General features: G+C 69.6%; 58 protein-coding genes (1 of these 58 only partly in view). 17 read left to right on the forward strand and 41 right to left on the reverse strand.

Annotated features, from left to right (window positions below):
* Positions 1-839: 839 nt before the first annotated feature.
* Together KIP79_RS32235 and KIP79_RS32240 are read right to left on the reverse strand one after the other, a co-directional pair.
* Positions 840-2,576 (reverse strand): glycerol-3-phosphate dehydrogenase/oxidase, encoded by a 1,737-nt coding sequence (locus KIP79_RS32235; protein WP_214108738.1) that lies wholly within the window; start codon positions 2,574-2,576, stop codon positions 840-842.
* A 138-nt stretch (positions 2,577-2,714) separates the two neighbouring features.
* Positions 2,715-3,470: an SDR family NAD(P)-dependent oxidoreductase gene (locus KIP79_RS32240; RefSeq protein WP_214108739.1), complete on the reverse strand. Its 756-nt coding sequence runs from the start codon at positions 3,468-3,470 to the stop codon at positions 2,715-2,717.
* A 169-nt stretch (positions 3,471-3,639) separates the two neighbouring features.
* Here KIP79_RS32240 and nagA point away from each other — a divergent pair, with 169 nt between their 5' ends.
* On the forward strand, positions 3,640-4,779 hold the full coding sequence (nagA, locus tag KIP79_RS32245) for an N-acetylglucosamine-6-phosphate deacetylase (protein ID WP_214108740.1): 1,140 nt from the start codon (positions 3,640-3,642) through the stop codon (positions 4,777-4,779).
* Positions 4,780-4,801: 22 nt separating this feature from the next.
* Positions 4,802-7,864, forward strand: coding sequence for a DEAD/DEAH box helicase (locus KIP79_RS32250; protein WP_214108741.1), 3,063 nt, complete (start codon positions 4,802-4,804; stop codon positions 7,862-7,864).
* Here the strand turns inward: KIP79_RS32250 and KIP79_RS32255 are convergent.
* The 5 genes from KIP79_RS32255 to KIP79_RS32275 all read right to left on the reverse strand — a co-directional run bounded on the left by KIP79_RS32255 (position 7,851) and on the right by KIP79_RS32275 (position 13,477).
* Entirely contained in the window at positions 7,851-8,375 is a 525-nt protein-coding gene (locus KIP79_RS32255) for an ester cyclase (protein WP_308170003.1), read from the reverse strand. The genes KIP79_RS32250 and KIP79_RS32255 overlap by 14 nt on opposite strands.
* Positions 8,368-9,528, reverse strand: a complete 1,161-nt coding sequence (locus KIP79_RS32260) for a glutathione-independent formaldehyde dehydrogenase (RefSeq protein ID WP_214108742.1) — start codon at positions 9,526-9,528, stop codon at positions 8,368-8,370. Before KIP79_RS32260 ends, KIP79_RS32255 begins: the two co-directional genes overlap by 8 nt.
* Before the next feature lie 211 nt (positions 9,529-9,739).
* Entirely contained in the window at positions 9,740-10,804 is a 1,065-nt protein-coding gene (locus KIP79_RS32265; RefSeq protein ID WP_214108743.1) for an ABC transporter ATP-binding protein, read from the reverse strand.
* Entirely contained in the window at positions 10,801-12,408 is a 1,608-nt protein-coding gene (locus KIP79_RS32270) for an ABC transporter permease (protein WP_250214189.1), read from the reverse strand. Before KIP79_RS32270 ends, KIP79_RS32265 begins: the two co-directional genes overlap by 4 nt.
* 4 nt (positions 12,409-12,412) lie before the next feature.
* Entirely contained in the window at positions 12,413-13,477 is a 1,065-nt protein-coding gene (locus tag KIP79_RS32275; protein WP_308170004.1) for an iron ABC transporter substrate-binding protein, read from the reverse strand.
* A gap of 182 nt (positions 13,478-13,659) precedes the next feature.
* Here KIP79_RS32275 and KIP79_RS32280 point away from each other — a divergent pair, with 182 nt between their 5' ends.
* A complete protein-coding gene (locus tag KIP79_RS32280; protein ID WP_214108744.1) occupies positions 13,660-14,034 on the forward strand; it encodes a BlaI/MecI/CopY family transcriptional regulator in 375 nt (124 codons plus the stop codon).
* A complete protein-coding gene (locus KIP79_RS32285; RefSeq protein WP_214108745.1) occupies positions 14,031-15,080 on the forward strand; it encodes a M56 family metallopeptidase in 1,050 nt (349 codons plus the stop codon). The genes KIP79_RS32280 and KIP79_RS32285 overlap by 4 nt, the downstream gene beginning before the upstream one ends.
* 56 nt (positions 15,081-15,136) lie before the next feature.
* Here the strand turns inward: KIP79_RS32285 and KIP79_RS32290 are convergent, their stop codons facing one another.
* Positions 15,137-16,252 (reverse strand): GuaB3 family IMP dehydrogenase-related protein, encoded by a 1,116-nt coding sequence (locus KIP79_RS32290; RefSeq protein ID WP_214108746.1) that lies wholly within the window; start codon positions 16,250-16,252, stop codon positions 15,137-15,139.
* A 37-nt stretch (positions 16,253-16,289) separates the two neighbouring features.
* Positions 16,290-17,771, reverse strand: a complete 1,482-nt coding sequence (gene guaB, locus KIP79_RS32295; protein ID WP_214108747.1) for an IMP dehydrogenase — start codon at positions 17,769-17,771, stop codon at positions 16,290-16,292.
* A gap of 428 nt (positions 17,772-18,199) precedes the next feature.
* Here guaB and KIP79_RS49755 point away from each other — a divergent pair, with 428 nt between their 5' ends.
* Complete coding sequence (locus KIP79_RS49755) at positions 18,200-18,829, forward strand: hypothetical protein (RefSeq protein ID WP_214108748.1); 630 nt, start codon at positions 18,200-18,202, stop codon at positions 18,827-18,829.
* A 179-nt stretch (positions 18,830-19,008) separates the two neighbouring features.
* Positions 19,009-19,386 (forward strand): DUF5319 domain-containing protein, encoded by a 378-nt coding sequence (locus KIP79_RS32305; protein ID WP_214108749.1) that lies wholly within the window; start codon positions 19,009-19,011, stop codon positions 19,384-19,386.
* On the opposite strand, the gene KIP79_RS32310 is transcribed toward KIP79_RS32305, so the two are convergent.
* From KIP79_RS32310 to groES, 4 genes are all read right to left on the reverse strand, one after another.
* Positions 19,347-19,508, reverse strand: coding sequence for a hypothetical protein (locus KIP79_RS32310; RefSeq protein ID WP_214108750.1), 162 nt, complete (start codon positions 19,506-19,508; stop codon positions 19,347-19,349). The genes KIP79_RS32305 and KIP79_RS32310 overlap by 40 nt on opposite strands.
* Positions 19,505-20,131 carry a sigma-70 family RNA polymerase sigma factor gene (locus KIP79_RS32315; protein ID WP_214108751.1) on the reverse strand — a complete coding sequence of 209 codons (627 nt, stop codon included), beginning with the start codon at positions 20,129-20,131 and terminating at the stop codon, positions 19,505-19,507. The genes KIP79_RS32310 and KIP79_RS32315 overlap by 4 nt, the downstream gene beginning before the upstream one ends.
* Before the next feature lie 268 nt (positions 20,132-20,399).
* Positions 20,400-22,022 carry a chaperonin GroEL gene (gene groL / locus KIP79_RS32320; RefSeq protein WP_214108752.1) on the reverse strand — a complete coding sequence of 541 codons (1,623 nt, stop codon included), beginning with the start codon at positions 22,020-22,022 and terminating at the stop codon, positions 20,400-20,402.
* 97 nt (positions 22,023-22,119) lie between these two features.
* Positions 22,120-22,431 carry a co-chaperone GroES gene (groES, locus tag KIP79_RS32325; protein WP_443611867.1) on the reverse strand — a complete coding sequence of 104 codons (312 nt, stop codon included), beginning with the start codon at positions 22,429-22,431 and terminating at the stop codon, positions 22,120-22,122.
* Positions 22,432-22,678: 247 nt separating this feature from the next.
* Between groES and KIP79_RS32330 the strand changes: the two genes are divergently transcribed.
* The 3 genes from KIP79_RS32330 to KIP79_RS32340 all read left to right on the forward strand — a co-directional run bounded on the left by KIP79_RS32330 (position 22,679) and on the right by KIP79_RS32340 (position 26,224).
* Entirely contained in the window at positions 22,679-23,857 is a 1,179-nt protein-coding gene (locus tag KIP79_RS32330) for a class I SAM-dependent methyltransferase (RefSeq protein ID WP_214108753.1), read from the forward strand.
* Positions 23,858-24,024: 167 nt separating this feature from the next.
* Positions 24,025-25,512: a hypothetical protein gene (locus KIP79_RS32335; RefSeq protein WP_214108754.1), complete on the forward strand. Its 1,488-nt coding sequence runs from the start codon at positions 24,025-24,027 to the stop codon at positions 25,510-25,512.
* A 31-nt stretch (positions 25,513-25,543) separates the two neighbouring features.
* On the forward strand, positions 25,544-26,224 hold the full coding sequence (locus KIP79_RS32340) for an alpha/beta hydrolase (RefSeq protein WP_214108755.1): 681 nt from the start codon (positions 25,544-25,546) through the stop codon (positions 26,222-26,224).
* On the opposite strand, the gene tsaD is transcribed toward KIP79_RS32340, so the two are convergent.
* From tsaD to KIP79_RS32390, 10 genes are all read right to left on the reverse strand, one after another.
* Positions 26,214-27,236: a tRNA (adenosine(37)-N6)-threonylcarbamoyltransferase complex transferase subunit TsaD gene (gene tsaD, locus KIP79_RS32345; protein WP_214108756.1), complete on the reverse strand. Its 1,023-nt coding sequence runs from the start codon at positions 27,234-27,236 to the stop codon at positions 26,214-26,216. The two genes, KIP79_RS32340 and tsaD, sit on opposite strands and share 11 nt — an antisense overlap.
* Positions 27,229-27,684 carry a ribosomal protein S18-alanine N-acetyltransferase gene (gene rimI, locus KIP79_RS32350; RefSeq protein ID WP_250214196.1) on the reverse strand — a complete coding sequence of 152 codons (456 nt, stop codon included), beginning with the start codon at positions 27,682-27,684 and terminating at the stop codon, positions 27,229-27,231. Before rimI ends, tsaD begins: the two co-directional genes overlap by 8 nt.
* Positions 27,684-28,394 (reverse strand): tRNA (adenosine(37)-N6)-threonylcarbamoyltransferase complex dimerization subunit type 1 TsaB, encoded by a 711-nt coding sequence (tsaB, locus tag KIP79_RS32355; RefSeq protein WP_214108811.1) that lies wholly within the window; start codon positions 28,392-28,394, stop codon positions 27,684-27,686. Before tsaB ends, rimI begins: the two co-directional genes overlap by 1 nt.
* Before the next feature lie 57 nt (positions 28,395-28,451).
* Positions 28,452-28,991, reverse strand: coding sequence for a class F sortase (locus KIP79_RS32360; RefSeq protein WP_214108757.1), 540 nt, complete (start codon positions 28,989-28,991; stop codon positions 28,452-28,454).
* Positions 28,992-28,993: 2 nt separating this feature from the next.
* A complete protein-coding gene (locus KIP79_RS32365) occupies positions 28,994-29,641 on the reverse strand; it encodes a hypothetical protein (protein ID WP_214108758.1) in 648 nt (215 codons plus the stop codon).
* A gap of 113 nt (positions 29,642-29,754) precedes the next feature.
* Positions 29,755-30,204, reverse strand: a complete 450-nt coding sequence (gene tsaE, locus KIP79_RS32370) for a tRNA (adenosine(37)-N6)-threonylcarbamoyltransferase complex ATPase subunit type 1 TsaE (protein WP_214108759.1) — start codon at positions 30,202-30,204, stop codon at positions 29,755-29,757.
* Positions 30,201-31,253, reverse strand: a complete 1,053-nt coding sequence (locus tag KIP79_RS32375) for an alpha/beta fold hydrolase (RefSeq protein ID WP_214108760.1) — start codon at positions 31,251-31,253, stop codon at positions 30,201-30,203. Before KIP79_RS32375 ends, tsaE begins: the two co-directional genes overlap by 4 nt.
* Positions 31,250-32,398, reverse strand: a complete 1,149-nt coding sequence (gene alr / locus KIP79_RS32380) for an alanine racemase (RefSeq protein WP_214108761.1) — start codon at positions 32,396-32,398, stop codon at positions 31,250-31,252. The genes KIP79_RS32375 and alr overlap by 4 nt, the downstream gene beginning before the upstream one ends.
* A gap of 40 nt (positions 32,399-32,438) precedes the next feature.
* Positions 32,439-33,911, reverse strand: a complete 1,473-nt coding sequence (locus KIP79_RS32385) for an NAD(P)H-hydrate dehydratase (protein WP_214108762.1) — start codon at positions 33,909-33,911, stop codon at positions 32,439-32,441.
* 54 nt (positions 33,912-33,965) lie between these two features.
* Positions 33,966-34,316: a holo-ACP synthase gene (locus KIP79_RS32390; protein WP_214108763.1), complete on the reverse strand. Its 351-nt coding sequence runs from the start codon at positions 34,314-34,316 to the stop codon at positions 33,966-33,968.
* Positions 34,317-34,413: 97 nt separating this feature from the next.
* Between KIP79_RS32390 and coaA the strand changes: the two genes are divergently transcribed.
* The 5 genes from coaA to KIP79_RS32415 all read left to right on the forward strand — a co-directional run bounded on the left by coaA (position 34,414) and on the right by KIP79_RS32415 (position 39,076).
* Positions 34,414-35,337: a type I pantothenate kinase gene (gene coaA / locus KIP79_RS32395; RefSeq protein ID WP_214108764.1), complete on the forward strand. Its 924-nt coding sequence runs from the start codon at positions 34,414-34,416 to the stop codon at positions 35,335-35,337.
* A gap of 104 nt (positions 35,338-35,441) precedes the next feature.
* Positions 35,442-36,341: an ABC transporter ATP-binding protein gene (locus tag KIP79_RS32400; RefSeq protein WP_214108765.1), complete on the forward strand. Its 900-nt coding sequence runs from the start codon at positions 35,442-35,444 to the stop codon at positions 36,339-36,341.
* A gap of 250 nt (positions 36,342-36,591) precedes the next feature.
* Positions 36,592-37,458, forward strand: coding sequence for an ABC transporter permease (locus tag KIP79_RS32405; RefSeq protein ID WP_214108766.1), 867 nt, complete (start codon positions 36,592-36,594; stop codon positions 37,456-37,458).
* Positions 37,455-38,363 (forward strand): ABC transporter ATP-binding protein, encoded by a 909-nt coding sequence (locus KIP79_RS32410; protein ID WP_214108767.1) that lies wholly within the window; start codon positions 37,455-37,457, stop codon positions 38,361-38,363. The genes KIP79_RS32405 and KIP79_RS32410 overlap by 4 nt, the downstream gene beginning before the upstream one ends.
* Positions 38,360-39,076 (forward strand): ABC transporter permease, encoded by a 717-nt coding sequence (locus KIP79_RS32415; protein ID WP_214108768.1) that lies wholly within the window; start codon positions 38,360-38,362, stop codon positions 39,074-39,076. Before KIP79_RS32410 ends, KIP79_RS32415 begins: the two co-directional genes overlap by 4 nt.
* 3 nt (positions 39,077-39,079) lie before the next feature.
* Here the strand turns inward: KIP79_RS32415 and glmM are convergent, their stop codons facing one another.
* From glmM to rplM, 3 genes are read right to left on the reverse strand one after another with little or no spacing between them, the layout of a single operon-like run.
* Positions 39,080-40,411, reverse strand: coding sequence for a phosphoglucosamine mutase (gene glmM, locus KIP79_RS32420; protein WP_214108769.1), 1,332 nt, complete (start codon positions 40,409-40,411; stop codon positions 39,080-39,082).
* A gap of 1 nt (position 40,412) precedes the next feature.
* The gene (rpsI, locus tag KIP79_RS32425) at positions 40,413-40,934 is read right to left on the reverse strand and encodes a 30S ribosomal protein S9 (protein ID WP_214108770.1); all 522 of its coding nucleotides are present in this window, start codon (positions 40,932-40,934) and stop codon (positions 40,413-40,415) included.
* 30 nt (positions 40,935-40,964) lie between these two features.
* Positions 40,965-41,408, reverse strand: coding sequence for a 50S ribosomal protein L13 (gene rplM / locus KIP79_RS32430; protein ID WP_214108771.1), 444 nt, complete (start codon positions 41,406-41,408; stop codon positions 40,965-40,967).
* Positions 41,409-41,777: 369 nt separating this feature from the next.
* Between rplM and KIP79_RS49760 the strand changes: the two genes are divergently transcribed.
* The 3 genes from KIP79_RS49760 (at position 41,778) to KIP79_RS32445 (ending at position 45,581) form a co-directional block, all read left to right on the forward strand.
* Positions 41,778-42,488 (forward strand): CAP domain-containing protein, encoded by a 711-nt coding sequence (locus tag KIP79_RS49760; RefSeq protein ID WP_214108772.1) that lies wholly within the window; start codon positions 41,778-41,780, stop codon positions 42,486-42,488.
* Between the two features lie 59 nt (positions 42,489-42,547).
* Positions 42,548-43,279, forward strand: coding sequence for a hypothetical protein (locus KIP79_RS32440; protein WP_214108773.1), 732 nt, complete (start codon positions 42,548-42,550; stop codon positions 43,277-43,279).
* Positions 43,280-43,370: 91 nt separating this feature from the next.
* On the forward strand, positions 43,371-45,581 hold the full coding sequence (locus tag KIP79_RS32445) for a hypothetical protein (RefSeq protein ID WP_214108774.1): 2,211 nt from the start codon (positions 43,371-43,373) through the stop codon (positions 45,579-45,581).
* 7 nt (positions 45,582-45,588) lie between these two features.
* On the opposite strand, the gene truA is transcribed toward KIP79_RS32445, so the two are convergent.
* From truA to rplO, 15 genes are all read right to left on the reverse strand, one after another.
* Complete coding sequence (truA, locus tag KIP79_RS32450; RefSeq protein WP_214108775.1) at positions 45,589-46,422, reverse strand: tRNA pseudouridine(38-40) synthase TruA; 834 nt, start codon at positions 46,420-46,422, stop codon at positions 45,589-45,591.
* 88 nt (positions 46,423-46,510) lie between these two features.
* Entirely contained in the window at positions 46,511-47,035 is a 525-nt protein-coding gene (gene rplQ, locus KIP79_RS32455; protein WP_214108776.1) for a 50S ribosomal protein L17, read from the reverse strand.
* An 87-nt stretch (positions 47,036-47,122) separates the two neighbouring features.
* Positions 47,123-48,139, reverse strand: coding sequence for a DNA-directed RNA polymerase subunit alpha (locus KIP79_RS32460; protein WP_214108777.1), 1,017 nt, complete (start codon positions 48,137-48,139; stop codon positions 47,123-47,125).
* Positions 48,140-48,245: 106 nt separating this feature from the next.
* Entirely contained in the window at positions 48,246-48,872 is a 627-nt protein-coding gene (gene rpsD, locus KIP79_RS32465) for a 30S ribosomal protein S4 (RefSeq protein WP_214108778.1), read from the reverse strand.
* Between the two features lie 16 nt (positions 48,873-48,888).
* Positions 48,889-49,293, reverse strand: a complete 405-nt coding sequence (gene rpsK / locus KIP79_RS32470; protein ID WP_020542285.1) for a 30S ribosomal protein S11 — start codon at positions 49,291-49,293, stop codon at positions 48,889-48,891.
* Positions 49,294-49,327: 34 nt separating this feature from the next.
* The gene (gene rpsM / locus KIP79_RS32475; RefSeq protein ID WP_214108779.1) at positions 49,328-49,708 is read right to left on the reverse strand and encodes a 30S ribosomal protein S13; all 381 of its coding nucleotides are present in this window, start codon (positions 49,706-49,708) and stop codon (positions 49,328-49,330) included.
* A gap of 212 nt (positions 49,709-49,920) precedes the next feature.
* On the reverse strand, positions 49,921-50,034 hold the full coding sequence (rpmJ, locus tag KIP79_RS32480) for a 50S ribosomal protein L36 (RefSeq protein ID WP_003956441.1): 114 nt from the start codon (positions 50,032-50,034) through the stop codon (positions 49,921-49,923).
* 42 nt (positions 50,035-50,076) lie between these two features.
* Positions 50,077-50,298, reverse strand: a complete 222-nt coding sequence (gene infA / locus KIP79_RS32485) for a translation initiation factor IF-1 (RefSeq protein ID WP_030451477.1) — start codon at positions 50,296-50,298, stop codon at positions 50,077-50,079.
* A gap of 325 nt (positions 50,299-50,623) precedes the next feature.
* Positions 50,624-50,872 carry a hypothetical protein gene (locus KIP79_RS32490; protein WP_214108780.1) on the reverse strand — a complete coding sequence of 83 codons (249 nt, stop codon included), beginning with the start codon at positions 50,870-50,872 and terminating at the stop codon, positions 50,624-50,626.
* A 403-nt stretch (positions 50,873-51,275) separates the two neighbouring features.
* A complete protein-coding gene (locus KIP79_RS32495) occupies positions 51,276-51,737 on the reverse strand; it encodes a hypothetical protein (RefSeq protein WP_214108781.1) in 462 nt (153 codons plus the stop codon).
* A gap of 125 nt (positions 51,738-51,862) precedes the next feature.
* Positions 51,863-52,309 carry a DUF1707 SHOCT-like domain-containing protein gene (locus tag KIP79_RS32500; protein ID WP_214108782.1) on the reverse strand — a complete coding sequence of 149 codons (447 nt, stop codon included), beginning with the start codon at positions 52,307-52,309 and terminating at the stop codon, positions 51,863-51,865.
* Between the two features lie 36 nt (positions 52,310-52,345).
* Positions 52,346-53,158 (reverse strand): type I methionyl aminopeptidase, encoded by an 813-nt coding sequence (gene map / locus KIP79_RS32505; RefSeq protein WP_214108783.1) that lies wholly within the window; start codon positions 53,156-53,158, stop codon positions 52,346-52,348.
* A 127-nt stretch (positions 53,159-53,285) separates the two neighbouring features.
* Complete coding sequence (locus KIP79_RS32510) at positions 53,286-53,939, reverse strand: adenylate kinase (protein ID WP_214108784.1); 654 nt, start codon at positions 53,937-53,939, stop codon at positions 53,286-53,288.
* On the reverse strand, positions 53,939-55,252 hold the full coding sequence (gene secY / locus KIP79_RS32515) for a preprotein translocase subunit SecY (RefSeq protein WP_214108785.1): 1,314 nt from the start codon (positions 55,250-55,252) through the stop codon (positions 53,939-53,941). The genes KIP79_RS32510 and secY overlap by 1 nt, the downstream gene beginning before the upstream one ends.
* Before the next feature lie 192 nt (positions 55,253-55,444).
* Positions 55,445-55,806: the 3' portion of a 50S ribosomal protein L15 gene (gene rplO / locus KIP79_RS32520; RefSeq protein WP_214108786.1), read on the reverse strand. 94 nt of this gene lie beyond the right edge of the window; the window shows 362 of its 456 coding nt (coding positions 95-456); its start codon lies off the right edge, out of view — the gene reads right to left on this strand; the stop codon is at positions 55,445-55,447.

Consider the following 55,806-nt stretch of genomic DNA (forward strand, 5'->3'; position numbering starts at 1 on the left):
CCCACCCACCCACCCATTTGACCCTGCGGGTCCGGCTCCGGCTTCCGCCGGGGTGGTTGGGTGCCGCTCCTCGCATGGGGGGATTGATTGCCGTGCGCGCCCCACCCACCCTTCCGACCCTCCGGGTCCGGGCCCGGCTTCCGCCGGGAGAGTTGGCTGCCGTCCCGACATACGAAGGATTGGTTGCCGGGGAACCCCCACCCACCCTTGTTCGACCTCCGGTCGGGGGCCCGGCTCCGCCGGGGTGGGCGGTGGCCGTCCAGCACGCGAAAGCCTGATTTCCGTGTGCTCGCACCCACCCTTTCGACCTTCGGTCGGCCCCGCCCCCGCCGGGCAGGCGAAGCCTCGTGTCGATCTTTGGCGCACAGGGGCGGAAGCCGACGGCCCCAGCGGAGCCGGGTCTGCGACCGAAGATCGAACAAGGGTGGGTGGAAGTCCCCCCGGCACTCAAGGTGTCCACACCTCAGGGGAAGGCCCTTTCGTGTGCCGGACGGCAACCGACCCTCCCGGCGGAGCCGTGGCCAGACCCGAAGGGGTCAAAGCGTGGGTGGGTGGGAGTACCACGGCAATCAATCCCCCCATGCGAGGAGCGGCACCCAACCACCCCGGCGGAAGCCGGAGCCGGACCCGCAGGGTCAAATGGGTGGGCGGGCGGGAGTTTCCCGGCAATCAACCTTTGGTGTGCCGGACGGCAACCGACCTTCCCGGCGGAGCCGGGCCCGGACCCGAAGGGGTCAAAGGGTTGGGTGGGTGGGAGTTCCACGCCAGACGACGGCGAAGCCGGGTTCGAGCGAAGGTCATCAAGGGTTGGGTGGGACCTCCACGGCAACCATGTGGGCCTACGTGGGATCAGGTGTTGCTACCGGGACGATTTCGGGGGCGCCCATTTGGATGGCGTCGGCTTCCTGGTCGGTGTCCTGTTCCTGGGAGGCTCGTTCGGCTTCCACTCGCTTCGTGTAGTACTCGATCTCGCGTTTGACCTGTTCGCCGTCCCAGCCAAGCGGGGGCGCCAGGAGTTCGGCGACCTCCTCGGCGACGGCGAGGCCGCGGTGGAAGGTCTCGATGGAGATGTGGGTGCGCCGGGTCAGCACGTCGTTGAGGTGACGGGCGCCCTCATGGGTGGCCGCGTACACGATCTCCGCGCGCAGGTAGTCGTCGGCCCCGGCCAGCGGATGAGCCAGCGTCGGATCGCCCTCGATCAGCACCAGCACTTCATCGATCATGGACCCGTACCGCTGGAGCAGATGCTCGATCCGAGCCACATGGAGCCCCGACGACTCCGCCAACCGATACCGAGAGTTCCACAGCGCCTGATACCCCTCAGCCCCGGCCAGCGGAATGCGATCCGTACAGGACGGAGGAACCCGCAGATCCAGCCCATGCGCGACCGCGTTGACCGCATCCGCCGCCATCTTCCGATACGTCGTGAACTTGCCCCCCGCCACCATGACCAGCCCCGGCACCGGATGGGTGACCACATGCTCCCGAGAGAGCTTGGAGGTCTGCTCCGACTCCCCCTTCAGCAGCGGCCGCAGCCCCGCGTACACCCCTTCGACATCGTCCCTGGTCAAGGGCACCGACAGCACGGCATTGACGTGATCGAGCACGTAGTCGATATCCGTCCGGGAAGCCGCCGGATGCGCCTTGTCCAACGTCCACGCGGTATCCGTCGTCCCGATGATCCAGTGCCGCCCCCACGGAATCACAAAAAGCACCGATTTCTCGGTGCGAAGAATGATCCCGGTAACCGAGTGGATCCGATCCCGAGGCACCAGCAGATGAATCCCCTTGGACGCCTTCACATTGATCTGCCCGCGCCCACCCACAAGATCCTGAATATCGTCAGTCCAGACCCCCGTGGCATTCACCACCTGCCGGGCCCGAACATCGAGCTCCACCCCGGTCTCCAGATCACAGACCCGAACCCCGGTAACCCGCTCCCCTTCCCGAAGAAACCCCACCACCTGCGCCCGAGAAGCCACCTGAGCCCCGTAGGTGGCTGCCGTCCGCAGCAGAGTCATCACATACCGCGCATCATCCACCTGCGCGTCCCAATACTGCACCGCCCCCGTGAACGCCGCCCGCTTCAACGCCGGCGCCAGCCGCAACGCCCGCTTCCTGGACAGATGCCGATGCCCCGGCACCCCCCGCGTGAACCCGAGCGAGAACCCCAACGTGTCGTAGAGCACCAGCCCGGCCCCCACATACGGCCGCTCCCACCCCACATGCGTCAAGGGGAATAGAAACGGAACCGGCCGCACGAGATGCGGCGCGATCCGCTGCAACAACAACGACCGCTCCTGCAGCGCTTCCCGTACCAGATCGAAGTTGAGCTGCTCCAGATACCGCAACCCCCCATGGATCAACTTCGACGACCGCGACGAGGTCCCCGACGCGAAGTCCCGCGCCTCCACCAACCCCACCGACAACCCCCGGGTGGCGGCATCGAGCGCGACCCCCGCCCCGACAACCCCACCCCCCACCACAACAACGTCGAACTCCTGCGACCCCAGCCGCGACAACGCGTCAAACCGCTCCGCCGGCCCCAGCCTCGCCGTCCCCATCCGCGCCGTCATGGCTCTCCCTTTGCACGGCTTACGCCTACCCCTGTCGTCCTACCCGGAATCTACCGGCGAGTAGCCACTCAATCAGCCACAGACCCGAGGACGAGGGCGGCGCACGAGAACCGGCACGCCGCCCGGGATAGGAACGAGCTAGAGGTTGTAGCCACCGGCGACCTCGAGGTCCTGCGCGGTGATCCAGCGACCCTCCTCTCCCAGCAGCACCGCGACCACCATGCCGATGTCGTCGGGTTCACCGACCCTGCCGAGAGCGGTCTTCGCCGCGAGAGCGGGAATCACCTCGGGGAAGCGCTCGAAGGCGTTGTCCGAGATGCGCGTACGGGTGGTACCGGGGGACACCGAGTTGACCCGGATACCCCGCTTACTGAACTCCTTGGCCATATAGCGGGTCAGCACCGTCAGACCACCCTTCATGGTGGCGTAGGCGGAGTACCCGGGTTCAGTAGTTCTGGACACCGAGTTACTGGTCATGTTGACGATCGCGCCGCCGTCGGCCAGCAGTGGCAGCAGGGTCTGGGTCAGGAAGTACGGCCCCTTGAGCAGAACCCGCATGAGCCTGTCGAACATCTCCTCCGAGGTGTCCTCGAACAACGCGTTCTCCCCGACCCCGGCGTTGTTGACCAGGAAGTCGAACGTGTCCCGGCCCCACGTTTCCCGAAGCGCCGCGGCGACCGACTCCCGGAAGGCCGGGAAGGTCTCCGACCTGCCGACGTCCAACGGCAACGCGACGGCCGTACCGCCCTCCTTCTCGATGGTCGCGACCGTGTCCAGCGCCCCGGACTGATAGGAGTTGTAGGTCAGGATCACCCCTGTCCCACGCTTGGCGATCTGAATGGCTGCGCTCTGCCCGATACCGGAGCTGGCCCCGGTGACAATCGCGACTCGCATGTTACGCCCACCTGTTCATTCGGTCTGTGAGATTCGATTGATCCCATCAAACCAATGTGAGCAGGGAAAACGGTAGAACGATGCTTCTCACTCCTTGCCTGATCCTCTCATCATGGAGAGCAAGGGCGCCGCAGTAGATCACTCGCGGGCGACCATGGAGGATGGGAGGGTGAGCATCACACTCTCCGACGCCCAGATCGTCACCCCTGATGGCGTCCACCACGGCTGGCTGACCATCGAGGAAGGGCGGATCACCCATGTCGGGCATGGCCAGGCGCCCAGGAACGGGCACTCGCTGGCCGGGCAGACCATCGTCCCAGGGTTCGTCGACATCCACGTCCATGGCGGTGGCGGCGCCGGATACCCGGCGGGATCGGAGGAGCAGGCACGGCAGACCATCGCCTTCCACCGGCGGCACGGCACCACCACGGCACTCGCCAGCCTGGTCACCGCGCCGCTCGACCACCTGAAGAAGTCCGCGGGGATGCTGGCCAAACTGTGCGCGGAAGGGCTGCTGGCCGGAATCCACTACGAGGGCCCGTACATTTCGGCGGCCCGCTGCGGCGCCCACCGCCCCGAACTCCTCCGCGCCCCCTCCGCGACCGAATTCGCCGACCTGATCGGCGCGGGCGACGGCCACGTGCGCATGTTCACCCTGGCCCCCGAACTACCCAACGCCCTCGACGCGGTACGCGAATGCGTGAACGCCGGCGTAATCGCCGCCATCGGCCACACCGACGCCACCTACGAACAGGCCATGGCCGCGATAGACGAAGGCGCCTCAGTCGCCACCCACCTGTTCAACGCCATGCGCCCCCTCGGCCACCGCGACCCCGGCCCCATCACCGCCGCCATGACCGACGACCGTGTCACCGTGGAAATCGTCAACGACGGCGTCCACCTGCACCCCAAAGTCATCGACCTGGTCCTGTCCGCCGTCCCCACCTCAAGAATCGCCTTCATCACCGACGCCATGAACGCCGCGGGAATGCCCGACGGCGACTACCCCCTCGGCCCCATGAAAGTCGAAGTACGCTCCGGCGTCGCCCGCCTGGCCGGCGGCGGCGCCATCGCCGGCAGCACCCTCACCATGGACACCGCCTTCCACCGAGCCATCCACCACAACAACCTCACCCTCCCCCAGGCCGCCGCCGTAACTTCCCTCACCCCCGCCAAAATCCTCGGCCTCTCCCACGAAATCGGCTCCATCACCACCGGCAAACAAGCCGACCTCGTCATCCTCAACGAATCCCTGACCATCACCGGCGTAATGAAGAAGGGCACCTGGATTACTCAGCCGACCCCCTGACAAATCCAGTACGTTGCCGGCCATGAGCGACCTCGCCCCCGGCCTGTACGAGCAACTCGTCACCGAAGGACTGGCCCGTGAGCTGATCGCCCACGGCGACCTGGCCCAGCGGCGCCCGCTCGACCAGATCGAGGCCGCGGACGTACTCACCGCCCACCTGGCCGCACTCACCCGCAGGGCCCTGCGGTCGGTACGCGGCACCGACCCCGAACGACTGGCCGGCCAGGTCGAACTGGCCAACCGGCTCGCCGCCGTCCTGGGCGAAGTCGCGCAGGACGACCTGGTGGCCGGCTCGCGGGAACTGCTCCTGGCCGTGACGCGCCGACGTACCCCCACCGGCGAGCCGGTCTACCCGAGGCGCCCGGAGACTCCGCTCGCGGCGAGCGCACTGCTGGTCAACGGGCACGGCCAGCCGAGCGTGGGCCACGAACTCAGGCGGGAGCTGGCCTCGGCGGACCAGGTCGACCTGTTGTGCGCCTTCGTCCGCTGGTACGGCGTACGCATCCTGGAAGACGACCTGGCCGAGTTCGTCCAGCGGGGCGGCCGGCTGAGGGTCATCACCACCACTTATCGGGGCGCGACCGAACGCCGGGCGCTGGACCGGCTGGCCGAGCTGGGCGCCACGGTCAAGATCTCGTACGAGACCAGGACCACCCGCCTGCACGCCAAAGCGTGGCTGTTCCGCAGGGAAACCGGCTTCTCCACCGCGTACGTCGGCTCCTCGAACCTGTCCAAGTCCGCTCTGATCGACGGGCTGGAGTGGAACGTCCGCCTGTCGGCCGTGGAGCAGCCGCACCTGCTGGACACCTTCGCGGCCACCTTCGAGGAGTACTGGGGCGACCCGGCCTTCGAGGACTACGATCCCGCTTCAGCACAGGACCGCGCCCGCCTGGAGCGCGCGCTGGAGCTGGAAGGCGCGGGGACACGCGACCTGCCGCTGACCATCGCCTCGGTGGACGTGAACCCGTACGGCTACCAGAGCGAGGTCCTGGCCGAGCTCACCGCCGAACGCGAGATCCACGACCGGTGGCGCAACCTGGTGGTGATGGCCACCGGAACCGGCAAAACGGTGGTCTCCGCGCTGGACTACCGCGAGCTGCGCGCGGCCGGCGAGGTCGACTCGCTGCTCTTCGTGGCGCACCGCCAGGAGATCCTCACCCAGAGCCAGGCCACCTTCCGCCAGGCGCTCCGCGACGGCGCCTTCGGCGAGCTGTACGCCGGCGGGCGGAAACCCGAGCAGTGGCGGCACGTGTTCGCCTCCATCCAGTCGCTGCACCGCCTCGACCTGGAGTTACTCGACCCTGCCGCGTTCGACATGGTGATCGTGGACGAGTTCCACCACGCCGAGGCGGCCATGTACACCCGCCTGCTGGGCCACCTCACGCCACGCGTGCTGCTGGGTCTGACCGCCACCCCAGAACGTACGGACGGCCAGGACGTCAAGCACTGGTTCGGCGGCCGGATCGCGGTCGAGCTACGCCTGTGGGAGGCCATCGAACGGCAGCTACTGGCGCCGTTCCAGTACTTCGGCGTACATGACGGGGTGGACCTGTCAGCTGTGCCGTGGAAACGCGGTCAGGGCTACGACCTGACGCGTCTCAGTAACGTGTTCACCGGCAACGACGCCCGCGTCCGGCTGGTCCTGGAGACACTGCAGCGCAAGATCGGCGATCTCGGCCGGATGCGCGCGCTGGGCTTCTGCGTCAGCGTCGACCACGCCGAGTACATGGCCCAGCGTTTCACCGAAGCGGGCATCCCGGCCCTCGCCATCACCTCCCGCACCCCGCAGGCCGACCGGGAGGCAGGGCTCCGGAGACTCCGGTCGCGCGAGGTCGCCGTCGTCTTCGCCGTGGACCTGTTCAACGAGGGTGTCGACATCCCCAGCATCGACACCGTGCTCTTCCTGCGCCCCACGGACAGCGCCACCGTCTTCCTCCAGCAACTCGGGCGCGGGCTGCGCCTGGACGACGGCAAGGCCTGCCTCACCGTGCTGGATTTCATCGGCAACCAGCACCGCCAGTTCCGCTTCGACCGCCGCTACCGCGCGCTGACCGGCGCCAGCCGTACCGGGGTCGCCCGCGAGGTGGAAGCGGGCTTTCCCACCCTGCCGCCCGGCTGCCACATCGACCTGGACCGCGAGGTCTCGCGGCTGGTGCTGCACAACATCCGCCAGACGCTGAACCTGCGCTGGCCCGACCTGGCCGCCGAACTCGCCGCGCTGCCCGCGCCGACCACGCTGGCCGCCTTCCTCGAAGAGACCGGGCTGGAGCTGGAGGACCTCTACCGCCGCCGCCATGGATGGGCCGCGCTGCGGCGGGCGGCGGGCAGAGGCCCTGCGGCGGGGCCGTTGGACGAGAAGATCGGCAAGGCGCTCGGCCGCATGCTCCACATCGACGACCCCGACCGGCTGGCTTTCCTGCGCCGCCTGAGCAGCGGGGAATCAGTTCGTGAGCAGCGGTTGCTCGCGATGCTCGATGTCGCCCTCTGGGGTGGCACCCAGCCCGCCTCCACGGCGGAGGAGCGGCTGGCGGAGCTACTGGCCCACCGGGACAGGGTGAGTGAACTCCTGGAACTGGCCGATCTGCTCGGCGAGCGCCGCCATCGCGTGACGCATCCGCTGGCGGGAGAGGTTCCCCTGCACATCCATGCCACTTACAGCAAGAACGAGGCATTGGCCGCTTTCGGCGTGGACAAACCCGCCCACATGCGCGAAGGCGTGAAATGGGTGCCCGAGGCGAACGCCGACCTGTTCTTCGTGACGATCGACAAGTCCGTGTCGCTCTTCTCGCCTACGACGATGTACCACGATCGGGCCATCACCCCGAGCCTGTTTCAGTGGGAGTCCCAGTCCACGTTGCGTCGGAGCAATCCCACGGCACAGCGCTACCAGTCCGGACAGTCCAGCGTCCACCTGTTCGTCAGGGAGAACAAGCGCGATGAAGGGCTGGGTGCGCCGCCGTACCTGTACGCCGGGCCGATGACCTACGAGCACTGCGAAGGCGACCGGCCGGTGCGGTTCCGCTGGCGCCTGGAGCACTCGCTCCCGCTGGACGTGTTCCACTACGCCAAGGTCACGGCGGGCTGACGGTCTGGCCTTCGGTCTCCTCGATCGTCGGAACGTCGTCGAAGTTCAGCTTGGCGCCGAGTTGGCTGTACAGCTCAAGCTGGTCGAAGTAGATCCGATGGGTGATGATCTTCCCGTTGCTCACGGTGCAGGTGCTTGTGCCGCGGACCGTGACGGGGCGGCCTGTGCCCTGGAGCATTTCGCCCTCCGGGAGCAGGAACGGACCGGTGTGGGTGCCGGTGAGAACCCACTCGCTGACCGCCGGATCCGCGCAGGTGACCGTGTGCCAGACGGTCATGCGCAGATCCGGGAAACCGTCGAAGAAGTCCTGGTAGAACGAGGAGATCTCGTCATGCCCCTCGGTCACACCCGCCGGGGTGACCAGCACCGCGTCCCGGCTGTGGCACCGCAGCATCCGGTCCAGGTCATGGCCGTTGAAAGCGTCAAGGAACTGGTCCTTGAGCACCCGGGCATCGGGTATGACCGTCCCTACGTGGGGCTTGTCCCAGCCGCCTTCCTGGTTCTCAGCCACGGCTGCCGTCGGGATGAATGACGACCTTGGTCCAGCCGTCGTCCCGCCGGTCGAAGTGCTCGTATCCGGACGGCGCGTCGTCCAGGCGCAGTTCCTGCGAGACGACCCAGGACGGCCGGGCCCTGCCGGTCTCGATGAGCCTGCAGAGCTGCCGGTTGTAGTTCTTGACGCTGCACTGCCCGTTGCCGATCGTCTGGCCCTTGAACCAGAACATCCCGTAGTCGAAGGCGATCTCGCCCTGCTTGTACAGGTCGTCCGGGCTGCCGGGGTCGGTCGGGATGAAGACCCCGACGACGCCGATGGTTCCGGCGAACTTGACCGACTTCACCAGGTTGTTCAGCGTCATGTTCGGATGCTCGACGCCCTGCGGGTCGTGTGCCTGGAACCCCACGCACTCGCAGCCGCGGTCGGCCCCGTGGCCGCCGGTGAGCTCCATGACCCGGTCCACCGGCGAGGTCCGCGAGTCGTCGATCGCGATCGCGCCGATCTCCTCGGCCTTGGCGAGCCGGTCCGGGTGGCGATCGACGATCATCACCTGGCTCGCGCCCCTGATCATGGCCGAGTACGCGGCCATCAGCCCCACCGGCCCCGACCCGTAGATCACCACGGAGTCACCCGCCCGCATGCGGGCGAGCTGGGTCGCATGCCAGCCGGTCGGCCAGATGTCGGCCAGCATCACGTAGTCCTTCTGCCGCTCCCGGTCCCTGGCGTCCTCCGGGAGGACAAGACAGTTGAAGTCCCCGTACGGCACCCGCAGCAGCTCGGCCTGTCCCCCGCTGTACGGGCCCATGCCGGCGAAGCCGTACGCGGCCCCGGCAATGCCCGGTTCGGGGTTGGTGGTCAGGCAGAAGGCGGTCAGGCCCTTCTCGCAGTTCGCGCAGAAGCCGCACGAGATGTTGAACGGCAGGCAGACCATGTCCCCCACGCGGACACGATCGACGGCCGACCCGACCTCCACGACCTCGCCGAGGTTCTCGTGCCCCAGGACCCTGCCCGGCTCCATGGTGGTCCGGCCCTCGTACATGTGCAGGTCCGACCCGCAGATGTTGGTGGTGGTGACGCGGACCAGCACATCGGTGGGGCGCTCTATCCGCGCATCGGGTACGTCCTGCACGCTGATCTGCCGTGGTCCGGCGTAGACGACGGCTTTCATGTTCACCTCGCAGGTTCTCGACGACGATCGAGGCGGCGACCTGCCGCGCATCGCACCACGTGAGAGGCACACCCGTACCACGAGGAATTCCGCGCAAGTCGCCATGTCCTCGATGAACGGCCTTGGCCCTACCCACCCAAATAGCCACAGAAGCGACAAACAACCCCAAAGATCCTTTGATGCCTTTTTCCCTTCAGCCTGCACAGGCTGGTCAAGCTGTCACCAGATTGGGTCGATGTGCTCGGTCATGGTCGTGGTAGGCGCGGCAGACGCCCTCGACGTACAGGCCGACGACCGTGGTCTCCGGGAGGGCGTGGCCCGGGACCCGTGCGGTGACCTGCGTGCCGTCGTCCAGGCGGAGGGACAGGGTGGCGTCGTGGCCGTGGAAATCGTGGCCGACGACGGTGGCGGAGACGGCCGCGGGGGCCGAGGTCACCCGGATCTGCTCGGGGCGGGCCATGATGACCAGGTCGCCGTCGCCGGGTGGCAGCGTGTCCACCTGGACCGGGCCCAGCGCGGTGGAGACCGTGGCCGTCTGAGGCGTGGATCGGGCGGGCAGGAACAGGGCCTCGCCGACGAAGGCCGCCACCCATGGGTCGGCTGGTTTCCGGTACACCTCGGCGGCGGGAGCGCACTGCAGGACGCGGCCGTCGCGCATCACGGCGACCTGGTCGGCGATGGACAGGGCCTCGCTCTGGTCATGGGTGACCAGGATGCCGGTCGCGTGGTCGGCCTGTAGCGCGGCTCGCACGTCGCGGCGCAGGTCGGCGCGGAGCCCGGCGTCCAGGGCGCTGAAGGGTTCGTCCAGCAGGATGAGGGACGGCCGGGGGGCCATCGCGCGGGCGACCGCGACCCGTTGTTGCTGACCGCCGGACAGGTGGTGGGGCATGCGGTCGCCGTACCCGGTCAGGCCGACCAGGGCGAGAACCTCCGCCACCCGGTCGGTACGGCGTTCCGCGCGGGTCAGGCCGTACTCGATGTTGCGCCGGACCGACAGATGGGGGAAGAGCGCGCCTTCCTGGGGAACGGTGACGATCTGGCGGCGCTCGGGCGGCAGGTGCAGGCCGGGTCCGGCGACGGCGCGGCCGTCGACGGACACCTCGCCCGCGTCCAGGCGTTCGAAGCCCGCCACGCAGCGCAGCAGGGTCGTCTTCCCGCAGCCTGACGGGCCGAGCACGGCGAGCAGGGTGCCGCCCGCCACGGCGAGGTCGACGCCGTCGAGGGCGGTCACCGAGCCGTAGCGTTTGGCGATCCCGTGGAGTTCCAGATGGCTCATGGTGCGGACTTTCGGGTCAGGATGCCGGTGTGCGCGGTGAGCAGCCACGTCGGCAGCGAGGACAGCAGAACCAGCAGCGCCGCGTACGGCGCCGCCGCCGCGTACGCGGCCACGGTGGTGTTCGTCCACAGCTCGGTGGCCAGGGTGTCGACGCCGGTCGGCCGGAGCAGGAGGGTGGCCGGGAGTTCCTTCATGCAGGTGAGGAAGACCAGGGCGGCCCCGGCTCCGATGCCGGGCAGGGTGAGGGGCAGGGTGAGCGTGCGGAAGACGGTCAGCGGGCCCCTGCCCAGGGAGCGGGCGACCTCGTCGAGCACGGGAGGCGCGTGCGCCGCCGCCCCGGCCACGGCCGCCACCCCCAGCGGGAGGAACAGGGCCGCGTAGCCGAGCGCCAGCAGCCAGGCCGTCTGGTAGAGCGGGTAGGCGAAGCTGACGCCGAAGGACACCAGGGACAGGCCGATGACCAGCCCGGGCAGCGCGTGGCCGAGATAGCCGAGGCGGTCGAGCAGCCTGCTCGCCCGGCCGGGCGCCTTGGCGTTCAGCAGCCCGAGGGGCAGCGCGAGCAGCATGGTGAACGCCGCCCCCGCGGCCGACAGCCAGAGCGAGTTCCCCGCCGCCGCGGCCACCTCGGTCCAGGCCCCCGGCCGGGAGACGCCTTGCAGCATCCGGTGGGCGAGGCTCACGGCTGGAACGCCGATCGCGAGCGCGGCCACGGCCGCCAGCGCGAAGACGGCAGGCCGGCGCAACCGGGCCAGGTGAAATGGGGCTGCCATGCGGCGGGTCCCACCCAGCGGGGCATAACGGGCGTCCTTGCGGCGACCGGCTTCCTCCCCGGCCAGGATCAGCATGGTGATCACGACCAGCGCGGCGGCCAGCACCAGCGCGCCCGTACGATCGAAGCCCAGGTCGAAGGCGACGAAGATGGCGCGGGTGAAGGTGTCGGTGCGCAGGATCGACACCGCCCCGAAATCCGACAGCACGTACAGCGCGACCAGCAGCCCGCCGCCGGTCAACGCCGGACGGATCTGGCGCAGCGTCACCCCGGTCAGCGTCTGCCAGGCGGTACGCCCCAGGGATCGGGACACCTCCTCCTGCGCGGGGTCGGCCTTGGTGAGCGCCGCGGCCACCGGCAGGAAGACATACGGGTACGAGCAGAGCGTCAACACCAGCGCCGCCGCCCAGAACCCCGCGAACCCGTCCACCGTCGACCGCCACGCGAAGGCGGCGATGTAGGTGGGCACGGCGAGCGGCAACGCCGCCAGGACGGCGAACCCGCGCCGCCCCGGCAGATCGGTCCTGACCACCAGGACCGCCGCACCGACCCCCAGGACCAGGCAACCGGCGGTCACCACCACCGCCAGCCCGAGCGTGTGGACCGCCAGCCGGGCGACCCGCACGGTACCCAGGTCCTCGACGATGGCGGCCCACCCGGCCTGGGCGGTACGCACGGCCAGATAGACCACCGGAATGAGGGCGACCGCGACCGCCACCGCCGACAGGGCCAGCAGCAGCGGTCGCTTGGGACGAGCCGACATGGCGCCGGCGTAACGGGCGGCGGCCATCGTCTTGGACGAGTCGGCAGCGGTCGCTTCGGGGTGAGCCGTCATGGTGTTAGGGGACGAGTCCCGACTCCTGGATCAGGCCGATCGTGGCCTCAAGCTGGTCGAGGTCGTTGAGGTCCACGGCGGGTGCCTGAAGCTCGGCGAGCGCGGGCACCCCGGCGGGCGGGGTCACACCCGCGACCAGCGGGTACTCGAAGGTCTGCTCGGCGAAGTACTGCTGCGCGTCGGCGCTGAGCAGGTAGGTGACGAACGCCTGCACGTCGGGATCCTGGGCGGCCTTCTTCAGCACCCCGACCCCGGCCACGTTGACCAGCGCCCCGGTGTCCCCGCCGGGGAAGAAGTGCAGCTTGGCGGTGAGCGCGTCCGGCGTGGTGCCCCGCTCCTTGCTCAGTTCGCCCAGGTAGTAGTGGTTGATGAGGCCGACGGCAAGCTTGCCCGAGTCCACCTCTTCCAGGATCGGGCCGTTGCCGTCCCTGATCTCCGGCTCGTTGGCCTTCAGCCCGGCCAGGAAGTCCTTGGCCTTCTGCTCGCCGTGCTGGACGACGATGGCGGTGACGAACGCCTGGAAGGAGGCGTTGGTCGGGGCCACCCCGACCTTGCCCTTCCATTCCGGCTTGGTGAGGTCGAAGACCGAGGCGGGCAGCTTGTCCTCGGTCACCTGGCCGGGGTTGTAGACCAGCACCCGGGAACGGGCTGTGACGCCGACCCACTCCTTGCTCTTGGCCCGGTAGATCTCCGGCACCTGGTTGACCAGGTCGTCGGAGAGCGGGGCCAGCATGCCCTTCTTGGCGACCGCGCCGAGCGCACCGGCGTCCTGGGCGAAGAACACGTCCGCCGGGGAGCGCTCGCCCTCCTCCAGGAGCTGGCTGGCCATGGCGGCGGTGGCGGCGTACCGGGCCTCCACGGCGATGCCGGTCTGCTGGGTGAACCGCTCCAGCAACGGCTTCACCAGCGACTCGCTGCGCCCGCTGTAGACGGTGATCGTCTTGTCGCCGCCGGAGGAGGTGGCGGCGCTGTCAGAGCCGGTGTCGCTGCCGGGGTCGCTTCCACAGGCGGCGAGCAGGAGGGCGCCGGCGACCAGCGTGAGGATGGTCTGGGGGACTTTGATGGGCACGGCGATGTTCCTTCTGTTCGGTCTGTTCGGTGGGAGGAGAGAGTCCGGCCATGACTCATCTACAGCGCTGTAGAAGTTAGTTAAGCCTAACCTAACACATGGCCGCAAGGCCTCCCCCACGTGGCAGACTGTTCGCCTGGTAGGACCGGACCAACGTCGATCCGGTCAGCAAGGAGAGGCCCATGACCGGCCCGGATTCCCGTCGGCGGCCCGCCGGTTCGCTCGAATCGGAGGTCATGGCGGCCCTGCAGCACGCCGCCCAGCCGCTCACCCCGGCCCAGGTCCAGGACCGGCTCACCGCCGATCTGGCCTACACCACCGTGGTGACCATCCTCACCCGGATGCACGCCAAAGGGCTGGCCGCGCGCTCGAAGGAGGGCCGCTCGTTCCGGTACCGGCCGGTCGACGACGAGACCGGTCTGGCCGCCCGCCGGATGCACCAGGTGCTGGAAGGGGAACCGGACCGCGAGTCGATCCTGGCCCGCTTCGTCGACACCCTGTCGGAAGGCGACGAACGCCTGCTGCGCCGCCTGCTCGACCGCCAGGACCCCGGATGACCGAGATGCGATGGTTCATGGACGCCGACGGGTACCTCCCGTTCGCCGTCTCCGTACTGGGCATGCTGATCGCCCGCCCGCTCTCCGAACGGCTGCCGCCGCGGTCCGCCACCTGGCTGATCACCCTGCTGGCGGTCGCCACCGCCGTGGCGAGCACGCTCACCCTGCTCGTCCTGGCCGCGGAAGGCGTGGTCCAGCTCGCCGGGTTCGCCACCTACACCGGCCTGCCGCTGGACATTCTCCGCGGCGACGCGCAGACCAGCCCGCTCGTGGCCGCGCTGGCCTCCGTGGCGCTGACGGCCGGGGCGGCCGGACTGGCCGTCGTGGCGGTGCGGTTGCGGCGCGCCCGCCGCGCGTCGGCCGACGCCGTCCGGGACCTGCCCGGCGAGGGCTTGGTCGCGGTGCTCGACGACGACGTGGTGGACGCCTTCGCCGTCCCCGGCCGCCCGGGGCGGGTGGTCATTTCCACCGGCATGCTCGCCGTCCTCGACGAGAACGAGCAGCGGGTGCTCCTCGCCCACGAAGAGGCCCACCTGCGCGACCGCCACCACATGTTCCGGAACGTTACGCGGGCCGCGGCCGCCGTCAACCCGCTCCTGCGCCCGCTGGCCCGCGCCGTCGTCTACAGCACCGAGCGGTGGGCCGACGAACGCGCCGCGGACGCCGTCGGAGATCGCACACTCGCCGCCCGCGCCCTGGGACGCGCGGCCCTGTCACGCACCACCCAGGCCCAGACCACTCAGCCCCGTAGCCAAACCCCGCCACCCGACACCCGGGCCGAAGAAACCCCAGCCGAAGGTGTTCCGCCCACCGCGCTCGGCATCGGACTGCGCGGCCCCGACCGCCCGAACCGGCCCGGGCCGCTACCGCGCCGGGTCAGGGCCCTGCTCCTGCCCATCCCGCACCACGGCCTGACCCTGCCCTTGACAATCGTGCTGTCCATCCTGGCCGCCCTCTGGGGACCGTACGATCTGGCGCTCGACCTCCGGGATCTCATCGAGGGCGCGCACGCGGGCCAACGCCGGCTGTGCGGAAGCGCTCAGTGACGCCGGGTTTCCCGCCCCCGCCACGCACGAAGCGGGGGCGCGAAACCTGAAAATCACTACTGGGGCGGCGCGACGACGACCTCGACCCGCTGGAACTCCTTGATGTCGGAGTAGCCGGAGGTGGCCATGGTGCGCTTGAGGGCGCCCATGAGGTTCATGGAGCCGTCGGCCACCGAGGACGGACCGTGCAGGATCTCGGCCAGGGTGCCGATGGTGCCGAAGTGCACGCGGCGCCCGCGGGGCAGGTCGGGGTGGTGGGCTTCGGAGCCCCAGTGGTAGCCGCGGCCGGGAGCCTCGGCGGCGCGGGCCAGCGGCGAGCCGACCATGACGGCGTCGGCGCCGCAGGCGATGGCCTTGGCGATGTCGCCGGAGCCGCCCATGCCGCCGTCGGCGATGACGTGAACGTACCGGCCGCCCGACTCGTCCATGTAGTCGCGGCGCGCGGCGGCGACGTCGGAGATGGCGGTGGCCATCGGGACCACGACGCCGAGCACGTTCCGGGTGGTGTGCGAGGCGCCGCCGCCGAAGCCGACCAGCACACCGGCGGCGCCGGTGCGCATGAGGTGGAGGGCGGCGGTGTAGGTGGCGCAGCCGCCGACGATCACCGGCACGTCGAGTTCGTAGATGAACTGCTTGAGGTTGAGCGGCTCGGCGCGGCCGGAGACGTGCTCGGCCGAGACCGTGGTGCCCCGGATGACGAAGATGTCCACACCGGCGTCGATCACGGCCTTGTGGTACTGGATGGTGCGCTGCGGGGAGAGCCGCACGGCGGTGGTCACCCCGGCTTCGCGGATCTCGGCGATCCGGCGGCCGATCAGCTCGTCCTGGATGGGGGCGGTGTAGATCTCCTGCAACCGCCGGGTCCCGGCCTCGGGGGTGAGGGTGGCCACCTCGTCCAGCAGGGGCTGGGGGTCCTCGTACCGCGTCCACAGACCTTCCAGGTCAAGGACGGCGAGCCCGCCCAGCCGGCCGATCTCGATCGCCGTGGCCGGGGAGACCACGCTGTCCATCGGGCTCACCACGACGGGCGACTCGAAGCGGTAGGCGTCGATCTGCCAGGAGATCGACACTTCCTCGGGGTCGCGCGTCCGCCGGGAAGGCACGATGCCGATCTCGTCCAACGCATACGCCCGGCGGCCGGTCTTGCCGCGGCCGATCTCCACCTGAGTCATGTGTTCTTTCCTCGTGCCGAAAATCCCGACTTACCGTTCAGCGTCGATGGTAGTTGGGGGCCTCGACCGTCATCTGGATGTCGTGCGGGTGGCTTTCCTTGAGCCCCGCCGCGGTGATCGGCATCAGCATGCTGTGGTCGCGCAGGTCCGCGATCGTGCGCGAGCCGGTGTACCACATGCCCTGCCGGACCCCGCCGACCAGCTGGTGGGCGACGGCGGCGACCGGGCCGCGGTAGGGCACCTGGCCCTCGATGCCCTCGGGGATGTACTTGTCGTCGCCGGAGACGGCGTCCTGCGCGTACCGGTCCTTGCTGAAGGAGGCGCCGCCGCGCTCCCGGTTGCGGACCGCGCCCAGCGACCCCATCCCCCGGTACGACTTGAACTGCTTGCCGTTGATGAAGATCAGCTCACCGGGCGATTCCTCGCAACCGGCCAGCAGCGAGCCCAGCATCACCGCGTCGGCCCCGGCCGCGATCGCCTTGGCGATGTCGCCGGAGTACTGCAGGCCGCCGTCGCCGATCACCGGGACCCCGGCGGGGCCGGCCGCCAACGAGGCTTCGTAGATGGCGGTGACCTGGGGGGCGCCCACCCCGGCGACCACCCGCGTGGTGCAGATGGAGCCGGGCCCCACCCCCACCTTGACCGCGTCGACCCCGGCGTCCAGCAGCGCCTGGGCACCGGCCCGGGTGGCGACGTTGCCGCCCACCACATCCACCCGGCTGTTGGCCTTGATCTTGGCGACCATGTCGCAGACGCCCTTGGAGTGGCCGTGTGCCGTGTCCACCACGATCACGTCGACCCCGGCCTCGATCAGCGCGTGGGCGCGCTCCTGCGCGTCACCCGCGACCCCGATGGCGGCACCGACCATGAGCCGGCCGTCGGCGTCCTTGGTGGCCAGCGGATACTGCTCGCTCTTGGTGAAGTCCTTGACGGTGATCAGGCCCTGCAACCGGCCGTGCGCGTCCACCAGCGGCAGCTTCTCGACCTTGCGGGAGCGCAGCAGCCGGAACGCCTCCTCCCGGGAGACCCCGACCGGCGCGGTGACCAACGGCATCTTGGTCATCACCTCGCGGACGGGCAGCGAGTGGTCGCTCTCGTAGCGCATGTCGCGATTGGTGACGATCCCGAGCAGCACCCCGTCCTGATCGGTGACCGGCACACCGGAGATCCGGTACTTGGCGCAGAGCAGTTCGACCTCGGCGAGCGTGGCGTCGGGCGTACAGGTGATCGGATTGGTGACCATCCCGGCCTCGGATCGCTTGACCAGGTCGACCTGCGCGGCCTGATCGGCGATCGAAAGATTCCGGTGCAGTATTCCGATCCCGCCCTGGCGGGCCATCGCCACCGCCATCCGAGCTTCGGTCACCGTATCCATGGCCGCCGAAATGAGCGGAATCTGCAGCGAGACATTCCGCGACAGCCGGGTAGAGGTATCCGCGTCCCCCGGTTGAAGATCCGAATAGGCGGGCACGAGCAGCACATCGTCGAACGTCAGACCCGGTTCGGTGAACTTGCCCATACCGCACCCCTCCTAAGAAATAGAGGGCCCGCCCGTTTCAAGCCCCCTGAGCAGCCCAGTGTAGTAGCCACCCCCAACTACAATCCGACCCCCTGTGGATAACCCTGGCGACGCGCCGTGCGGTCCAGGTCGAGGTCCATTCGCGCCCCGCGGGGGGCACTTGGTGACATGCAGCTTGCTGACACCGCTGTGGTGCTGCTCGGAGTGGTCGTCTGTCCAAAACTGGACTTGTGTGCAATCAGTGCACAGAGGGGTGCGTGAAGCTCCTGCCCACAGGCATCGGGTTCGGATGGGATCCGATCGGACCTGGTGATCCCGCCGGCGCCTATCGATGATTTTCGGCGGTTCGCGGATGCCACTGCCAGGGATGCGCCGGGGGGGACCTGGCGGAAGTGGCGGGCCACGCGAAGTCATGGAGGGAATCACTCGTGCCGATCAAACTGCCCGGTGGGCGCACGATGGGAATTCTGGCGGTCGGCGTCATCGCCGGTTCCGTCTTCGGTGTCGGTGGCATGGCCGTGGCGTCGTCCGTCATGTCCGACGAGGTGGTCCACGCCTGTGTCGCCAAGAAGACGCGCTACGTGCGGGTCGTGAACGCCACGGCCACCTGCAAGCCCACGGAGTACAAGCTGGGCTGGAACAAGACCGGCCCCCAGGGCTCGCCTGGCGCCTCCGGCCCGGCCGGCCCGGCTGGCCCGCAGGGGCTCCGCGGCTTGCAGGGGCTGAAGGGTGACAAGGGGAACGCCGGCGCACAGGGCCCGAAGGGCGACAAGGGAGAGACCGGCGCGCAGGGTGAGCGAGGCCCGCAGGGTCCCGCGGGTTCGAACCAGGTCCAGTACAACGCCATGCAGTTCAAGTTCGAGGGCAAGGCGTCCGCGGTCACCGCCCATTGCCCGACGGGCTGGCTCGCCACCGGTGGCAGTTACACGTTGACCGAGGGCAGCCACGACGGCCTCGACGGCGCGTGGCCGTACTCCACCAACGGAGTCCCGACCGGCTGGACCGTGCAGGGCAAGAACGGCAAGGGCACGGTCCACGTGGTCTGCATCAAGGGATGACACCCAGGTAAGGACGCGATCCACCCGATCTCGTCCACGGGACAGGAGGCCGTCGAGAATCTCGGCGGCCTCCTTTTCGTTTCCCCGATTTCAGGCGGGAGCCGAGGCGACCAGGCACGGCTGGCGGTAATGCGGCCCATCGAGCCCATCAAGTCGTGTCCTGGTCATATGGTGGGATCGTGCTGGAAGACGTCCCCCGCGACCCGTTCGCGGACGACCCCAACGACCCCGCCGTGGAGCTGGGCGAGCTCGACGACCCCGAGCCGCTCACCACCTCGGAGCGGAACGAGGCGCTGACCGACCTGGCCGACGTCGAAGTGTTCCGGTCGCTGCTGGAGCCCCAGGGAGTGCTGGGGCTCGTCCTGGACTGCCCGGAATGCGGGGAGCAGCACTACTTCGACTGGGACCTGCTCCGCGGCAACCTCCGCCAGATGATCGACAACGGCCGCCCCCAGGTGCACGAGCCCGCCTTCCAGCCCGACCCGGCGGACTACGTCAGCTGGGAGTACGCCCGCGGCTATGTGGACGGTGTGATCGACACCGAGGAAAGCCGCTGAGTGTCGTAGATACTGTCCACGTCGGCGACCAGCGCGCGCAGCACCAGAATCGCCGGATCCGACGAACGGACCGGCTCCCGGCGGCCCAGCGCGTCGAGCACCACGTCAACGTCGTGAGTCACGCAATCGACTCTAGCTCTGCCATCTGACGAAGCCGCGCAAGAGCCCGATGCTGTGCCACCCGGACCGCCCCCGGGGACATGCCGAGAACGTTCCCGGTCTCCTCCGCCGACAGCCCCGAGACCACCCGCAGGATCAGCAGCTCCCGCTGGTTGTCGGGTAACCGGGAGAGCAGCGCCCGCGCGTGCTCGGCCTCGATGTACCGCACCACGGTCTCCTCGGGCCCCGGCCCCTCGTCGGGCCCGTCCGGCAGGTCCTGGGTCGGTACGGCGCTGCGCACCGAGCTGCGCAGCGCGTCGGCCACCTTGTGCGAGGCGATCCCGAACACGAACGACGCGAACGGCCGGCCCATGTCGCGGTAGCGCGGCAGCGCCGACAGCACCGCGATGCAGACCTCCTGGGCCACGTCGTCGGCGATGTGGTAATGACCGGAGACCCGCCCGAGACGGGCCCTGCAATAGCGCACCACCATCGGGCGCAATTGGCCCAGCAGCGATTCGATGGCTTTGCGGTCTCCTGACACGGCGGCGCTGGTCAGTTCCCTGAGGTCGGACTCATCCGATCTCGTCGCAAGCCTTACCCCAGTTGCGGCGTCGGCGACGCATCCCTCGGTCACGTTAGGCATGATGCCCGCCACGATCGTGCATGTCCCCATGGTGAACGGCTACGGATTGGTCACATTGACGCAGCGATAACCCTTGGTAATCAGCCGATCACCTAAGTGTTTGAACATTTCAGAAGAAAGCCGAATTCGCGCCTTTTCTGTCAGAGCTTCTGACAGCTCAGAGCCGGTGTGACGTCTTATCTGGTCGTTAGGTTTACCCGTTGCTATATAGAAGAACGGCCCCCGCCTCAAGTGGCGAGAGCCGTACCTTCCTGATTCTTGCCGGGGCCTAGTGGCCGTGCCCGTGGCCGTGGCCGTGACCGCCGGCGGCGGGGGCCTCCTCCTCGGGCTTGTCCACCACCAGGGCCTCGGTGGTGAGCAGCATGCCGGCGATGGAGGCGGCGTTCTGCACGGCCGAGCGGGTGACCTTGACCGGGTCGATGACGCCCTGGGCCACCAGGTCGCCGTACTCGCCGGTAGCCGCGTTGAGGCCGTGGCCGACGGAGAGTTCGGTGATCTTGGAGGTCACCACGTAGCCCTCAAGACCGGCGTTCTCGGCGATCCAGCGGGCCGGCTCGAACAGCGCCTTGCGGACCACCGAGGCGCCGGTGGCCTCGTCGCCGGACAGGCCCAGGCCGTCCAGCTCCTTGGCCACGTGCACCAGCGCGGAACCGCCGCCGGACACGATGCCCTCCTCGATGGCGGCGCGGGTGGCGGAGATCGCGTCCTCCAGGCGGTGCTTCTTCTCCTTCAGCTCCACCTCGGTGGCCGCGCCGACCTTGAGCACGCAGACGCCGCCGGAGAGCTTGGCGAGGCGCTCCTGGAGCTTCTCGCGGTCCCAGTCGGAGTCGGACTGCTCGATGGCCAGCTTGATCTCGCGGACCCGGTCGGCGATCGCGGCGGCCTCGCCGGCGCCGTCCACGACGGTGGTGGTGTCCTTGGTGATCACCACGCGGCGGGCGGTGCCGAGCACCTCAAGGCCGACGTGCTCCAGCTTGAGGCCGACCTCCTCGGCCACCACCTGGCCGCCGGTGAGGATGGCGATGTCCTGGAGCATGGCCTTGCGGCGGTCACCGAAGCCGGGCGCCTTGACCGCGACCGAGGTGAAGGTGCCGCGGATCTTGTTGGTGACCAGCACGGCCAGGGCCTCGCCCTCGACGTCCTCGGCCACCACCAGCAGCTGCCGCTTGGTCTGGGCGACCTTCTCCAGCAGCGGCAGGAAGTCGGCGATGGAGGCGATCTTGCCCTGGGTGAGCAGGATGTACGGGTCCTCCAGGACCGCCTCCATGCGCTCCTGGTCGGTCACCATGTACGCCGACAGGTAACCCTTGTCGAACTGGAGACCCTCGGTGAACTCCAGCTCCAGGCCGAGCGCGTTGGACTCCTCGACGGTGATCACGCCGTCCTTGCCGACCTTGTCGAACGCCTCGGCGATCAGCTCGCCGATCTTGGCGTCCTGGGCGGAGATGGTCGCGACGTTCGCGATCTCCTTCTTGTCCTCGACCGGGCGGGCCGAGTCGAGCAGCTTCTCGCTGACCGCCTTGGCGGCCAGGTCGATGCCGCGCTTCAGGGACAGCGGCTGGGCGCCGGCGGCCACGTTCCGCAGGCCCTCCCGGACCATGGCCTGGGCCAGCACGGTCGCCGTGGTGGTGCCGTCACCGGCCACGTCGTTGGTCTTGGTGGCCACTTCCTTGGCCAGCTGGGCGCCGAGGTTCTCGTACGGCTTGTCCAGCTCGACCTCGCGGGCGATGGTGACACCATCGTTGGTGATGGTGGGCGCCCCGAACTTCTTGTCGATGACCACGTTGCGGCCACGCGGGCCGAGGGTCACCTTCACGGCGTCGGCGAGGGCGTTCACGCCGCGCTCAAGCGCGCGCCGGGCATCCTCGTCAAACGACAGCGTCTTCGGCATACCAGTCCTCTCAGCGTCCGGCGCTCGGGTAGACGGAGGAGCCCCGGACAGTACGGAAAGCCCCGGGCACTGGACGCACCCGGGGCTGTTTCACGGCTTACTTCTCGACAATGGCGAGCACGTCACGGGCGGAAAGCACCAGGTACTCCTCGCCGCCGTACTTGACCTCGGTGCCGCCGTACTTGCTGTAGAGGACGACGTCGCCCTCGTTGACGTCGAGCGGAACGCGCTTGCTGCCGGACTCGTCCCAGTTGCCGGGGCCAACCGCGAGGACTTTGCCCTCCTGCGGCTTCTCCTTGGCGGTGTCCGGGATGACCAGACCGGAAGCGGTGGTCTGCTCGGCCTCAAGCGGCTGGACCACGATACGGTCGCCGAGCGGCTTTACGGGAACCTTAGTGGCGGTCGTCACGATCGGACCTCCCCTTCAGATTGCGATGTGTGAGCTGAAGAGGCGACCAGCGGCCTGCCGTCGCGGGTGTCAGACCTGCCTCGTCGCTTAGTTGGTTTGGCACTCTCCCTAGGCGAGTGCCAACACGAAACAGTATGCACAACCCCCGAGTCCGTCAACACGAACTCCCCGCCCAGGTCAGCTCCCTCTTCCGCCCGCCGCGAACGCGGCACCGACGACGAGCGGCACACCGGATAGCCTCGGAATCGTGGAGTTGGGTCAGTTTGAGCTGCTGCTGACGCCGGCGGGGCAGAAGGTGCTCGCGGAGGCGGTCGAGCTTGTTCGGGGTGGGGCTGATCCGGTGCAGGCGGCCACGGCGCTTCGGCGTGGGTATGGGGCCGATCTGGTGAGTGCGGCGCTGACGCAGGCGGGGTTGCGGCGGCGGGCGGTGGTGAAGTTCGGGGCGGATGCGGAGGTCATGTACTTCACGCCGCAGGGGCTGGAGCAGGCCACCCGGGTGGAGGTGGCCGAGCATCGGGCGCGGCGGCTGGTCGATCGGTGGGGGGCCGGGTCGGTGGCGGACGCCTGTTGCGGGATCGGCGGGGATCTGGTCGCGTTGGCGCGGGCGGGGTGTGCCGTGGACGCGGTGGACGTCGATCCGGTGACGGCGGCGGTGGCCAGGGCCAATGTGGCGGCGCTGGGGTTGCGGGCGTCGGTGCGGGTGGCGGACGCGGGGGAACTGGATCCGGGCGCCTACGACGTGTGGTTCGCCGATCCGGCCCGGCGGACGTCGAATCGGCGGACGTTCGACCCGAATGCGTACACACCGGCCTGGCCGGTTCTGATGGAGATGGTAGGGCGTTCCCGGGCAGCGTGTCTCAAGGTGGCGCCGGGCATTCCTTATGAGTTCATTCCGGACGGCACCGAAGCCGAATGGGTTTCTTTTCGAGGTGAAGTAAAGGAAGCGTCCCTGTGGCTGGGGGATAAATCGCAAGAAGTCCGGAGAAAGGCAACTTTGTTGCCAATTAGGGAAACGCTTGAGGCGTCCGGCGTCGAACCCGAAGTGGGGACAATCGGGCGATATCTCTACGACCCCGACGGCGCCGCCGTCCGCGCCCACCTGGTCGCCGAAGTAGCCCAGATCATCACCGGCCGCCTCATCGACCCGCAGATCGCCTACATCACCTCAGACAGCCCGGCGCGCAGCCCGTGGGTGTCGGGGTACGAGGTCGAGGAGGTCATGCCCTTCTCCCTCAAACGCCTCAGAGCGGCCCTGAGAGACCGCCACGTCGGCTCCGTGACCATCAAGAAGCGCGGCTCGGCGGTGGACGTCGAACGCCTCCGCAGGGACCTGCGCCTGCACGGCGACAACACCCGCGTGGTCCTCCTGACGAGGCTCGGCAACCGCCCGATCGCCATCCTGGCCACCGAGCTGCCGACCCCCTGAACCTGGGCATTCCAGGGGGAATCACGATCTTTGGCCGTCCACCCCGAAGCCACGGCCACGAAGGGCTACAGTTCGGTGACGGTACGTGTTTGCGCGTGCTTACCCCTGTCGAACCGGACCATTTCCACCGCTGCGATTCGAAACGTCGGCGAGTGAAGGAGCCTTCGGTGGACCACTCCAGCCACACCCTCCTCCAAGCGGGCAGCCAGGCGGCCGTCTCCGACCGCATGCGCGAGCTGCTGGCCCGCGCCGCCCAGGACCACGTCTACGAGCAGCGCACCCAGGGCGCGGTGCTGGACGAGATCCGGCAGCGTCTGGAGGGCATGGAATGGCTCCTCCGCGAGGTGCGCGAACGCGAGCTGGGCGGCCTCAACGGCAGCGTGGAGGCGGTCAGCGTCCGCCTGGACGACATCGTCACCCGGCCGCCGTCCTGGGCCGAGGGCCTGGCCCAGCACGTCGAGCTGGTCCGCGACCACGTGGACGCGGTCAACGTCCGGGTCGGCGGCATCGGCGACCGGGTCACCCCGCTGGCCGAGCTGCCCAGCCTGTGGGCGGACGTGAGCACGGTCGGGGAGAGCGTGGAGGAGGCGCTGTCCCGGCTCCAGTCCCTGCTGGACGGCGCGCAGGGCATGGCCGAGCGCATGGAGCGCTACACCGCGCTGCTCGGGCAGGTCCAGGAGGCCATGGAGGCGGCCGCCGGCCGGTTCACCCGGCTGGACAAGGCCCTCACCGAGCTGGGCCAGCGCACCGAGCGCCTGGAGGGCGGTGTGCTCGACCTGACCGGCGTGCTGACGGGCGCGGTGCAGGAGCTCACCACCACCGTCGAGCAGGCCACCGGGAAGGTGCTGACCCGTCTCGGCGACCTGGAGTCCCGGCAGGCCGCGACCATCGCCCGGCTGGACCGCATCGACGGCCGGATCGAGACCGCCGACGAGTGCCTGGCCGACATCGACACCCGGCTGACCGGCGTGGAGTCCCGGCTGACCGGCGTGGAGACCCACCAGGGCCACCACGACGACCGCTTCGAGGCCCTGGACGGCCGCGTGGACACCCGCTTCACCACCCTGGACGAGCGCCTCACCGCCGCCGACCAGCGGGCCGCCGCGCAGGCCACGGCGCTGAACGAGGACCTCGGCACCCGCATCGCCACCCTGGACACCGAGCTGAGCACCCGCATCGTCACCCTCGGCGAGTCGCTCGGCGCCCGCCTCACCACCCTGGACGAGAGCGTGGGCGACCGGGTCGCGGCCCTGGACGGCACGCTGCTGACCCGCATCTCCGACCTGGACGACCGGGTGGGCGACCGCCTGGACAGCGTGGACGACCGGGTGGAGGCGGTCAGCCAGCGCGTCGGCCAGCTCCCGGCCACCCTGGAGATCGGCGCCCTGCACAAGAACCTCGGCGAACTCGCCGCCGACCAGGCCGGCCACTTCGAGAACGCCCAGGCACGCCTCGCGGAGGCCGCCGGCGCCCTCACCGAGCTGATCGGCGCCCGCCCCGACCAGGACCGCCTGGCAGAAACCCTCACCAAAACCCTCACCCAGAGCATGGACCCGGCCCACGCCGACATGACCCGCCGCCTCGGCATCCTCGAGGAAACCATGCTCGCCCTGGCCGAAGCCCTGCTCCGCCCCACCCGGACCGGCAAGGACTGAATTTGTCGGTGGCATCGGGTAGCAAGGGAGCGTGACGAACTTCGTGCTGCTCCCCGGCGGGGGTTCCGGGCCGGGTTACTGGGCACCGCTGGCGCGTGAACTGCGCCGCCGAGGCCACGGGGCGATCCCCGTCGAGTTGCCCTACGAGGACCCGCAGGCGGGCCTGGAGGAGTATGCGGACGCGGTGGCCGCGGCCGTCGGCGACCAGCCTGACCTGGTGGTGGTGGCGCACTCGTTCGGCGGATTCACCGGCCCGCTCGTCTGCGACCGGGTGCCCGTCCAGACCCTGGTGTTCCTGGCGGGCATGATCCCGCGCCCCGGCGAGCGGCCCATCGACTGGTGGTCGAACACCGGCCACGAGCAGGCCCTCAGCGAGAGCAACCGCCGCCACGGCCACGACCCCGGCGACGGGAACCCCTACGCCCTGTTCCTGCACGACGTGCCCCGCGACCTGGCCGACGAGGCGCTGGCCGACGGCCGTGATCAGGCGGACACCTCGATGCTCGCGCCCTGGCCGCGGCCCGCGCTCCCCGACGTCCCCACCCGCGCCCTGGCCTGCGCCGAGGACCGCTACTTCCCGCTGGAGTTCATGCGGGAGGTGACCCGGGACCGGCTGGGCTTCGCACCGGAGGTGGTCCCGGGCAGCCACAGCGCGATGCTGAGCCGCACGGCGGAGCTCGCCGACGCCCTGGAGCGGCCGGTCAGACGTTGATCGTGGTGATAGGCAGCGAGGAGTCGGCCGGGATGGCCAGGTCCGAGGGGGCGGCGCCGGCCTCCAGCAGGGTGGCCCCCAGGGCCGCCACCATGGCCCCGTTGTCGGTGCACAGGCCCGGCCGGGGCACGCGCAGGGTGATTCCGGCGGCGTCGCACCGCTCCTGGGCCAGGGCGCGGAGCCGGGAGTTGGCCGCCACGCCGCCCCCGATGAGCAGGTGCTCGACGCCGTGCCGGGCGCACGCCTCCAGGGCCTTACGGGTGAGCACGTCCACCACCGCCTCCTGGAAGGACGCGGCCACGTCCGGCACCGAGACGCCGGCGCCGGACCGCTCGACGTAGCGGGCGACGGCGGTCTTCAGGCCGGAGAAGGAGAAGTCGAGGGTGCCGTCGTCGGCCTTGCCGCGCGGAAAGGCGATGGCCGTGCCGGAGCCCTCGCGGGCGGCGCGGTCGATGTGCGGGCCACCGGGGAACGGCAGGCCGAGCACCCGGGCCACCTTGTCGAAGGCCTCCCCGGCCGCGTCGTCGACGGTCGAGCCGAGGGAGATCACGTCCTTGGCCACGTCGGGCACCAGCAGCAGCGAGGAGTGCCCGCCGGAGACCAGCAGGGCCAGGCACGGCTTGGGCAGCGGCCCGTGTTCGAGCTGGTCCACGGCCACGTGCGCGGCCAGGTGGTTGACTCCATAGAGCGGCACCCCGAGCCCCAGCGCGTACGCCTTGGCGGCGGCCACGCCCACCAGGAGGGCGCCGGCCAGCCCGGGGCCCGCGGTGACCGCGACGGCGTCGATGTCGGCGAACCGCAGCCCCGCCTTGGTCAGCGCGCTCTCCACGGTCTGGGCCATCGCGTCCAGGTGGGCGCGGGAGGCCACCTCGGGCACCACGCCGCCGAACCGGGCGTGCTCGTCCATGCTGGAGGCGATCGTGTCGGCGAGCAGGGTGTGCCCGCGCACGATGCCCACGCCGGTCTCGTCGCAGGAGGTCTCGATCCCCAGGACGATCGGCTGGTCAGCCATCGAGTCTCCTCACCATTGTGATCGCGTCGGTGCCGTCGTCGTAGTAGCGGCGGCGCACGCCGAACGAGGTGAACCCGAAACGTTCGTACATGGCCTGCGCCGCCGGGTTGTCGGCGCGCACCTCAAGGAAGATTTCGGTCGCCCCGCGCCGGCCCGCCTCGGCGAGCAGCTCGGTGAGCAACTGGGAGCCGATGCCGGATCTGCGGTGCTCGGCGTACACGGCGATGGTCTGCACGTCGCCCTGGTCGGCGGACACGGCCAGCCCGGCGTAGCCGACGACCTGGCCCTCGACCTCGGCGACCAGGTAGTGCCGGGTGCGCGGCTGGTCGGCCAGCTCGCCACGCATCATGCCCTCGCTCCAGGCGTCGGAGGGGAAGGTGGCCCGCTCGATCGCCATGACGGCGGGCAGGTCCCCCGTGGTCATCTGCCGGAGCGCGGCCACCGCCATCACGCGGTCACCCGCTTGGGCGCCCCCGGGATCTGCGCGTCCGGGCGGCGCAGGTAGATGGGTGCGGCGGGCCCGAGCACCGACCGGCCCTGGGCGGCCTCCTCGGAGTCGATGCGGCCCTCGGGCAGCCTGGCCGCCGCCAGGGCCTCCTCCGGGGTCAGCATCGCGAGTTGTTCGGCCGCCAGCGCCGCCAGCGCGCCGGCCGACGGGTGTTCCGGGCCGGTCACCGGGCCGATGATCTCCTCATAGAGGCGGACCCCGACGACGGCGTCCCCGGCGGGCACGTCGTGCGGCCGGGCCACCCGCGGGCCGTCCACCCGGGTGCGGGCGTCGCCGTACCTGGCCCAGAAGAGCTCCTTGCGGCGGGCGTCGGTGACCACCGTGAACGGCCCCGGCAGGCCCGCCTCGTACGCCACCGCGTCCAGCGTGCACACCCCGTACGCCGGGACGCCCAGCGTGGTGGCCAGCGCCCGCGCGGTCATCAGCCCGACCCGCAGCCCCGTGTACGGCCCCGGCCCGGCTCCGGCCACGACCGCGGTCACCTCGCCCAGCCGCGCGCCCGACTCGCGGAGCACGGTCTGAATCGCGGGGGCGAGCAGCTCGCCATGCCGCCGTGCGTCGATGGTGGTGGATTCGGCCAGCACGCGCGTTCCGTCATGCAATGCGGCCGTAACGGCGGGGGTAGCGGTATCAAAGGCCAGGACCAGCACGAACAACAAGCCTAGCCGCTCCACGGAGCGGTACGCGTACGCTCAGGAATCGGCCGCTCAGGCCCGCGAAGCGTAGACGATGATGTTGTCCCGATATTCGTGCTTCTTCCAGTCGAAATCCCCACCGCAGGTGACCAGCCGCAGCCCTTCCCCCGTGTACACGCTCTCCGCCGGAAACGCGTCCTTGGGGATCTGCTCGACCGAGTCCACCTCGTACGTCACCGTCTTGCCGTCACTCCGGGCGACCTTGACCACCGACCCTTCCTTCAGCTCGCGGAGCCGGTAGAAGACGGCGGGGGCGGTCTTGGTGTCCACATGCCCGATGATCACCGAGGCGCCCTCGTCCCCGGGCACCGCGCTGCCCGTGTACCAGCCCGCGACCTTGGGTTTCTCGTACGGCGGCAACTCGACCTCACCCCCGCTGGTCAGCCCGAGCTCCATCAGCGGGGCCTTCAGCTTCAACTGGGGGATGTCGATGCGTTCCGGCACGGCGGAGGAGCGGGTGGCAGTCGGTTCGGTCTGCGGCCTGCCCATGGCGTACAGCACGAACCCGGTGATCACTCCCGCGATGATCAGCGTCCGAGTCGAGGACGCCAACCTCAGACCCGATTGCGCATGCGGGCCACGCCGATGCCGAGCACGACGACGGCGATCAGCCCGAGCGCCATCGGCATGATGGGCACCCCGCTGGCCGCGTCCTCAGGGCCGCCCGCCGCCGTGCCGCCGCCGCCCGCGCCGGGGGCCTTGGTCGGGAAGTTGCCGCTGCCGGAGGAGGGGGCGGTCACCTTGAGCCGGGCGCTGCCGATGTCGTTGGTGGCCTCGCAGCGCACCTCCACCTTGTAGCCGCCGGCCTTGGCGTTGGCGCTCAGCAGGGCGACGCCGGTGAGCCGGGGCTCGGGCGCCGGGCTGGGCGCGGGCGTGGGCGGCAGCGGCGGCATCAGGCTGACGATGCCGGTGAAGGCGTCGGAGCGGGCATTGGCCTTGTACGTGGTGCCCGGCTGGGCGGGCGGGCAGAACGCGGTGACCCGGACGTTCTTGGTGGCGCCACCGGCGATCGAGGTGGGGTTCACCACCACCCGCACGTTCTGCCGGGGCAGGATCGAGACGTCCGTGCTGGGCGCGGCGGGAGAAATGGTGACGGTCGGCGTGGGCTCCGGCTCGGAATCGGCTGACGCCGAGCACCCGGCCGCGCCGAGTAAGCCGAGTAATACCGCCCCCGCACATGCGGCCTGTGTCAGCTTGCTCATCGGCGCACCCCTCCCGCCACCCTTGTACCCAGAAAAGCTAAGCCCATCCATCACTAAAGATCTTCATTTTCTATTGATCCCCAGAGATGTGGAAGGGTCCCGCGCGTACCCACCTAAATTGGAATATCGGACCAACGACTACCAACCCCCCGAAGGTGGACGATTCGCCGGTCGCCTTCGGAGTCGGCCTCGATCAGGATCTCCAGCCGCTCGTCGGAGAGCCCTTCGACCAGGCCCTCGCCCCACTCCACCACGGTGACCGAGTCGGCGATCGAGGCGTCCAGGTCCAGGTCGTCCACCTCCAGGGCGCCGCCAAGCCGGTACGCGTCGGCGTGCACCAGGGCGGGGCCGCCGGAGAGCGACGGATGCACCCGGGAGATGACGAAGGTGGGCGAGGTGATCGGGCCGCGCACCTTGAGGCCCTCGCCGATGCCCTGGGTGAGCGTGGTCTTGCCCGCCCCCAGCGGGCCGGTCAGCACCACCAGGTCGCCCGGCTGGAGCAGTCCGGCGATCCGGGCCCCCAGCGCCCGCATCTCCTCCGCGTCCCGCGCGACCGTGCTCATGGTTCTCCCCGTTCCGCTCGTTTCATGAGTGTCAGCAGCGCCTCGTTGACCACGCCCGGGCGCTCCAGCTGCACCAGATGCGAGGTGTCCGGCACCATGGTCAGATCTGCGGTGGGCACGGCCGCGGCGATGGCCCGGCTGTGGTCGGGCGGGGTGAGCCAGTCCCGTTCCCCCACCACGACCGAGGTCGGCACCTTGTTCAGCACGTCCAGCGCGGTCAGCTTGTCGTGCGACATCAGCGCCGGGTAGAAGTCGGCGATCACCTCGGACGGGGTGGCCCTGATCATCGACTCGACGAAGTCCACCACGGTCGGGCTGACCAACTTGGAGTCCCCGAACCCGAGGTAGCGCAACGCCAGGAAGGCGATGTCGTTGCCCACCTGGCGTCCCCGGTCCACCAGTGCCGCGCGTTTGCGCATCATCGACACGGTGGCCGGGAGCACCATGTTCACCGCCTTGGACATCATCGCGGGCAGGCCCAGGCTGAGCTCGGCCAGTTTCCCCGCCGAGGTGGAGATGAGCGCCACCCCGCGCACCCGGTCGCCGAACAGCTCCGGCCGCCGGTCGGCCAGCGCCATGATCGTCATACCGCCCATGGAGTGCCCGACCAGCACGCACGGCCCCGGCACCAGCTTGTCGAGCACCAGCTCCAGGTCCTCACCGAGCCGGTCGATGGTGCAGTCGGCGGCCGGGGCGCGGGAGGACAGGCCGTGACAGCGCTGGTCCCAGAGCACCACCCGGTAGTCCCGCCGGAGCGCGCGCCACTGGTAGTGCCAGGAGTCGGAGGTGAGGCAGTAGCCGTGGCAGAGCACCACGGTCAGCTCGGCGTCGGGCCGGCCGTCCACCTCGGCGTGGATGCGCAGGCCGTCGGAGGTGATGAGGTCGTGGCTCGACCCGTGCAACTCACCGAAGGGCTCGTTGGCCTCCAGGTCGGGGCGGAGCCGGATGCGGCCCACGGCGTAGCGTTTGGCCAGCGCGCCCGCCGCCCACCCCGCGGAGGCGGCACCGACGAGGGCCCCCGCGATCCCGACCGTGCGCCGTGTGGTCATTGACGATCTCCTTGTTGCGCGTTCCCCGGCCGCTGGTTGAGGTGGACGCGCGGCACACGGGATCCGATCCCGGTCACGATCTCATACGTGATCGTGCCGAGGGAATCTGCCCATTCCTGACAAGTGGGTTCATTCTCATCTCCGGGACCGAAGAGGACGACTTCATCGCCCGAGGTCAACAGGTCGTCCCCCAAATCTAGGACAAACTGGTCCATACATACCCGACCGGCGATGGTGCGCCGACGTCCCCCGGCCAGCACCTGGACCCGGTTGGTGGCGCTGCGCATGATGCCGTCGGCGTATCCGAGCGGCACCACGCCGAGGCTGGTCTCCCCCGCCGTGTGGTAGAGGTGGCCGTAGGAGACCCCGGAACCCGCCGGAACGCGCTTCACCAGGGCCAGGCGGGCGGTCAGCGTCATCGCCGGGCGCAGGCCGAAGTCGCCCAGTTCGGGGACGGGGCTCAGTCCGTACACGGCGATGCCGCAGCGGACCATGTCGTATTTGGCCTGCGGCAGGGTGAGCGTGGCGGCGGAGTTGGCGATGTGCCGCACGGCTCCGCTCAGGCCCGGGTGCTTGATCGCGTGCTCGAAGGCGGCCAGCTGGCTGTCTATGGACGGATGTCCGGGTATGTCGGCACAGGCGAAGTGTGACCACACCCCGACGATCTCCACCAGGCCCTCCGCCTGGACGGCCAGCGCCCGATCCACCAGCCCGCCCCAGGTAGCGAGCGTCGCGCCGCCCCTGGACATCCCGGTGTCGATCTTGAGGTGCAGCCGCACGGTCGACCCGGCGCTCCGGGCCGCCGCCGCGATCTCGTCCACCAGCTCACGCGACCCGGCCGACAACTCGACACCCTGCCTGATCGCCTCCTCCAGCGGCTCCCCCGGGGGGATGATCCAGGCCAGCACGGGCGCGGTGATCCCGGCCGCGCGCAGCGCCAGCGCCTCCCGCAGGTACGCCGTGCCCAGCCGGGTGGCACCGGCCTCCAGGCAGGCCCTGGCGCAGGGCAGCAGACCGTGACCGTACGCGTCGGCCTTGACGACGGCCATGAACTCGGCCCCGGGCGCGCGGGCGGCGAGCAGGGCGACGTTGTGCCGGACGGCGTCCAGGTCGACGCGGGCCTCGGCCGGGGTCAGGATGCTCATCTGTCGATTTTCGCAGCCCAGCCACGGTGCCCGGGCCAAATCAGAGGGTTCGGAGCACCTCGGGAAGCGCCTGCGCCACGTCCAGGGCGGCGATCGGGGCCTGCCCGACGGTGCCGCCGTGCACGGCCGCGCGGGCGGCCAGGCCGTGCAGGTGCGCGGCGCAGGAGGCCGCGTCGTAACAGCTGAGCCCCCCGGCCAGCAGCGCCCCCGCGATCCCGGAGAGCACGTCGCCGGTGCCGCCGGTGGCCAGCCAGGGCGTTCCGGTGGCGTTCACCCGGACCGGCCGGTCCTGCTCGGCGACCAGCGTGGTGGAGCCCTTGAGCAGCACGGTCACCCCGAGTTCCGCCACCGCGCGGCGCACGTGCTCGATCCTGGCCGCCTCGATGCGCTCGTGCGGCACGCCCAGCAGCCGGGACAGCTCCCCCGCGTGCGGGGTGATCACGGTCGGCGCGGCCCGGCGCAACAGCGAGCGGTCCCGCGCGACCAGGGTCAGCCCGTCGGCGTCCACCAGCACCGGCACGTCCGTGGCCAGCACCGCCCTGGCCAGCTCGGCGGCCTCCTTCCCGGTGCCCATGCCGGGGCCGAGCACCCAGGCCTGCACCCGGCCCACCTCGTCCAGGTCGGACCCGGCCAGCACGGTCGTGATCGCCTCCGGCCACTGCATCCGCACCATCCGGACCGGCTCCTCGGCACTGGCGAACCGCACCATCCCGGCCCCGGCCCGCACCGCGCCGCCCACCGCCAGCACCCCGGCTCCGGTGAACCGGTCGCTGCCGGCCACGATCCCGACCACCCCGCGCCGGTACTTGTCCGACTCGGGGGAGGGGCGCGGCAGCAGGTCCGCCACGTCCTCGTCGGTCAGCGACACCACGTCCGGATCCGGCAGGTACGGCCCCAGCCCGATGTCCACCAGTTCGACAAGCCCGCAGGCCGCCCGGCCGGGATCGATCAGCAACCCGGTCTTGCGCGCCCCGAAGGTCACCGTCACCTGGGCGCGCACCACCGCCCCCTCGACCCGCCCGGTGCTCGCGTCCACCCCGCTCGGCACGTCCACCGCCACCACCAGACCCGGGGCCTCGTAAGCGGCCAGGGCCAGGGTCGCGTACGGCTCCCGCAGCGCCCCCGCCCCGCCGATCCCGACCAGGCCGTCCACGATCAGGTCGGCCCGCTCGATCGCCGCCAGACCGGGGGCCGGAACCGCCCGCCCACCGGCGGCCCGGAGCGTGGCCAGGCCGCGCTCGTGGGTGCGGGCGCCGGCCAGCACCGCCTCCACCCTGGCCCCCCGCTCGGCGAGGGCGGCCCCGGCCAGCAGGGTGTCCCCGCCGTTGTCGCCGCTGCCGACGAGCAGGGCCACCCGGGATCCGTACACCTTGCCGTGCAGCCCGGCGAGCAGCCCGGCCAGCACGGCGGTGAGCCCGGCGGCGGCGCGGTCCATCAGGGCGCCCGCGGGCAGGGTGGCCATCAGGGCGTGTTCGGCGGCCCTGATCTGGTCGGATGTGTAGGCGGTCCGCATGGCTCCGACGCTAGCCGCCGCCGATCACCCGCGCCACGGCCCGCGCCCGGCGAGTCACCCTTCCGCGATGACGTAGGCCAGGGCGAAGCCGCCGTCGTGGCTGAGCGAGACGTGCCAGTTCCGCACCCCGAGGGACCCGGCGATCTCCTCGGCCCGCCCGGTCAGGTGCAGCGACGGGCGGCCGTCGGCGGCCTTGCGGATCTCGGCCTCCCGGTGGCTCAGCCCCGGCGGGCCGCCCAGCGCCTTGGCCACCGCCTCCTTGGCCGCGAACCTGGCTGCCAGGGAGGTCACGGGCTCCCCCTGCTCACCCTCGGTGAACAGCCGGGTGAGCAGCCCGGGCGTACGTTCCACCGTGGCGGCGAACCTGGCCACGTCCACAAGATCCACCCCGATGCCGACGATCATGTAGGCAGCCTACCTAACCACCGATCTACAGACGGTTATCCACAGCCTGTGGACCCCGCGATTCCCGCGGCGAACGCGGTGAGTAGTGTTGGGCGGCGTGGCAGATGGAGACGTGTACGTCGAGTTCAGCCGGGCGCAGTGGCGGGAGCTGCGCAAGAACACGCCGCTCACGCTGACCGAGGCGGAGCTGACCGAACTGCGCGGGGTGGACGATCCGATCGACCTGGACGAGGTCACCGAGATCTACCTCCCGCTCACCCGGCTGCTCAACCTGCACTTCACCGGGGCCCGGCAGCGGGGAGCCGCGGTCAGCACCTTCCTGGGCGACGACGGCCCGCCCCCGCCGTACGTGCTGGGGCTGGCCGGCAGCGTCGCGGTCGGCAAGTCCACCACCGCGCGGCTGCTGCACACGCTGCTCGCCCGGTGGCCGGAGCACCCCAAGGTGGCCCTGATCACCACCGACAGCTTCCTCCACCCGAACAAGATCCTCGCCGAGCGGGACATCATGCACCGCAAGGGCTTCCCCGAGAGCTACGACCGGCGGGCCCTGGTGCAGTTCGTCGCCGAGGTGAAGGCCGGACGGCCCGAAGTGACGGCCCCTGTCTACAGCCACCTGGAATACGACATCATCCCCGGCGCCGAGCAGGTCATCAGAAGTCCCGACATCCTCATCGTCGAGGGCCTGAACGTGCTGCAACCGGCGCCCCCCACCGCCCTCGCGCTCAACGACTACTTCGACTTCTCCATCTACGTCGACGCCCGGGTCGAGGACATCCGCGACTGGTACGTGCACCGTTTCCACAAGCTCCGCCGCACCGCCTTCGAGGACCCCAAGTCCTACTTCCGCCACCTGGCCGCCCTCTCCGAGGAGGAGGCCACCGAGTTCGCCCGCGACATCTGGCGGGACATCAACGAGCGGAACCTGGTCGAGAACATCGTGCCCACCCGGGACCGGGCCGGGCTCATCCTCCACAAAGGCCCCGACCACTCGGTCACCCGGGTCCGCCTCCGCCGCATCTGACCCCCGGGGGAGCCCGTCATGCTCCAGCGGTATGAGCGCGACGCGGCGAAGCTCGTCCTTTCGGGTGAGGCCACCCGGCGGAGCGGAAAGGTACTGTCCCGATCATGACAATCCTCGCCACCGAGGGTCTCACCAAACGGTTCCCCAGGGTCACCGCGCTGGACCAGCTCACGGTCAGCACCGGAACCGGGGTCACCGGCCTGGTTGGCGCCAACGGCGCGGGCAAATCCACGCTGATCAAGATCCTGCTCGGCCTGCTCCCGCCCACCGCCGGCCGGGCCACCGTGCTCGGCCTGGACCCCGCCACCGACGCGCTGCGGATCAGGCGCGCGGTCGGCTACATGCCCGAGCACGACTGCCTGCCGCCGGACGTCTCGGCCACCGAGTTCACCGTGCACCTGGCCCAGCTCTCCGGCCTGCCGCGCACCGCCGCCCGGGAACGGGCCGCCGACACCCTCCGCCACGTCGGCCTCGCCGAGGAGCGGTACCGGCCGATCGGCGGCTACTCCACCGGCATGAAACAGCGGGTCAAGCTGGCCCAGGCGCTGGTGCACGACCCGAAAGTGATCTTCCTCGACGAGCCCACCAACGGTCTCGACCCGCAGGGCCGCGACGAGATGCTCGCCCTGATCCGCCGGATCGGCACCGAGTTCGGCATCAGCGTGCTGGTCACCTCACACCTGCTCGGCGAGCTGGAGCGCATCTGCGACCACGTCATCGTCATCGACGGCGGCCGGCTGCTCCGCTCCTCGGCCATCGGGGAGTTCACCCGGGCCGCCGCGGCGGTGACCGTGGAGGTGGAGGAAGGCTGGGACCGGCTGGCCAAGCGCCTGGAGGAGAACGGGACGACCGTGACGGTGGATGGCAAAACACTGACCGTGCAGGTCGCCCCGGACGCCGCCGAACCGACGTTCGACTTGCTCAGAGACACTGTGGCCGACCTGGAACTCAACCTGGTCCGGCTGGAACAGCGACATGGGCGCATCGAGGACGTGTTCAATTGACTTCCTCCCCACGGATAAATCCGGAGGATTCCAACCCTCGCAGGCTGAATCTTCCTGCTTCATCAGCGACAGCCCCCGGGACGAACCCAAGCCGAGGTCTTACATGGCCTCCACAGGCATCACATCCCGCCAGCCCGGCGGTAGGCCCGGTGGCTTGGTTCTCACCACCGGGCAGACCACACCGTACCCCGCTTCCGGGTGTACGCGCCGTCGTTTCCCCGTTCGCAGCCCGTCTTGACAAGGAAGACCGATGATCCAACCCATCGGTGTCATCCACGACATCGGCTACCGCCACTACGACGGGCCCCGGCTCGGCCGGGGGTACGCCACCACCGCGCTCGCGCTGAACAGCCTGCGCGGGGTCTTCGGGCTCGGCCGGGCCGCCCGTGCCAAGATCATGCCCTTCCTGATCGCCGGGACCATGCTGCTGCCCGCCGTGGTCTCCATCGCGGTGATGGCCCTGCTGAAGGAACGCCCGCTGGCGTATCCGGGGTACGCGGTGACCATGCAGGCCGTACTGGCGATCTTCGTGGCCGCCCAGTCGCCGTACCTGGTCGCCCCCGACCTGCGCTTCCGGGTGCTGCCGCTCTACCTGTCCCGGCCGATCACCAGCCTGGACTACGTGGCCGCCAAGCTGGTGGCGATGATCGCGGCGCTCTACCTGCTGCTGGCCCTCCCGCTGACCCTCATGTACCTCGGCGAGCTGCTGATCGACCTGGACGGCCCGCCGCACACCGGCGACTACTTCGCCGCGCTGGGCGGCGGGCTGGTCTGCGCGGTCACGCTGGCCGTGATCGGCGTGGCCATCGCCTCCTTCACCCCCAGGCGCGGCCTCGGCGTGGCCGCGGTGATCGCGTTCTACATGTTCACCCTGGCCGCCTCCGCCGTCTTCTTCGGCGTGCTGCTCTCCGAGGGGCACGAGACCGCCGCCGAGTGGAGCATCCTGATCAACCCGTTCTTCCTGGTCGACGCCGTCCAGGTGAACCTGTTCGGCACCGAGGCCGCCAACGGCCAGGGCTACCCGCCCGGCGCCGGGCCCGCCGTCATCACCGCGGGCGTCATCGCGCTGGCGCTGGGCGCGCTGGTGCTCCGCTACCGGAAGGCGGCCGCCGCGTGAGCGTGCTCGAACTCACCCAGGTCTCCCGCTGGTACGGCAACGTGGTGGCCGTCAACGACGTCACCATGACCATCGGCCCCGGCGTCACCGGCCTGCTCGGCCCCAACGGCGCAGGGAAGTCCACCCTGCTGCACATGATGGCCGGTTTCCTGGCCCCCTCCGGCGGCACCGCGCTGCTGGACGGGCGGCCCATCTGGCGCAACCACCCCGTCTACCGCACCATCGGCCTGGTCCCAGAACGGGAGGGCGTGTACGGCTTCCTCACCGGCTGGCAGTTCGTCCGCTCCGCCGCCCGGCTGCACGGCCTGCCCGACGAGGCCGCCGCACGCGCCCTGGACCTGGTGGAGATGACCCCGGCCAAGGACCGGCGCATCGAGACCTACTCCAAGGGCATGCGGCAGCGGGTCAAGGTGGCCGGGGCGCTGGTGCACGACCCCCAGGTGCTGCTGCTGGACGAGCCGTTCAACGGCATGGACCCCCGGCAGCGGCTGCACCTGATGGACCTGGTCAGGGAGCTGGGCGCGGCGGGCCGCACCATCCTGTTCAGCTCGCACATCCTGGAGGAGGTGGAGCGGGTCGCCCAGCAGATCGAGGTGCTGGTGGCCGGGCGGCACGCGGCCTCCGGCGACTACCGGGAGATCCGGCGGCGGATGACCGACCGGCCCCACCTGTTCCGGGTGCGCTCCAGCAATGACCGGCGGCTGGCCGCCGCGCTCATCGCCGACCCCTGTTCCGGCGGCGTCTCCCTCACCCCGGAGGGCCTGGAGGTGCGGACCGAGGACTACCGCCGTTTCACCGGACTGCTGCCCCGGCTGGCCCGCGATCTCGACGTGCACCTCTGGCAGGTGTCCCCCACAGACGAGGATCTGGAAAGCGTGTTCTCCTACCTGAGCGGACGATCATGAACCCCGTCGTGGCGTCCATCACCTACCGGGCCATGCTCGGGCGCAAGCGCGTCTGGCTGCTGGCCCTGCTGCCGGTGGCGCTGCTGGCCATCGCGGTGCTGCTCCGGCTGGTCGGGGGCGGCGACGAGAGCACCGCCGTCACCGTGCTGGAGACCTTCGCGATCGGGGCGATGCTGCCGCTGCTCGGGCTGATCGCGGGCACCGGGGTGATCGCACCGGAGATCGAGGACGGCACGATCATCCACCTGCTCTCCAAGCCGATCTCCCGGCCGGTGATCACGACCACCAAGTTCGCGGTGGCGGCCACGCTGCTCGTGCTCTTCTCCGCCATCCCCACCTTTTTAGCCGGATATATCCTGATCGGCACGGAGGCAGGGGTTTCGGCGAGTTTCGCGCTGGGCGCGCTGTTCGGCAGCATCGCCTACGCGGGTGTGTTCCTGCTGATCGGCGTGGTGACCCGGCACGCGGTCACGGTGGGCGTCATCTACGCCCTGGTCTGGGAAGGGCTGATCGGCAGGTACGTGCCCGGCGCCCGGAAGTTCTCCATCCAGCAGTGGGCCCAGTCCATCGCCGACCAGTACTCGGCCTCGCCGTTCGTCAAGTCGGACGTGCCGCTCAGCTTCGCCGTACCCGCCATGATCATCGTGACGGTCGGCGCGGTGCTCTGGGCCGGTCAGCGACTGCGCTCGCTGTCGCTGACCGGCGACGAGTAGTACTTAGACGCAGACCTCGCGGACCACGTCGGCCAGCCGCGCCGCGACCGACTCGGCGTGCTCGTGCGAGGCGGCCTCCACCATGACGCGGATCATCGGCTCGGTGCCGCTCGGGCGGATCAGCACCCGCCCGGTGTCGCCGAGCTCCCGCTCCGCCTCGGCCACCGCCGCCAGCAGCGCCGGCTCGGCGGCCTTGGCCTTGCTCACGTTCCGCACGTTGACCAGCACCTGCGGCAGCTTGGTCATCACCGCCGCCAGCTCGGCCAGCGAGCGCCCGGAACGTGCCACCACGGCGAGCAGGTGCAGCGAGGTGAGCAGGCCGTCCCCGGTGGTGGCGTGGTCGAGCATGATCACATGCCCGGACTGCTCACCCCCGAAGTTGAACCCGCGCTCCTGCATCTGCTCCAGGACGTACCGGTCGCCCACGGCGGTCTCCACCACCGTGACCCCGGCCTCCCGCATGGCCAGCTTGAACCCCAGGTTGGACATGACCGTCGCGACCACGGTGTCGGCGACCAGGCGGCCCTCCGCCCGCATCGCCAGCGCCAGGATCGCCATGATCTGGTCGCCGTCGACCTCCTCGCCGTCCCCGGTCACCGCCAGGCACCGGTCGGCGTCGCCGTCGTAGGCGATGCCCAGGTCGGCGCCCTTGGCGACGACGGCCTTCTTCAACGGGTCGAGATGGGTGGAACCCACCCCGTCGTTGATGTTCAGCCCGTCTGGAGCGGTCCCAATGGTCTCCACGTCGGCGCCCGCCCGGCGCAGCGCCTCCGGGGCGACCATGTGCGCGGCGCCGTGCGCGCAGTCCACCACCACGCTCAGGCCGTCCAGCCGGTGCGGCAGCGAGGTGAGCAGGTGCGTGACGTAACGGTTGGCCTCGCCGTACGCCTCCCGGACCCGGCCCACCGAGGAGCCGACCGGGCGGTCCCAACTCTCGCCGAGCCGTTCCTCGATCTCGTTCTCCACCGCGTCCGGCAGCTTGAAGCCGCCCCGGGTGAGGAACTTGATCCCGTTGTCCGGCGCGGGATTGTGGGAGGCCGAGAGCATGACCCCGAGGTCGGCTCCCAGCGCGGGTGTCAGATACGCGACCGCCGGGGTGGGCAGCACGCCGAGCCGGAGCACGTCCATGCCCGACGACGCGAGGCCGGCGACCACGGCGGCTTCGAGAAACTCTCCCGAAGCACGCGGGTCCCGGCCTACGACGGCGAGCGGGCGGCTCCTCCCGGCGTCGCGGAGAACGTGCGCGGCCGCCACGGACAGGTCCATGGCGAGCTCGGCGGTGAGGTCGCGCCCGGCGACCCCACGCACCCCGTCGGTGCCGAAGAGGCGGCCCAATTTAACGCTTGCTGTACTGCGGAGCCTTGCGGGCCTTCTTGAGGCCGTACTTCTTCCGCTCCGTGGCGCGGGCGTCACGGGTGAGGAAGCCGGCCTTCTTCAGCGGCGGCCGGTTGGTCTCGGCGTCCAGGATGGCGAGCGCCCGGGACAGACCCATCCGCAGCGCGCCGGCCTGGCCGGTCACGCCGCCGCCGTCGATGCGGGCGATCACGTCGAACTGGTCCTCGGCGCCGAGCACCACGAAGGGCTCGTTCACGATCTGCTGGTGGACCTTGTTCGGGAAGTAGGTGTCCAGCGAGCGGCCGTTGATCGTCCACTTGCCGGTGCCGGGCACGATGCGCACCCGGGCCACGGCCTGCTTGCGGCGGCCGGTGCCGTACGAGTTGCCGGTGGTGACCGGCTTACGCACGGGGGCGTCGGCGGCGGGCGCCGACTCGGTGGTGTACTCGGACGGGAACTCCTCAGCGGAGACGTCCTCCAGCTCGCCCTCGACGAGCGTCTCGATACCAGTGGTCTCAGCCACGGTTCTCCTCTTAACTTTCCTGGCTCGGCGTTACTGGGCGATCTGGGTGATCTCGAAGGGGACCGGGCGCTGCGCCTGGTGCGGGTGCTCGGCGCCGGCGTAGACCTTGAGCTTCTTGGCCATCTTCCGGCCGAGGGCGTTCTTCGGGAGCATGCCCTTGACCGCCTTCTCCACGGCCCGGTCGGGACGCTTCTCCATCAGCTCGTTGTAGGTGACCGAGCGCAGACCGCCCGGGTAGCCGGAGTGCCGGTACGCCTTCTTCTGCTGGAGCTTGTTGCCGGTGAGCGCGACCTTGTCGGCGTTGATCACGATGACGAAGTCACCGGTGTCGACGTGGTTGGCGAAGATCGGCTTGTGCTTGCCACGGAGCAGGACAGCGACGTGGCTGGCCAGCCGGCCGAGCACGACGTCGGTCGCGTCGATGACGTACCACTGACGCTCGACCTCGTTGGGCTTCGGTGTGAACGTGCGCACGGCAGTGCCTTCTGTAGGAATGTGAACTCATCGGAGGTTGCGCGGGCACACGGCGGCAACCTTCCGTCTCCACATCCACGGGAGATGACGCCGGACGCGCCGTGGATCATTCACTGCGGACTGATCCACACACAACGAACTAGCAGACTACCGGTCTCCTGGCCAGGGGTCAAAACAGCGAGAACAACGCCGGGAGTGTACGTCGCCCGGGGCGCCGGATCGGATGATCGGTTGCATCCGGTCTCGTTGTTCTCATTTTCAACAAGCCTTCCGGTCCCTATATTTGGCTGCGGTATGTGGCAGCCCCCTCACACCCGGCATACCCAACGGATCTCCCGGCGCGGGACTCACTTGGGCCTAGTCGCATGCGTGACGGCGGTGCTGCTGCTCGGGATCGTGATCGGCCGTCTCACCGTGGCTCCGCGCGACCTGGACGAGGTCTACCTGCGCAACTCCGAGCCCTCCCCGTCCGCCACCAGCCCCTCGCCGCCGCCGCTCGCGCTCAAGCAGCGCTACCGGCCGCCGCTGGACCCCGTGGCGCGCCCCGCGACCACCCAGGACGCCCAGGTCCCCGGCCAGACCGCGCCCAGCGCCAAGCCCCGGCCGCGTCAGTCCAACATGATCCCCGGCTACGACGGCAACAGCGACCCCACCCAGACCCACACCGTCCCGGAAACCGGGGTGGACCAGAGCCACCTGGCCAGGCTGGAGTCCAACGTGGTCGCCCTGGTCAACGCCGAGCGCGCCAAGAAGAACAACTGCCAGCCGCTGCGGGTGGACCACCGCCTGGTGCAGTCGGCCAGGACCCACTCCATCGAGATGGCGGCCACCAACAGTTTCGTGCACGAGTCCCCGGACGGCTCCACCCCGTGGCAGCGCATGGAACGCGCGGGCTACCCGCACGGCGGGGCCGAGAACATCGCCCGCGGCTACCAGACCGCCGAGCAGGCCGTGGCCGGGTGGATGGCCAGCCCGACCCACCGCAACAACATCCTGAACTGCCGCCTCACCGCCACGGGCGTCGGCGTCAGCCTCGGCCCGGAGGGCCCCTGGTGGACCCAGGACTTCGGATACCCGTGATTTCCCGCAATTGACGGGCGACCCAGCATCTGGGGAGATAGGCGGCTAATCTCAGGCTCATGGGTTACCCCGACCACCCGTCCCGCCCCCTGTGGCGCCAGCCGGTGGCCATTGTGGCCATCCTGCTCGGTGCCGGTCTCGCCGTCGCTTTCGGATTCTGGGTTTCCGCCCGTGGAGAGGACACGCCCCCGCCGAAGGCGGAGCCCAAGCCCTCGCCGAGCATCCCCCAGATCCCGGGCGGCAGGTACGGGTACACGGCCGCCCGCAGCACCGACCCCAAGCCGCTGACCACCAAAGAGATCTTCGGCCGCAACAAGATCACCAACGAGGGCCGGTCGTACGCGGTGACCACCCGCCGCTACGACAAGAACTGCAAGGACGCCATCTCCGGCGAGAAACTGGAGAAGGCTCTCAAGGCCGCGAGCTGCAACCAGATCATCCGGGCCAGCTTCCGGGACGCCAAGGGCGTGGTCATCGGCACCGTCGGGGTGGCCAACCTGAAGACCTCGGCCGGGGCCAAGAAGGTGGCCGGCGTCGGCGCGGGCAAGGAACGCAAAGACTTCCTCAAGCCGCTGCCCGGCAAGGACGAGTACAGCAAGTTCCTCGGCCAGGGTGAGGCGTACGCGGGGGGCTGGACCCACGGGCACTACGCCGTCCTGCTCTGGTTCCAGTTCAAGGACGGCCACGAGCCCAAGAAGGCCGACATCAAGCGGCTGACCCAGGCCGCCATCGACATAACCAACCAAACCGTCTTCGCCGCCCTCGACGTACGTACCATCCACGGTGGCTGACCGGAAATATCCCCTGCGCCGCGACCCCGTAGCCCTGCGGAAACGCCCATAGCGGCACGACGATCTCGTCAGCGCCGATACGCTTCCGCCTATGCGTGGCCAGGATTCCGGTTCCGAACACGACTACGACGGCGGCACGGCGGCACCTCCGCCCAGTTTCGGCCAGCCGTTCGGCGACCCCAGCCAGCCGATCGTTCCGTCCTCTCCGTGGCGCCCCGGCTACAGCTGGTTCTCGGCCCCCGGGCGCGACTCCTCCCAGGACCACCCCGACCTGCCCGCCGACCGGGCGACCCAGGGGCAAGCGGATTCGAGCGCCCTGCCCGCCCAAGGTGAGAACGTCGTTCCCCCGGTGGTGCCGGGCGCGCCGCCGTGGCAGCCGCCGCCCGCCTTCACCGCCGCGGCGGCCGGCATGCAGGTCTGGCCGGCCTCCGACGCCCCCGGTCGCGCCTGGCCCGCCGCCACCGGCGAATCCATCGGCGAACCGTCCGGCTGGCCCCAGCCGCCGGCCGTGTACCCGGCCCCCGTACCCGGCGACCATGACGCCGCCGAGAGCGCGGACCAGGCGCCGGATCGTCCGAGCCCCGAGAGCGACTCCGGCGGGTTCGCGTTCGCCGCCGTGGGCGCGCCTGAGCCGCCCGTGGGCGAATCCGCGGCAGCCCAGGCCGTACTGGCACGGGGACGCTCCGGCGAACCCGGGGACGTCCCGGTGTGGCCGCCGCGCCTGCCCGGAGAGCCGGAAATCAGCGCGGAAGGCGAGGAGGATCCCCCGGTCGTGCCCCGGCACTGGCCGCCGAACGACCCGGACGCCGCCCCCGCGCTCCGCCCGTGGTCGGCGCCCGCCCACCCCGCGACCGCCGACGCCGAACTCCCGGACCCCGAGCCGGGCATTCCCACCTGGCCTTCGGTGGTCGGCGCGCACGCGGCCTCGGACACCGCCACCGACGACGAGCCGCGCCCCGGCGAACCCAACGACCTCCCGGTGGCCGGCCTGGCCGACGCCCCGCCCTCGGTCGCGCCGGAGGCCGACGTCCCGCCCCCCGCCCAGCCGGCCGACGACGAGGCGAGCCCACGCGACACCTTCCCGCCCACGCACTTCGGGGCCTTCACGGAGCCTGAAACCCCTGCGGAGCCCGACACGACCACCCCGGACGCCCCGGGGCCCGAGGATGCCGCTCCCGCGACGGCGGACGCGCAGCCGGAAGCCGGAACCACCGAATCGGCAGACGACCCAGCACCTGAGGGTACGAAAACCGGCGAGGCGGACACAGATGAGGGTGATCTGGTCACGCTCCCCGGTGAGCGGGCCCCCGAAGGGCTGCCCTGGCAGCGGGCCGACTGGTCCGCCGAACCGCCCCAATGGCCGCCGACCACCCCGCTCCCCCCGCTTCCCGACGACGAGACCCCCGCCGAAACGACCATCCCCCGGCGGGAGGCCATCTTCCCTGCAGGCCTGCCGATGCCGGCCCGCGCCCAGGCCAGGACGGACACCCCGGCCGAGGGCATCGTGCTGCCCCCCGTCCAGCAGAGCCACCGCAACCAACTCCCGGCCCCGGTGAAGCCCGCGACCCTGCTGGCGAACCCCCGCCAGCGCAGCAGGAGCGGCGCGGGCCGCAAGGCGGTGTTCGGGCTCTGCTCGCTGATCGTCGTCGGCGCCATCGGCACGGCCGCGTACTTCGCCTACACCGACCAGGGCACCCGCGCCACCGCCGCCCCCGCCCCGAGCGCGACCCCGATGCTGCCCAACGAAGGCCCCGACCCGGGCCCGGTCGCCGCCGCGGTCCTCGACTCCGAGGCCACCGACCCCCGGAAGCTGACCCTCGCCGAGGCGTTCCCCGACGGCCGGGTCAGCGTGGACGGCCGCACCTTCCGCCGCGTCAAGGTGAACATCACCGACAACTGCGAGGACGCCGCCGCCGGCGCCTTCGCCCAGGCCCTCACCCAGCACCAGTGCCGCCGCGTGCTCCGCGCCACCTACGTGGACGGCAAGCAGAAGTACGCCATCACCACCGGCATCGCGGTGCTCCCCACCAAGGAGGCCGCCCTGGAGGTCGACAAGGCCAAGAACCTCGGGGGCAACCTGTGGTTCCGCGGCCTCAACGGCGACGCCGACACCGGCGCCGACCGGGTGGCCATCTCCGGCGGCTACGCGGCCGGCATGGTCTGGGGCCGCTACATCGTCTTCAGCTACGCCACCTACGCCGACGGCCACACCCCGGTGGAGAACGAGAAGGACCTCGGCCCGGTGAGCGGCGCCTTCCGCGACCACACCGCCGAGGTGGTCAAGAAGCGCATCACCCAGTAGCCACGCGTCAGGCGGGCGGGGTGAGGGTGCGGACGCGGCGGGTCAAGCTCGCCTGCGTGGCCAGCTCGTCGTCCGGCGGATAGGCGACCTCTTCGAGGGTCAGGCCGTGGGCCGGGGCCACGTGGATGGCCGAATCGCGCTGGGCCCTGGCCAGGGCCTCGGCGGGCCAGCCGGTGGGGCGGCGGCCCTCGCCGACCGGGAGCAGGGAGCCGACCAGGGCGCGGACCATCGAGTGGCAGAAGGCGTCGGCGACGAGGGTGGCCACGATCAGGCCCTCCGGCGTGCGCTGCCAGTCCAGGCGCCGGAGTTCCCTGATGGTGGTGGCGCCCTCGCGCTTCCGGCAGAAGGCGGCGAAGTCGTGCTCGCCCAGCAGGTGGACGGAGGCGGCGTTCAGCAGGTCCACGTCGAGCGGGCGGTTGTGCCAGAACACGTCCCTGCGGCGCAGCGGGTCGACCCCCCAGAGGGTGTCCGCGACGCGGTAGCCGTACCGGCGGAAGAGGGCCGAGAAACGGGCGTCAAAGCCGTCAGGAGCCACGGAGACCCGACGAACGCGCACGTCCAATGGCAGAACCCCGGAAAGCCTCCGGACCAGCCCAGCGAGCGGCTCATCGGCGCGGAGCGTCTCCAGCGCGGCCGGGTCCACGTCCACATGGGCGACCTGCCCCCGGGCGTGCACCCCCGCGTCGGTACGGCCGGCCACCGTCAACGACGGAGGATCCACCCGCAGGACACGCCCGAGCGCCTGCTCGATCTCCCCCTGGACCGTCCGCAGCCCAGGCTGCTTGGCCCATCCGGAGAAATCCGTACCGTCATACCCGAGATCCAGCCGCAACCGGAGCACCGGCCACCTCCTCCCAAACGAAACGGGCCCGGCACCCCACCAGGGACGCCGGGCCCGCCAGGAGCCTGAGAATCAGGCCTCGATCAGATCAGGACTCGGCCTTCGCAGCCCCGCCGTCCGAAGCCTCGGGGGCCTCGGCGGGCTCCTCGGCCGAGTCGTCCGCGGCCGCCGGGGCGGCCTTGGTCTCCTCGACCTCAGCCGGGGTCTCGGCCGGGGTCTCAACCGGAGCCGTCCGGGCGGTCTTCACCGGGTTGAGCGCCTCGGTCACCAGCTCGATGACCGCCATCGGCGCGTTGTCACCCTTCCGGGGCTCCAGCTTGGTGATCCGGGTGTACCCACCGGGCCGCTCCGCGAAGGTCGGGGCGATCTCCGTGAACAGGTGGTGGATGACGCTCTTGTCCCGGACGACCGTCATGACCTGGCGACGGTTGTGCAGGTCGCCCTTCTTGGCCTTGGTGATCAGCCGCTCGGCCAGCGGCCGGAGCCGCTTGGCCTTCGCCTCGGTGGTCTTGATGCGCCCGTGCTGGAACAGCTGGGTGGCCAGGTTGGCCAGGATCAGCCGCTCGTGCGCGGGGCTACCGCCGAGGCGGGCGCCCTTGGTGGGCTTGGGCATGATGATGCTCCTTTGGATAACCCGCCCCGGCCGTATCAGGTACCGGGGTCGGGCCGACCGGCTAACCGGTCGTCAGTGACTTGGAACTCAGTACTGCTCGGTCTCGATGAAGCCGCCGTCCTCGTCGTCGTACCCGCCGCCGGCGACCGCGGTGGGGTCGAATCCGGGCGGGGAGTCCTTGAGGGCGAGGCCCATCTCGTGCAGCTTCTGCTTGACCTCTTCGATGGACTTGGCACCGAAGTTCCGGATGTCCAGGAGGTCCTGCTCGCTCCGCGCGACGAGCTCACCCACGGTGTGGATGCCCTCACGCTTGAGGCAGTTGTAGGAGCGAACGGTCAGGTTCAGCTCCTCGATCGGCAGCGCCAGGTCGGCGGCGAGCGCCGCGTCCGTCGGCGACGGGCCGATGTCGATGCCCTCGGCCTCGACGTTGAGCTCGCGAGCCAGGCCGAAGAGCTCGACCAGGGTCTTACCGGCCGAGGCCACCGCGTCGCGGGGCTTCATGCACGGCTTGGTCTCCACGTCCAGGATGAGGCGGTCGAAGTCGGTGCGCTGCTCGACTCGGGTGGCCTCGACCTTGTACGTGACCTTGAGTACCGGCGAGTAGATCGAGTCGATCGGAATACGCCCGATCTCCTGGCCCGGCTGCTTGTTCTGCGCGGCGGAGACGTAGCCGCGACCGCGCTCGACGGTCAGCTCCATCTCCAGCTTCGCCTTCCCGTTGAGGGTGGCGATGTGCAGGTCGGGGTTGTGCACCTCGACACCGGCCGGAGGCGCGATGTCGGCGGCGGTGACCTCACCGGGGCCCTGCTTGCGCAGGTACATGACCACCGGCTCGTCGTGCTCGGACGAGACGACCAGGGCCTTCAGGTTCAGGATGATGTCGGTGACATCCTCCTTGACCCCGGGAACGGTCGAGAACTCGTGGAGCACACCCTCGATGCGGATGCTCGTGACGGCCGCGCCCGGAATGGACGACAGCAGCGTGCGCCGCAGCGAGTTGCCGATGGTGTAGCCGAAGCCCGGCTCCAGGGGCTCGATGACGAACTTGGAGCGGTGCTCTTCGAGGGACTCCTCGACGAGGCTGGGACGCTGTGCGATGAGCATGCGTGTTCTCCTCCTTCACGGCGACGCCCGCTATTTGACGCCGCTCGTTTAACCATGATGCCGCACGACCCGGTAAAGCTGGGCCGTGCGGCAGTCCGAGCGCTACTTACTTGGAGTAGAGCTCGACGATGAGCTGCTCCTGGACCAGCGTGTCGATCTGCTGGCGGACCGGGAGCTGGTGCACGAGGATCCGCATGGCCTCCGCGGAGACGCCCAGCCAGGCCGGGACGGTCTTGTCCCCGGCGGTGGCCCGAGCGACCTCGTACGGCAGCAGGTTGCGCGACTTCTCGCGGACCTCGACGATGTCGTGCTCGCGCACGCGGTACGAGGGAATGTCCACCTTCTTGCCGTTCACCAGCACGTGCCCGTGCCGGACCTGCTGGCGGGCGGCGTCCCGGGACTCGGCGAACCCGGCGCGGTAAACCACGTTGTCCAACCGGCTCTCCAGGATCTGGAGCAGGTTCTCACCGGTCTTGCCGGACTTGCGGTTGGCTTCCTCGTAGTAGTTGCGGAACTGCTTCTCCAGCACGCCGTAGATACGGCGGGTCTTCTGCTTCTCGCGCAGCTGGAGCTGGAACTCCGACTCCTTGGGACGGCCGCGGCCGTGCTCACCCGGCGGGTACGGGCGAATCTCGATGGGGCACTTCGCGGACTCGCACTTCTTGCCCTTGAGGAAGAGCTTGGTCTTCTCCCGACGGCAGAGCTTGCAGTCCGCACCCGTGTAACGAGCCATTTTCTCTATCTCCTGGTCAGACGCGGCGGCGCTTCGGCGGACGGCAACCGTTGTGCGGAACCGGGGTCACGTCCTGGATGGAGCCGACCTCGAGCCCGGTCGCCTGCAGCGAGCGGATCGCGGTCTCCCGGCCGGAGCCGGGGCCCTTCACGAAGACGTCGACCTTGCGCATGCCGTGCTCCATGGCCCGGCGGGCGGCGTTCTCGGCGGCCATCTGCGCGGCGAACGGGGTGGACTTGCGGGAGCCCTTGAACCCGACGTGCCCGGCGCTGGCCCAGGAGATCACGTTCCCGTTCGGGTCGGTGATCGAAACGATCGTGTTGTTGAACGTGCTCTTGATGTGGGCGTGCCCATGAGCGACGTTCTTCTTCTCCTTGCGGCGCACCTTCTTCGGTGCGCCCTGGCGGCTCTTCGGCGGCATTTAAGCGCTTCTCCTGGAATGTGGCTGCTAGGACTTACTTCTTGCCGGGCTTCTTCTTGCCGGCCACGGTCTTCTTCTTCCCCTTGCGGGTGCGCGCGTTGGTCTGCGTGCGCTGACCGTGGACAGGCAGGCCCTTGCGGTGCCGGATGCCCTGGTAACAGCCGATCTCGATCTTGCGACGGATGTCCGCCTGAACTTCGCGGCGGAGGTCACCCTCGATCTTGTAGTTCGCCTCGATGTAGTCACGCATGGGCACGAGCTCGGTGTCGCTGAGCTGGTGCACGCGCAGGTCACCGCTGACGCCGGTGGCCTCGAGGATCTCCAGGGCGCGGGTGCGACCGATTCCGTAAATGTAGGTAAGAGCGATCTCCAGCCGCTTGTCGCGGGGGAGGTCGACGCCAACCAGGCGAGCCATGGTCGGGCATTCTCCTTCGTTGTGGCGGAGGTCCTGCGCCTCACTACCCCTCCCCATGCCCGGGGTGAGGGCCCCGGCCTCCGACCGGGGGTCGCCCACGTGGTTCGCCCTCCGGGGAGGGCGCCTTCGCGGGTGTGACGCGCGTTTACTTTTACCGGCTCACATGCGTCGAGCCCGCCCTTGGCGAGCGGACTCCTGCGGCCGGTCGGCGACTAGCCCTGACGCTGCTTGTGGCGCAGGTTGTCGCAGATCACCATGACGCGACCGTGCCGGCGAATCACCTTGCACTTGTCGCAGATCTTCTTGACGCTCGGCTTGACCTTCATAGTCCTAATCGTTCCGCAGACGGCCCGTCCTGTCCGGGGGGCCTACTTGTACCGGTAGACGATCCGCCCACGAGTGAGGTCGTAGGGGCTCAGTTCGACGACAACCCGGTCGTCGGGGAGGATCCGGATGTAGTGCATCCGCATCCTGCCGCTGATGTGGGCCAGGACCTTATGGCCGTTGTCGAGCTGCACCCGAAACATAGCGTTCGGGAGCGACTCGACCACAGTGCCCTCGATCTCGATGGCGCCGTCTTTCTTGGCCATGTCCCTCGCGTTTCACTGATTGGTCGTCTGAGGCTTCGGAACACTAAGCAGCCGCGACCTTCCAGCGCTCCAGAGAGCGGCGACCAGCAAAGGCCGCCTATGCGCAAAAGGTCATAGTGAACCGACAAAGGAGTGTACGACAACCCGCCGGGGAACGCGAAACGATCGCGCATTTCCATCGTGACCTGGCGAGGCTATACAGACCTCAAAAGAGTCTACCTCAACTCCCGACCCCTCGCCCGCCGTAAGGCACGCCCACCGGCAAGGGATACCGCGCCCACCCACCCCAGCGCCGCCGACCTGCCGGAGGGGTGGGCACGGTGGCTCATTCCACCCGCCGCCTCCGCCGGGCCACCAACGCCGCGCTCCCACCCGCCCCGGCCAGCACGGCCACCGCCCCCAGCAGCCACATCGCCCGCCCGACCGGCCCCGGTCCCCCCACGGTGAACTCCCCCGTGAACGGCCCACCGGCGCAGTAGACCCGCACGACCTTCAGCCCGCTTTCGGCGTACGGACTCAGCCGAGCGGTCCCACGCCAGACAGACCCCTCCCGGCTGAGGGTGGAAAACGCCATGAAGACGGGCGAGGTCGCGGTAGCCGTGGTGGTGGAGATCGCGTCACACCCACCCGTAGTGATCCGAACCGTTCCGCCGGCCCTGACAAGATCCGGCGTAATCGTCACATCAGCCGACCGCACAGGCGACGCACTGGCACCACCCGCCCCCGAGCCGGCAACCGGACCCACGAGCCCCAGACACGGCAACAACAGCCCCGCCAGAAGCAGACGCGAATCCGTGACGGCCGGACACCGGAAAGCGGTCAGCAGTGTTCCGCGCACCCCGCCCCTTCCCCCGTCCGGCCGACACAGATCAGCTACCCGGCTCGGCCCCGCCTGAGCGCGAGCCGACGGCAAAGACTCGGTCCACCCAAAACAAAGAGCGGGGCCCGTGACGGGCCCCGCTGGTGCGCGGTGCGGACTAGAACGCGTCCCCCCAAGCCCCACAGTCTTCGGTGCTGCTGTCGCCCTCGCACACCCGGATGTCCAGGTCGTCGAACTTGCCCGCCTTGAACTTGGCGAACTTGTCGAAGTGCGCGTGGCCCTTGGTCCGGCCGAAGTACTTGGTGTGGTACCCGCTGCCGTCGTGCCAGCGGTACCAGACGTAGCTGTACTCGCTGTCGTGGTCACGGTCGAACAGGTCGCCGTAGAACCAGTACCAGCCGTCCTTCTTGATCCAGTACCCCTTGAAGTAGGACCGGTCGCCGAACCCGGTGTCCTCACCCTTGTGGTACTTGGAGTAGAAGTTGCCGAAGAAGTGCTTGGCCGGACCCGACGCCTGCACGGCGGCGGGAGCGGCGTTGGCCGCGGGGGCGACGAAGGCGCCGGCGGTCAGCGCGCCGACGAGAGCGGTACCAGCCATGATGCTGCGAGCGATTCGCACGATGTCCTCCAGGGAGACACTGCCGGGATGCTGCTCATCTCCGGACACCGCTCACGTTAGGAAGCATCAAGGTTTCGTTCTGTGGACGAATACACACAATCCCCCGAGCGTGCACAACGCCACATTCAGCGCCGGTCGCGGCGTTCCCGCCGAGCGTCTCCCGACGTCCCGAACAACGTGGTCACCAGCAGAATCACGCCCCACGGCCCCATCACCCAGAGCGGCCACGGATAGACCTCCCCGTCGGAGGTCGTGCTGACGATCAGCCAGATCACCCAGTTGATCGAGCTGGCGGTCGCCCAGACCGCCCAGTTGGCCCGCAGGTCCGCCTTCGCCTTGGCCGGATCCTTAACCGGCTGGGGCGCCGCCGCCGGCAGATTGCGCAGGTCGGTCTCCGGCAGGTCCCTGGTCACCTGTGCCAGTTCGCCGTACGTCCGGCTCTTGTAGACCTGCTCCAGCCGCTCGTTGAACTCGTCAACGTCCAGCCGCCCCTCGACCATGTGCTCACGCAGCGCGGCGGCCACCCGCTCCCGGTCACCGTCAGAAGCTCGCATCTCCGGACTTGCCGCCATAACAATTCTCCCTGTGTATGGCTGACCTTGATCCCATTATGTACGGTTTACCGTACCCAACCGGGACTCCCCGCCATCCAATGCGGTCAAAACCCACGGCCCCTGCTCAGTGACCGCGACACTGTGCTCGAAGTGCGCCGACGCCTTGCCGTCCATGGTCACCACGGTCCAGTCGTCGGCCAGCACCCGGGTCCGGTCGGTGCCCAGGTTGAGCATCGGCTCCACCGCCAGGCACATGCCGGCCTCCAGCTTGGGTCCCCGCCCCGGACGGCCGTGGTTGGCCACCCAGGGGTCCATGTGCATCTCGGTGCCGATGCCGTGCCCGCCGTACTCCTGAGGGATGCCGTAGCGGCCCTGAGAGCGCGCGTACTTCTCGATCTGGTGCCCGATGTCGGACAGGTGCGCGCCGGGCCGCAGCGCCGCGATACCGCGCCACATGGCCTCCTCGGTGACCCGCATCAGTTCGGTCAACTCGGGGCCCACCTCGCCCACCGGGACGGTGATCGCCGAATCCCCGTGCCACCCCGCCAGGATGGCCCCGCAGTCGATGGAGATGATGTCGCCCTCGCGGAGCTTGCGCCCGTCCCCCGGGATGCCGTGCACCACCTCCGAGTTGACCGAGGCGCAGATGCTCGCCGGATACCCCTGGTACCCCTTGAACGACGGCACGGCCCCCTCGTCGCGGATCGCCTTCTCCGCGATCACGTCCAGATCCAGCGGCGTCACGCCCGGCGCCACCGCGGCCCTGAGCAGTTCCAAGGTGCGGCCCACCACCAGGCCCGCCGCGCGCATGCCGTCCAGCTGCTCGGGGGTCTTGATCTGGATTCCGTGCTTGTTCTTCTTGAACACTGAGGCACCCCCTGGGGTGGTTCCACGCTCGAATGAACCGAAGCCCTGCTCGCCAAAAGCCCGAACACACCGAAAGCCACCCCAAGCGGGGTGGCCCACGGTTGTCCAGGCCAGTCGACTGACCAGGTTAATCCACGAAACGTCTTAATTCCGACATCGCGCGCTGGGTGACCTCTTCGACCGGCCCAGTCGCGTCCACTCCACGGAGGATGCCCTCGTCGGCGTAGAAGGAGATCAGGGGTGAGGTCTGCTCCTGATAGACCTCCAGCCGGTGCCGGATGGTCTCCTCCCGGTCGTCGTCCCGCTGGAACAGCTCGCCGCCGCAGGCGTCGCAGATCCCGTCCACCTTCGGCGGGTCGAAGTCCACGTGCCAGACCTTGCCGCAGGACCGGCAGGTCCGGCGGCCGGCCAGTCGCCGGACCACCTCGTCGTCGTCGACCACCAACTCCAGCACCAGGTCGAGCCCAGTGCCGAAGTCGGCGAGCATCTTCTTCAACACCTCGGCCTGGGCCACGTTCCGCGGGAAGCCGTCGAGCAGGAAACCCTCCTGCGCGTCGCTGTCCGCGAGGCGGTCACGCACCATCGCGATCGTCACCTCGTCGGGGACCAGGTCCCCGCGGTCCATGTACTCCTTGGCCAGCTTTCCGAGCTCCGTGCCGCCCGAGACGTTGGCGCGGAAGATGTCACCTGTCGAGATTTTCGGGATCGACAGATGCGATGCGATGAACTGGGCCTGCGTCCCCTTGCCCGCTCCGGGGGGCCCGACCAGGACGACACGCACTATCTCAGGAAGCCCTCGTAGTTGCGCTGCTGGAGCTGGCTCTCAATCTGCTTGACCGTGTCCAGGCCCACACCCACCATGATCAGAATGCTCGTCCCTCCGAACGGGAAGTTCTGGCTGGCCCCCGCCAGCGCCAGCGCGAAGATCGGAATCATCGAGATGGCGCCCAAGTACAACGAGCCCGGCGCGGTCAGACGCGTGAGCACGTAGTTCAGGTATTCGGCGGTCGGCCGTCCCGGACGGATGCCCGGGATGAACCCACCGTACTTCTTCATGTTGTCAGCCACTTCAACGGGGTTGAAGGTAATGGACACGTAGAAGTAGGTGAAGAAGACGATCAGAGCGAAGAACGTGATCATGTAGACCGGCGTGTCACCCGTGGCCAGGTGCTGCGCGATCCACTCCACCACCACGTTCGGCTCGGTGCTGTTGGCGAACAGCGTCACCACCAGCTGGGGCAGGTAGAGCAGCGAAGAGGCGAAGATGACCGGGATGATGCCGGCCTGGTTGACCTTCAACGGGATGTAGGTCGAGGTGCCGCCGTACATCCGCCGACCCACCATGCGCTTGGCGTACTGCACGGGGATACGGCGCTGGGCCTGCTCCACGAAGACCACCGCGGCGACCATGAAGATGCCGACGATCATCACGACCACGAACGTGAACGGACCCTTGGCCCGGTAGATGTTCATGAGTTCGGACGGGAAGACCGCGATGATCTGGGTGAAGATCAGGATGGACATACCGTTGCCGACGCCGCGGTCGGTGATCAGCTCACCCAGCCACATGATGACGGCGGTGCCCGCGGTCATCGTGATGACCATGGTGACCACGGTGAAGACGTCGTCGTTGAGCAGCACCGGCAGGTCGGCGCTGTTCTGGAAGAGCTGCCCGGACCGGGCCAGCGCGACGAACGCCGTCGACTGGAGCACCGCCAGCCCGACGGTGAGGTAACGGGTGTACTGCGTGATCTTCGCGGTGCCGGCCTGGCCCTCCTTCTTGAGGGCCTCAAGCCGGGGGATCACGACGGTCAGCAGCTGCAGAATGATGCTCGCCGTGATGTACGGCATGATGCCGAGGGCGAACACCGAAAGTTTCAGCAGCGCACCGCCACTGAACAGCTGCACCATGCCATAGATGTTGCCTAGTTCGCCTGCCTGCGCCTGCTCAAGGGCCTTGGCGACGTTCTCAGCATTGACACCGGGGGTCGGAAGCACCGAGCCAAGCCGGAACAACGCGATGATGCCCAAGGTGAAGAGCAACTTCTTGCGCAGGTCCGGAGTCCGGAATGCCCGGGTGAGAGCGGATAGCACGGTCCCTCCTGCGCGCCCTGAGACGCGGTACGGTCAGCGATGGGCCGGGGGCCAGTCCATCAACAAGTCTTTTACACGGAATTGCACGTATAGCACAGACGGGCAGCGAACGGGGCCCGCCGTCCAGCGAACTCTAACGCACTACGGGCGCGGAGACTCATTCCGAGCCCCCGCGCCTCGTGATGCTTACGGCTAGAGCTCCGAAACGGAGCCACCGGCCGCGACGATCTTCTCCTTGGCGCTGGTGGAGAAGGCATGCGCCTGCACGTTCAACGCCACCGAGAGCTCGCCCGTTCCCAGCACCTTGACCGGCTGGTTCTTACGGACGGCGCCGGCCTCGACCAGCCCGTCCACGGTGACCTCGCCGCCCGCCGGGAACAGCTCGCCGAGCCGCTCCAGGTTGACCACCTGGTAGGTGGTCTTGAACAGCGCGTTGCTGAAACCTTTCAGCTTCGGCAGCCGCCGCTGGAGCGGAATCTGGCCACCTTCGAAGCCGAGCGGGACGTTGGTCCTGGACTTGGTGCCCTTGGTGCCGCGACCGGCGGTCTTGCCCT

It is taken from the genome of Acrocarpospora catenulata (assembly GCF_018476525.1).
Lineage (GTDB): Bacteria > Actinomycetota > Actinomycetes > Streptosporangiales > Streptosporangiaceae > Acrocarpospora > Acrocarpospora catenulata.

Coding starts and splice junctions, on each gene's coding strand:
- KIP79_RS32235 (WP_214108738.1), bottom strand. CDS start 2,576: ATGACGGCGCGGATGGGGACGGCGAGGCTGGGGCCGGCGGAGCGGTTT.
- KIP79_RS32240 (WP_214108739.1), bottom strand. CDS start 3,470: ATGCGAGTCGCGATTGTCACCGGGGCCAGCTCCGGTATCGGGCAGAGC.
- KIP79_RS32250 (WP_214108741.1), top strand. CDS start 4,802: ATGAGCGACCTCGCCCCCGGCCTGTACGAGCAACTCGTCACCGAAGGA.
- KIP79_RS32260 (WP_214108742.1), bottom strand. CDS start 9,528: ATGAAAGCCGTCGTCTACGCCGGACCACGGCAGATCAGCGTGCAGGAC.
- KIP79_RS32265 (WP_214108743.1), bottom strand. CDS start 10,804: ATGAGCCATCTGGAACTCCACGGGATCGCCAAACGCTACGGCTCGGTG.
- KIP79_RS32270 (WP_250214189.1), bottom strand. CDS start 12,408: ATGACGGCTCACCCCGAAGCGACCGCTGCCGACTCGTCCAAGACGATG.
- KIP79_RS32280 (WP_214108744.1), top strand. CDS start 13,660: ATGACCGGCCCGGATTCCCGTCGGCGGCCCGCCGGTTCGCTCGAATCG.
- KIP79_RS32285 (WP_214108745.1), top strand. CDS start 14,031: ATGACCGAGATGCGATGGTTCATGGACGCCGACGGGTACCTCCCGTTC.
- KIP79_RS32290 (WP_214108746.1), bottom strand. CDS start 16,252: ATGACTCAGGTGGAGATCGGCCGCGGCAAGACCGGCCGCCGGGCGTAT.
- guaB (WP_214108747.1), bottom strand. CDS start 17,771: ATGGGCAAGTTCACCGAACCGGGTCTGACGTTCGACGATGTGCTGCTC.
- KIP79_RS32315 (WP_214108751.1), bottom strand. CDS start 20,131: ATGCCTAACGTGACCGAGGGATGCGTCGCCGACGCCGCAACTGGGGTA.
- groL (WP_214108752.1), bottom strand. CDS start 22,022: ATGCCGAAGACGCTGTCGTTTGACGAGGATGCCCGGCGCGCGCTTGAG.
- tsaD (WP_214108756.1), bottom strand. CDS start 27,236: ATGGCTGACCAGCCGATCGTCCTGGGGATCGAGACCTCCTGCGACGAG.
- rimI (WP_250214196.1), bottom strand. CDS start 27,684: ATGGCGGTGGCCGCGCTCCGGCAGATGACCACGGGGGACCTGCCCGCC.
- KIP79_RS32365 (WP_214108758.1), bottom strand. CDS start 29,641: ATGAGCAAGCTGACACAGGCCGCATGTGCGGGGGCGGTATTACTCGGC.
- tsaE (WP_214108759.1), bottom strand. CDS start 30,204: ATGAGCACGGTCGCGCGGGACGCGGAGGAGATGCGGGCGCTGGGGGCC.
- KIP79_RS32375 (WP_214108760.1), bottom strand. CDS start 31,253: ATGACCACACGGCGCACGGTCGGGATCGCGGGGGCCCTCGTCGGTGCC.
- alr (WP_214108761.1), bottom strand. CDS start 32,398: ATGAGCATCCTGACCCCGGCCGAGGCCCGCGTCGACCTGGACGCCGTC.
- KIP79_RS32385 (WP_214108762.1), bottom strand. CDS start 33,911: ATGCGGACCGCCTACACATCCGACCAGATCAGGGCCGCCGAACACGCC.
- KIP79_RS32390 (WP_214108763.1), bottom strand. CDS start 34,316: ATGATCGTCGGCATCGGGGTGGATCTTGTGGACGTGGCCAGGTTCGCC.
- KIP79_RS32400 (WP_214108765.1), top strand. CDS start 35,442: ATGACAATCCTCGCCACCGAGGGTCTCACCAAACGGTTCCCCAGGGTC.
- KIP79_RS32405 (WP_214108766.1), top strand. CDS start 36,592: ATGATCCAACCCATCGGTGTCATCCACGACATCGGCTACCGCCACTAC.
- KIP79_RS32415 (WP_214108768.1), top strand. CDS start 38,360: ATGAACCCCGTCGTGGCGTCCATCACCTACCGGGCCATGCTCGGGCGC.
- KIP79_RS32440 (WP_214108773.1), top strand. CDS start 42,548: ATGGGTTACCCCGACCACCCGTCCCGCCCCCTGTGGCGCCAGCCGGTG.
- KIP79_RS32445 (WP_214108774.1), top strand. CDS start 43,371: ATGCGTGGCCAGGATTCCGGTTCCGAACACGACTACGACGGCGGCACG.
- rplQ (WP_214108776.1), bottom strand. CDS start 47,035: ATGCCCAAGCCCACCAAGGGCGCCCGCCTCGGCGGTAGCCCCGCGCAC.
- KIP79_RS32460 (WP_214108777.1), bottom strand. CDS start 48,139: ATGCTCATCGCACAGCGTCCCAGCCTCGTCGAGGAGTCCCTCGAAGAG.
- rpsD (WP_214108778.1), bottom strand. CDS start 48,872: ATGGCTCGTTACACGGGTGCGGACTGCAAGCTCTGCCGTCGGGAGAAG.
- rpsK (WP_020542285.1), bottom strand. CDS start 49,293: ATGCCGCCGAAGAGCCGCCAGGGCGCACCGAAGAAGGTGCGCCGCAAG.
- rpsM (WP_214108779.1), bottom strand. CDS start 49,708: ATGGCTCGCCTGGTTGGCGTCGACCTCCCCCGCGACAAGCGGCTGGAG.
- rpmJ (WP_003956441.1), bottom strand. CDS start 50,034: ATGAAGGTCAAGCCGAGCGTCAAGAAGATCTGCGACAAGTGCAAGGTG.
- infA (WP_030451477.1), bottom strand. CDS start 50,298: ATGGCCAAGAAAGACGGCGCCATCGAGATCGAGGGCACTGTGGTCGAG.
- KIP79_RS32490 (WP_214108780.1), bottom strand. CDS start 50,872: ATGGCGTTTTCCACCCTCAGCCGGGAGGGGTCTGTCTGGCGTGGGACC.
- KIP79_RS32500 (WP_214108782.1), bottom strand. CDS start 52,309: ATGGCGGCAAGTCCGGAGATGCGAGCTTCTGACGGTGACCGGGAGCGG.